Origin of the sequence: Mycobacterium paragordonae (assembly GCF_003614435.1) — a bacterium.
GTDB lineage: Bacteria > Actinomycetota > Actinomycetes > Mycobacteriales > Mycobacteriaceae > Mycobacterium > Mycobacterium paragordonae.
The window spans coordinates 2,801,314-2,858,984 of the sequence record NZ_CP025546.1 but is presented as its reverse complement, the minus strand read 5'-3'; the positions used below and the strand labels follow the sequence as shown (position 1 = coordinate 2,858,984).

Genomic DNA, 57,671 nt, shown 5'->3' with positions numbered 1-57,671 from the left:
CCCTTCACCATCACAAGGTGGGGAAAGGCCCGACGGACCGCGAAGCGCCCGATAAGCACCGAATGAGCGTTAATGTCGCTGTATCAGGGCTCTAAGCTGGTGTTTTGCCGCCGCGCGACGCCGAATTCGGCGTCGGCGAGCCGATGTGATTGATGTCACCTCGGCGAATTATTTTTGTACGTTCGCACGATTTTTCTACATGCGACGAATCAACCGGTTACGCTTCTGAACGCGCCTAACTATGACGTTGGCGCCGAAATTGTGGGGGTCGGTGTACGCGTCCGCTGTTGCGTGCTGGGGCAGCGCGGACCGAAGTTCGACGAGAACGTGCCGAAGAGGGTTCGCAGCGCGGGCTAAGGAGATGACGTACGACCGTGGATAAGACACGCGTGCCGGTTGCGGTCATTGGTCTGGCATGCCGGTTGCCGGGGGGCATCAACTCACCTGACCAGCTGTGGCAGGCGTTGCTAAGGGGCGAGGATTTCGTCACGGAGGTGCCGCTGGACCGCTGGGATGTCGAGGAGTATTACGACCCCGAGCCCGGGGTACCGGGTCGCTCCCACTGCAAGTGGGGCGCTTTCGTGGACAACATCGGCGATTTCGACCCCGAATTCTTCGCCATTGCGGAAAAAGAAGCCGTGGCCATGGACCCGCAGCATCGCATGCTGCTGGAAACGTCCTGGGAGGCCATGGAACACGCGGGCATGACCCCGGCTCAGCTGACCGACACGCCCACCGGCGTGTTCATCGGTCTCAACCACGGCGACTACCAGTTCGTGCAGGCCGAGACGGGCACCCTGGAAGGCCCGTACGGCAACACCGGCACCAACTCCTGCATGGCATCCGGCCGGGTCTCCTACGCGCTGGGACTGCGCGGCCCGTCGGTCACCGTCGACACCGCATGCTCCTCCGGCTTGTTCGCGGCGCACCTGGCTTTCCGCAGCATCAACGACGGCGAGAGCGACCTGGCCTTCACCGGCGGCGTGTACGCGATGCTCGAGCCCCGACGCTTCGCTTCCGGTTCGGCCAACGGCATGCTCTCGCGCAGCGGCCGTTGCCACGCCTTCGACGTGGAGGCTGACGGGTTCGTCTCCGGCGAGGGCGCGGTCGTGCTGTTACTCAAGCGCCTGGACCACGCGGAGCGCGACGGCGACCGGATCCTTGCCGTCATTCGCGGGACTTCAGCCAACCAGGACGGCCACACCGTCAACATCGTCACGCCATCGGTCGACGCCCAGGAGGCCGTTTACCGCACCGCGCTGGACGCCGCCGACATCGACCCCGACACCGTCGGCATGGTCGAAGCGCACGGCACCGGCACACCGGTAGGCGACCCGGTCGAGTTCGAGAGCCTGGCAGCCGTCTACGGCACTAACGGCCCCTGCGCCCTCGGCTCGGTGAAGACCAACTTCGGCCACACCCAGTCGACCGCCGGCGCCCTGGGATTGATGAAGGCGGTGCTGGCCGTACAGCACGGCGTGGTTCCGCAGAACCTGCACTTCAACGAGATGCCTGAGAAGATCGCCGCAATCAAGAGCAATCTCTTTGTGCCACAAGAGGTTACGCCGTGGCCGATCAGCGACCCGGGCCAGCCCCGGCGGGCGGCGGTCTCGTCCTACGGCATGTCGGGCACCAACGTGCACGCGGTGTTGGAACAGGCGCCGGCGCAGGCCCCCGTTGGCCTCACGGTGCTACCGGACGGCAGCACCGGCCTGGAGGGCACCCTGATCTTCCCGGTCTCGGCCAGCTCCGAGGAGGCCTTGCGCAAGACCGCCAGCCAACTCGCGGACTGGGTCGACGCACAGGGAGCAGACCTGCAGCTGTCCGACCTGGCCTACACACTTGCCCGGCGTCGCAGTCACCGGCCGGTGCGCACCGCCGTGCTGGCCGGCACCGCCGCCCAGCTGCGCGACGCGTTGCGCGAGGTGGCCGACGGTGAGACCCCGTACCCGCCGGCGGCCGGCCAGGACAAGCTGGGACCGGTCTGGGTGTTTTCCGGTCAGGGTTCGCAGTGGGCCGAGATGGGCAAGGACCTGCTGGGCAACGAACCGGTGTTCGCCGCCAAGATCGCCGAGATCGAGCCGCTGATCGCCGCGGAGTCCGGCTTCTCGGTCACCGAGGCGCTGACCGCCCCGGAAAAGGTCACCGGCATCGACCGCGTGCAGCCCACTATTTTCGCCATGCAGGTCGCCCTGGCCGCCACCATGCAGGACTACGGTGTCACCCCCGGCGCGGTGATCGGGCACTCCCTCGGTGAGTCCGCGGCCTCCGTCGTCGCCGGCGCCCTGTCGCTCGAAGACGGCGTCAAGGTCATCTGCCGTCGCTCCAAGCTGATGACCCGCATCGCCGGCGCCGGCGCCATGGCCTCGGTGGAACTGCCTGCCCAACAAGTTCTTTCGGAACTCATGGCCCGCGGTGTCAACGACGCAGTGGTCGCCGTCGTCGCCTCACCGCAGTCCACCGTGATCGGCGGGGCCACCCAGACGGTGCGCGAGCTGGTCGCCGCCTGGGAGGAGCGCGACGTGATGGCCCGCGAGGTGGCCGTCGACGTTGCCTCGCACTCCCCCCAGGTCGACCCGATCCTCGATGACCTCACCGAGGCTTTGGAAGACATCACCGCGCTGGAGCCGCAGGTCCCCTACTACTCCGCCACCTCGTTCGACCCGCGCGAGGAGCCGTACTGCGACGCCTACTACTGGGCCGACAACCTGCGCCACACCGTGCGCTTCGCCGCCGCGGTACAGGCCGCCCTCGAAGACGGCTTCCGGGTCTTCACCGAGCTCTCGCCGCACCCGCTGCTCACCCACGCCGTCGACCAGACCGCCCGCAGCCTGGACATGACGGCCGCCGCGCTGGCCGCCATGCGCCGCGAGCAACCGCTGCCGCACGGCCTGCGCGGCCTGGTGGGTGACCTGTACGCCGCGGGCGCCGCGGTGGACTTCGCCGTGCTCTACCCCGGTGGGCGTCTGCTGGATGCGACGCTGCCGGCGTGGACCCACCGCCGCCTCATGCTGCTGGAGAGCACCGACCGCCTCGCGCACACCCATGCGGTCGCCGTGCACCCGCTGCTGGGCGCGCACGTCCGACTGCCCGAGGAACCCGAGCGCCACGTCTGGCAGAGCGACATCGGCACCGAAGCCCTCCCCTGGCTCGCCGACCACCAGATTCACGGTGCCGCCGCGCTGCCCGGCGCCGCGTACTGCGAAATGGCACTGACCGCGGCCCGCACCGTGCTGGGTGATGCGGCCGAGGTCCGCGACGTCAAATTCGAGCAGCTGCTGTTGCTGGACGAGGAAACTTACGTCGGCGCCACCGCGACGGTTGAGGCGCCCGGAGTGGTCCCCTTCACGGTAGAGACCACCCAGGGCGGAGAACGTGCCCGGCGGGCTTCGGCCGTCCTGCACGCCCTCAACGATGAGGAAGCCGCCGACCTGCCGGCTCCGCGCGACATGGATGCCCTACTCGCCGCCCACCAGGACGCGATCGCGGGCGACGATCTTCGGCTGGAAGCCGACCTGCGCGGGATCCAGTTCGGACCCGCTTTCGGCGGCCTGGCCAGCGCCTACACCGCCGAGGCCGCGGACACGGTGCTCGCCGAGGTCGGATTGCCCGGCTCGATCCGGTCCCAACAGGGCGGCTACGGGATCCACCCCGCCCTGCTGGACGCGTGCTTTCAGTCTGTGGCGGCGCACCCCAGCGTCCGCAACGTCGGTAACGGCGGCCTGCTCCTCCCGTTGGGCGTCAACCGGATTCGTTCCTACGGTCCCGCCCGCAACGCCCACTACTGCCTGACGACGGTGACCCCGGACGGCACCGGCGTGACGGCCGACATCGACGTCCTCGACGAGCACGGCGCCCTGCTGCTGGCGGTGCGCGGCCTGCAGATGGGCACCGGCGTTTCCCAAACCAGCGAACGCGATCGCGTCCTGGGCGAGCGGCTGCTGGCGATCGAGTGGCAGCAGCACGAACTGCCTGAGAAGACGGTGACCGAGCCCGGCAACTGGCTGCTGATCAGCACCGCGGAAGCCACCGACATGGTGGCCACCCAGCTGACCGACGCCCTGAAGATGCACGACGCGCAGAGCACCACGATGTCCTGGCCGCTGCATGGTGACCACGACGCCGCGGCCGCGCGGCTGCGCGCTCAATTCGAATCCGGCAGCTTCTCTGGTTTAGTCGTGCTCACCGAACGGCAAAGCAGTACCGATGAGGATTCGATCGTCCGCGGTCAGGAGTACGTCAAGCTGGCGGTTCGCATCGCCCGCGAACTGCCCGAACTGGTAGGCCAATCGCCGCGGTTGTACGTGGTGACCCGCAACGCCCAGACGGTGCTGGCCGACGACTGCCCCAACCTCGAACAGGGCGGGCTGCGCGGCCTGCTGCGGGTGATCGGCGCCGAGCACCCCCACCTGAAGGTCAGCTACGTCGATGTCGACGACCAGTCGAGCACCGAGAATGTGGCGCGCCAGCTGTTGCTGGCCACCGACGAGGACGAAACCGCCTGGCGCGACGACCAGTGGTACACCGCGCGGTTGTACCCGACCCCGTTGCGGCCTGAAGAACGCCGTAACACCGTCGTCGACCACCAGGAAGGTGGCATGCGACTGCAGGTCCGGGTGCCCGGTGACCTGCAGACAATGGAGTTCACCGCCTTCGACCGGGTAGCCCCGGGCCCGAACGAGATCGAGGTTGCGGTCAGCGCAGCCAGCATCAACTTCGCTGACGTGCTGGCCGCCTACGGGCGTTGCCCGACGTTCGACGGCAAGCAGCCGCCGCTCGGCCTCGATTTCGCGGGCGTGGTGACCGCGGTCGGTTCCGGCGTCACCGACCACAAGGTGGGCGACCACGTGGGCGGTTTGTCCCCGGACGGCTGCTGGTCCACTTTCGTCACGTGTGACGCAGGTCTGGCCGCCACGCTGCCCGCCGGATTGACCGATGCCCAGGCCGCTGCCGTCACCACGGCCTCGGCCACCGCCTGGTACGGCCTGCAGGACCTGGCCCGGATCCGCTCCGGCGACAAGGTGCTCATCCACTCCGGCACGGGTGGGGTGGGCCAGGCGGCCATCGCGATCGCGCGCGCCGCCGGCGCCGAGATCTTCGCCACCGCCGGCAGCGAGAAGCGCCGGCAGATTCTGCGCGACATGGGCATCGAGCACGTCTACGACTCCCGCAGCACCGAGTTCGCCGAGCAGATCCGCAACGACACCGACGGCTACGGCGTCGACATCGTGCTGAACTCGGTGACCGGTGCCGCACAACTGGCCGGGATCAGGCTGCTGGCCATGGGTGGACGGTTCGTCGAGATCGGCAAGCTGGACATCTATCAGGACACCAAGGTCGGCCTGTTCCCGTTCCGGCAGAACCTCGCGTTCTTCGGCGTCGACCTGGCCTTGATGTCGCGGACGCATCCCGCCCAGGTTCGGGGGCTTTTGCAGAAGGTCTACGAGCAGACCGCCAACGGCGTACTGCCGATGCCCGAAGCCACCCACTACCCGTTGGCCGAGGCAGCGACCGCCGTCCGGATCATGGGTGCCGCCGAGCACACCGGCAAGCTGATCCTCGACGTCCCGCATGCGGGCCGCAGCAGCGTCGTGCTCCCGCCGGAACAGGCTCAGGTCTTCCGCGCCGACAGCTCCTACATCATCACCGGCGGTCTCGGCGGCCTGGGACTCTTCCTGGCCGAGAAGATCGCCGGCGCGGGAGCCGGCCGAATCGTGCTCAGCTCGCGCTCCCAGCCCAGCCAGAAGGCGCTGGAGACCATCGAAATGGTCCGCTCGATCGGCGCCGACGTCGTCGTGGAATGCGGCGACATCGCCGAACCCGGCACCGCGCAGCGGCTGGTGTCCGCCGCCACCGCCACCGGCCTGCCGCTGCGCGGCGTGCTGCACGGAGCCGCCGTGGTCGAGGACGCCACCTTGCCCAACATCACCGAGGAACTCATCGAGCGCGACTGGGCGCCGAAGGTCCGCGGCGCCTGGCAGCTGCACGAGGCCACCGAGGGACATGACCTCGACTGGTTCTGCTCGTTCTCCTCGGCGGCAGCACTGGCCGGTTCACCGGGCCAGGGCGCGTACGCCGCGGCCAACAGCTGGCTGGACGCCTTCACCCTGTGGCGCCGCGCCCAGGGACTGCCGGCCACCTCGATCGCCTGGGGCGCCTGGGCCGAGATCGGCCGCGGCACCGACTTCGCCGAAACCTCGGGCGATGCGATCGAGCCGGAGGAGGGCGCCTACGCCTTCGAGGCACTGTTGCGGCACAACCGGCCGTACACCGGCTACGCACCGGTCATCGGGTCAGCCTGGCTCACCGCCTTCGCTCAGCGCACTCCGTTTGCCGAGGCCTTCAAGTCCGCCGGCAAGGGCCGGTCGGGCGGCAGCAAGTTCTTGGCCGAACTCGCCGAACTGGACCGCGAGGAATGGCCGGCCCGGCTGCGCCGGATGATTTCGGAGCAGGTGGGCCTGATCCTGCGCCGGTCCGTCGACGTCGACCGGCCGATTTCCGAGTTCGGCATGGACTCGCTGGGCAACCTGGAACTGCGCACCCATATCGAGTCAGAGGTCAAGATCCGCGTCACGACAACCGACATCACGACCGTTCGGGGCTTGGCAGATCACCTTTACGAGCAATTGACATCAAAAGGCGACGCAGCAACACCTGTATGAGGTAGAAAAGACCAAGCGCCGCTGCTTGGCAGTCGGCAGAAATCGAGGAGGAAGCGTGATCATAGGCGGGGGATCAGCAGACGTCACTCTCGGCGTAGGAATCGTCTACGACTGGGAGCCCGGCCCGGGTTCGATCGTCACCTGGCAGCCAACACCGGCATCGCGCGCGAAAGCTGCAAAAGCACCCGTAGTCGACGTGCCGCCCAGTTCCATGCAGGCCGGCCATTTGCGCGGCTATGTGGAATTCGGTGAGCGTGGCCTCGATTATTCCCGGTTGGTAATGGGTTCCTGGGAGATTCCGGGCAAGTGCGATATCCGGACCATGACGCACGTGATCAATGCACACGTCCGGCGGCACGAAACATACCGCAGCTGGTTTGAATACAATGGCCCGAAGGACATTGTTCGGCACAAGATTCAAAACCCGCGCGACATTCAGCTCGCGCCGGTGCAGCACGGCGAAATGACCCAGCCGGAATGGCGGGAACTCGTCGTTTCCACGCCGCCTCCGCTGGAATGGGACTGCTTCCGCTTCGGTTTGATCCAGCACGAAAACCACTGCTCGCTCTTCGCGATCGTCGACCACCTGCATTGCGACCCGGCCGTGGTTTCGTCGCTGTACGTCGAAATCCTGACCAACTACCGCGCGCTGCTCGAGGGCAAACCGCCGCTGGTCATGCCGGAACCGGGCAGCCACGACAACTTCTGCATTCGGGAAGCGAAAATCTCGGCCGAGGCGACGCTGGACACCCCCGAGGTCCGCAAATGGATCGACTTCGCCGAGAACAACGGCGGCGGCCTGCCGGAGTTCCCGTTGCCGCTGGGTGAGCAGTCGCACGCGTGCGGTGGCGACATCATGATCGAGAAGCTGATGACCCCGCAGCAAACGGCGAAGTTCGAGGCCACCTGCATGGCGGCGAATGCCCGATTCAGCGGCGGTCTGTTCGGCTGTGTCGCCCTGGCCCACTACGAACTGACCGGCCAGGAAACGTACAACGGCATGACTCCGGTCGACAAGCGGAATTCGCCCGAGGAGTACCTGTCGATGGGCTGGTTCACCGGCGCGGTGCCTTTCACGGTCGCCATCGACCCGAATTCCTTCGAGGAAACCGCTCGCTCCACCCAGGCGTCATTCGATGACAACATGGACATGGCGAACGTGCCGTACGAGCGGGTTCTGGAATTGGCACCCTGGCTCAAGCGGAATTCGTCACAGTTCTTCATGACGAATTACATGGACGCCGGCCTGCCGCCGCTTTCCGCCGTGGTCGCCACCGCTCTGAAGGGTGCAAATGCCACGGCTTACAACGACGGCCGGAATCCGGCCTATCTGTACTTCTCGGTGATCCGGCTTTTCGACGAGGTTTCCATCATGGTGAACTTCCCGAACAACCCGGTCGCTCGCGAATCGGTGACTCGTTACCTTGAGGTTCTCAAGTCCGTGTTCGCCCGTGCCTGCGAAGGTCAGTACGCGAAGGCCGCGGTTCAGCTGGCGCAATAGCCCTTTGTTCTACGGCCCCGTCGTCCGGAGTGATCCGGATGGCGGGGCCGTAAAATTGAATGGGCGTGAAACAAGAACCGCATACAAGCGCCATAAAAAGCACAATTGAACGCACGGAAATAGAAATGCCGTGACCAATGTTGTGACGTTGACAAGAACCGTCAGCAACATCCTGCGGTAGCGCCGCGCTTGCTCCGAAGCAGCGGTACTGAGAATCGAAGTGTATGACGCCACGCCCCGGCGTGTGGGCGGTTTCGGAAAATCCGCTCAACTGCACCGGTGGCGGACGCCGCGCCCCCCGGTGCCGCCAGTGCCGCCGACAGGCGGAATGTCGCCCTCCGTACGGCCCGCACTACCAACCGGTAGCTACGATCTCCGGACCGGCCGTTTCGGCGGTTCCTCCTTACGAACAGAGGCACCGGACCCCCGTTTACTCTAGTGAAGTCCTGCTGCGGGGAGCCGATCCGACCGCCAACTCCGCTACCGGTCCGCGGAGCAGGAAGAGGCACTCCGGGGCGGAGCGCGCACCCACTACATGCCGAGCCGCACGCCTTTCACCAGCGGTTTTAAGCAACTGACCGGCACCCCGGCGCCATTTCAGTTCCTCCGCCACCTTGCCCACAGCCCGCTGATCCAGGCGCGTTCGCCGGCTTGGCCGGGCCCTGCGGGCCACCGCCGACGGCCGGGTGAGGGTACGCACAATTCTTGTACGTCTGCACGATTTTTCCACATCGACCGAGCAAACCGGATACGCTTCGAACACCTCATGAATGTGAGGTTGGCTTCGGCGCGGGGGCAGGGCTTGATCGACGGGTTCGCTCGCTCGCGCAGCGCAGCGGCAACCCGCAAGCGAATCAAGATTCGAGCTGATCGCTGGGCAAAGCTGAACCGAGGCCGGGCAGGCCGCGCGGGCATGGACGCGGGTATGGAGAGGTGAAGACGTGGACAGGACGGGTGTCACTCCGGTTGCCGTCATCGGTATGGCGTGCAGACTGCCGGGAGGCATCGACTCCCCGGAGCAGTTGTGGGAAGCATTGCTACGCGGCGACGACTTTGTCACCGAGGTTCCCTCTCACCGCTGGGACGTCGAGGAGTTCTACGACCCCGAGCCGGGCGTGCCGGGCCGGACGGTCTGCAAGTGGGGCGCCTTCCTGGACGACGTCGCCGACTTCGACCCCGAATTCTTCGGCATCACCGAGCGGGAAGCCACCGAGATGGACCCGCAGCACCGCTTGCTGTTGCAGACGTCCTGGGAGGCCATGGAGCACGCCGGTCTCACCCGCGACGCGCTGACCGCCGTCCAGACCGGCGTGTTCGTCGGTCTGATGCACGACGACTACCTGTTCATGCACGCGGATGCCGACACCCTGAGCGGCCCGTACGGCTACATGGGCAACAGCTTCGCAATGGGCTCCGGCCGGGTCTCCTACGCCATGGGCCTGAGCGGTCCGGCGATGACGGTCGATACCGCGTGTTCCTCCGGCCTGTCGGCCATCCACCTGGCGTGCCAGAGCCTGCACGACGGCGAGAGCGACATCGCGCTCGCCGGCGGCGCCTCGGTGACGCTGGAGCCGCGCAAGGCCGCGTCGGGTTCTGCCATCGGCATGTTGTCGGCCACCGGACACTGCCACGCGTTCGACGTGAACGCGGACGGGTTCGTGTCGGGTGAGGGCGCCGTCATGCTGCTGCTCAAGCGCCTCGCGGACGCCCAGCGCGACGGGGACCGGATCCTTGCGGTGATCCGCGGCACGGCGGCCAACCAGGACGGTCGCACCGTCAACATCGTCACGCCGTCGCTGCCCGCGCAGGTGTCGGCCTACCGGGCTGCACTGGCCGCCGGCGACGTCGACCCCACCACCATCGGGATGGTCGAGGCACACGGCACCGGCACGCCGATCGGCGACCCGATCGAATACGCCAGCCTCGCCGAGGTCTACGGCACCACCGGGCCGTGCGCCCTGGCGTCGGTGAAGACCAACTTCGGACACACCCAGTCGGCCGCTGGTGCGCTCGGCATGATGAAGGCCGTGCTGGCCGTGCAGCACGGGGTGATCCCGCAGAACCTGCATTTCACCCAGCTGCCGGACAAGTTCGCCGAGATTGAGACCAATCTCTTTGTGCCGCAAGAGAACACACCCTGGCCCCGGGACGACGAGTCGACGCCGCGGCGGGCCGCGGTGTCGTCGTACGGCTTCTCGGGCACCAACGTGCACGCCGTGATCGAGCAGGCACCGGAACCGCGGGCCCCCAAGACCGTCGAGCCGGAGGGCGCACCCGCGCTGCAGGGCGCCCGGATCTTCCCGATCTCAGCGAGCTCCGAAGATGGCCTGCACCAGACGGCCACACGGCTCGCCGATTGGGTGGACACCCAGGAGGACCTGGACATCAGGGACCTGGCGTACACCCTGGCCCGCCGGCGTACTCCGCGCGCGGTGCGCGCCACCGTCATCGCCGACAGCCGCGCTCAGCTGATCGAGGCGCTGCGCGAGGTCGCCAAAGGCGAGGTGCCCTACCCGCCCGCCACAGGACAGGATGACAAGGGGCCGGTCTGGGTGTTCTCCGGACAGGGATCCCAGTGGGCCGAGATGGGCAAGGACCTGCTCGCCACCGAGCCGGTGTTCGCGGCCAGGGTCGCCGAGATCGAGCCGCTGATCGCCGCCGAGTCCGGCTTCTCGGTCACCGAGGCCATGACCGCGCCCGAGAAGGTGACGGGCATCGACCGCGTGCAGCCCACCATTTTCGCCATGCAGGTGGCACTGGCCGCGGCGATGAAGTCCTACGGCGCCAACCCCGGCGCGGTCATCGGCCACTCGCTGGGTGAGTCCGCCGCCTCCGTCGTCGCCGGCGCATTGTCGCTGGAAGACGGCGTGAAGGTGATCTGCCGTCGCTCCAAGCTGATGACCCGCATCTCCGGCGCCGGCGCCATGGCGTCGGTCGAATTACCCGCCGAGGAAGTGATCACCCAACTGGTGGCCCGCGGCGTCAGCGACGTCGTGGTGGCCGTGGTCGCCTCGCCGCAGTCCACCGTGATCGGCGGCGACACCCAGTCCGTGCGCGACCTCGTCGCGGCCTGGGAGGAACGCGGCGTGATGGCCCGCGAAGTGGCCGTGGACGTGGCGTCGCACTCGCCGCAGGTCGACCCGATCCTGGACGAACTCTACGAGGTGCTGGCCGACATCGAGCCGCTCGAGCCGGAGGTGCCCTACTACTCGGCCACCTCGTTCGACCCGCGCGAGGAACCGTACTGCGACGCCGGCTACTGGGCGGACAACCTGCGCCACACGGTGCGCTTCGCCGCCGCGGTGCAGGCCGCGCTCGAGGACGACTTCCGGGTGTTCACCGAGCTGTCCCCGCACCCGCTGCTGACGAACGCGGTCGACCAGACCGCGCGCAGCCTGGACAAGGCGGCCGCCGCGCTGGCGAGCATGCGCCGCGAACAACCCCTGCCGCACGGCCTGCGTGGGCTGCTGGGCGACCTGTATGCCGCGGGCGCCGCGCTCGACTGGGCGGTGCTCTACCCCGACGGACGGCTGCTGGACGCGCCGCTGCCCACCTGGAGTCAGCGGTCGCTGTTCCTGGCGACCAGCGGCCTGGATTCGGTGGCGCGCCGCAGCGCGCTGGTGCCCGCGCATCCCCTGATGGGCGTGCACGTGCGGCTGCCCGAGGAGCCGGAGCGCCACGTCTGGCAGGGCGAGGTGGGTACCGACGCGCTGCCCTGGCTCGGCGATCACCAGATCCGTAATGCCGACGTGCTGCCCGGCGCGGCCTACTGCGAGATGGCGCTGGTCGCGGCCCGCACCGTCCTCGGCGACGCGGCGGAGGTGCGGGACCTGCGCTTCGAGCAGTCGCTGCCGCTGGACCAGCAGACTCCGGTCGGCATCACCGCGACATTCCAGGGCCCCGACGTCGTCGACTTCACGGTCGAGAGCAACCGCGAAGGGCGCTACGAGCGGCAGGCCACGGCGGTGCTGCATGCGGCCGACCCGGCGGACCACCCGCCCGCCCTCAACCTGAGCGAGCTGCTGGCAAACCACCCGCGCCCGGTGGACGGCGACGACATCCGCAAGTGGATGGACAAGCGCGGCCACCGGCTGGGACCGGCGTTCGCGGGCCTCGGCGGCGCACACATCGCCGAGAACGCCGGCAACACCGTACTGGCGGAGGTGGCCCTGCCGGGTCCGCTGCGCCCGCAGCAGGGTACCTACGGTGTGGTGCACCCGGCGTTGCTGGACGCCTGCTTCCAGGCGGTTGCCGCACATCCCAGTGTGGGCAGCGCCCTCAACGGTGGCCTACTGCTGCCGCTGAGTATCCGCAGTCTGCGCGGCTACGGCTCGGCGCGGCATGCACGCTACTGCTACGCGACGGTGACGGCGTGCGGTGCCGGCGGCGTGGAAGCCGACCTGGACATCGTCGACGAGCACGGCACCGTCCTGATGACGGTGCGCGGCCTGCAGATGGGCACCGGGGCTTCGCCGGACAGCGAGCGCGATCGTGTTCTGGGCGAGCGCCTGCTGACCATCGAATGGCAACCGCGCGAGCTGCCCGACACCACGGTGACCGAACCCGGCAACTGGCTGCTGGTCACCACCTCGGATGCCGCCGACCTGACGGCCACCGCACTGACGGACGCGCTGAAGGTGCACGACGCGCAGGCGACCACCCTGTTCTGGCCGTTTGCCGGCGACCACGCCGCGCACGCCGGGCAACTGCGCGCTCAACTGCAGGAAGGCGCATTCCACGGCGTGGTGCTGGTTACCGCGCCGCAGCAGAACGCCGTCAACGAGGCGGGAGACCGCGGTGGGCAGTACGTCGAGCACGTGGTGCGCATCGCCCGTGAGCTCCCGGAGTTGCTGGGCTCGCCGCCGCGGCTGTACGCGTTGACCCGCAACGCCCAGACGGTGCTGGCCGACGACCAGCCCAACCTCGAGCAGGGCGGTCTGCGTGGCCTGCTGCGGGTGATCAGTTCGGAGAACCCGCAGCTGAAGGTCAGCTACATCGACCTGCCGAACGACCTCGGCGATCACGGGGCCGAGCTGGTGGCGCGGCAGTTGCTGCAGAACACCGGCGAGGACGAGACCGCGTGGCGCAACGACGAGTGGTACACCGCACGGATGCTGCCCACTCCCCTGCAGCCCGAGGAACGTCGTTCGACCGTGGTCGATCACGCCGACGCCGGCATGCGCCTGCAGATCCGCACGCCGGGGGACCTGGAAACACTGGAATTCGCGGCATTCGACCGGGTGCCGCCGGGACCGGGCGAGATCGAGGTCGAGGTCAGCGCCTCCAGCGTCAACTTCGCCGATGTACTGGCCACGTTCGGCCGCTACCAGACCTTCGACGGGAAACTACCCGATCTGGGTCTTGATTTCGGCGGTGTGGTGACCGCGGTCGGCTCTGAGGTGACCGACCTCAAGGTGGGCGATCGCGTCGCCGGCCTGTCCACCAACGGATGCTGGGCCACCTTCGTCACCTGCGACGCACGCCTGGCCGCACCCGTGCCGGACGACATCACCGACGCCGAAGCGGCCGCCGCGACCACCGCGTACGCCACCGCCTGGTACGGGCTGACGGACCTGGCCCGGATCCGGTCCGGAGACAAGGTGTTGATCCACTCGGCCACCGGCGGCGTCGGGCAGGCGGCCATCGCCATCGCGCGCACGGCCGGAGCCCAGATCTTCGCCACGGCCGGTAGCCCGGAGCGCCGGGAGAAGTTGCGCGCCATGGGAATCGAGCACGTCTACGACTCCCGCAGCAACGAGTTCGCCGAACAGATCCGTTGCGACACCGACGGTTACGGTGTGGACATCGTGCTCAACTCGCTGACCGGCGCCGCTCAGCAGGCCGGGATCAAGCTGCTTGCCCTCGGCGGACGCTTCATCGAGATCGGCAAGCGCGACATCTACTCCAACACCCGGCTGGAGCTGTTCCCGTTCCGGCAGAACCTGGCCTTCTACGGTGTCGACCTGGCCCTGATGGCCGAGAGCCACCCGGCGCAGGTCCACGAGCTGCTGAGCACCGTCTATCAGCAGATCGCCGGCGGCGTGCTGCCGAAGCCCGAGGTCACCCACTACCCGATGGCCGACGCGGCCACCGCGATCCGGGTGATGGGTGCGGCCGAACACACCGGCAAGCTGGTGCTCGACGTCCCGCACGTCGGGCGCAGCAGCGTGGTGATGCCACCCGAGCAGGCGCCGGTCTTCCGGGGCGACGGTTCCTACATCATCACCGGTGGCCTCGGCGGCCTCGGCCTGTTCCTGGCCGAGAAGATGGCCAGCGCCGGCGCCGGCCGCATCGTCCTCACCTCACGTTCACAGCCCAACCAAAAGGCTTTGGAGACAATCGAGTTGGTCCGGTCCATCGGATCCGACGTGGTGGTGGAATGCGGCGACATCGCCGAAGCCGGTACCGCGGAGAAGCTGGTGGCCACCGCCACCGCGACGGGTCTGCCGCTGCGCGGGGTGCTGCACGCGGCAGCCGTGGTCGAGGACGCGACCTTGCCCAACATCACCGAGGAACTCATCCGCCGGGACTGGGCGCCCAAAGTGCACGGCGCATGGAATCTGCACGAAGCCGTGCAAGACATGGAAGCGGATCAGCCGCTGGACTGGTTCTGCTCGTTCTCCTCGGCAGCAGCCCTGGTGGGTTCACCCGGCCAGGGTGCCTACGCGGCGGCCAACAGCTGGCTGGATGCCTTCACCCACTGGCGGCGGGCCCAGGGTCTGCCGGCCACCTCGATCGCCTGGGGGCCGTGGGGTGAGATCGGCCGCGCCACCTCGTTCGCCGAGGCGGCGGGCGACGCCATCCAGCCGGAGGAGGGCGCCTATGCGTTCGAGGCGCTGCTGCGGCACAACCGCGCCTACACCGGCTACGCCCCCATCATCGGATCGCCGTGGCTGAACGCGTTCGCCCAACACAGTCCGTTCGCGGAGGCGTTCAAGGCGACCGTGAAGCACGGCGGGAACAGCAAATTCCTCAGCGAATTGGACAAGCTCCCGCAGGAGGAGTGGCCGGCCCGGTTGCGACGCATGGTCTCCGAGCAGATCGGGCTGATTCTGCGCCGGACCATCGATGTCGACAAGATGTTGACCGAGTACGGCCTGGATTCGCTGAGCAGCCAGGAACTGCGCACCCGCATCGAGTCCGAGACGGGTGTCCGGATCACCGCTACCAACATCAACACCACGGTGCGCAGCCTGGCCGACCTGCTGTACGAGGAGCTGGCGGGGGAAGCAGTCGCGTCGGCGTGAAGTTCGTACTGGCAGTCCACGGCACCCGGGGCGATGTCGAGCCTTGCGCCGCCGTCGGCATGGAGTTGCAACGGCGCGGCCACGACGTGCGAATGGCGGTGCCGCCCAACCTGATCGGGTTCGTCGAGGCGGCGGGTCTGAGCGGCGTGGCGTACGGGCCGGACTCCGGGATCCAGATCAACCAGGTCGCGGCGTTCGTCCGTAATCTCACCAAGGCGCAGAATCCGCTGAACCTGGCGCAGGCCGGTAAGGAACTGTTCGTCGAGGGCTGGGCCGAGATGGGCGCGACGCTGACCGACCTGGCCGAGGGCGCCGACCTGCTGATGACGGGTCAGACGTATCACGGCGTCGTCGCCAATGTCGCTGAACACCACGACATTCCGATAGCGGCGTTGCATCACTTCCCGATGCACGTCAACGGGCAGGTCGGCATCCCGTCGCTACCGCTGCCCGGCACCGCGGTGCGTACCGTCGCCAAAGCATCCTGGCGGCTGTATTCCTACACGACCGGCGACGCCGACCGCACCCAACGCCGCGAACTAGGGCTGCCGCCCACCTCGGTGCCCGCACTGCAGCGCATCGTGCGTCAGGGCGCACCCGAGATCCAGGCCTACGACCCGGCGCTGTTTCCCGGCATCGCGCAGGAGTGGAAAGTGCAGCGCCCCTTCGTCGGTGCGCTGTCGATGCAGTTGCACACCGAGCCCAACGCCGAACTGGACGAATGGATCGCGGCCGGCACCCCCCCGATCTACTTCGGTTTCGGCAGCACCCCGGTGCAATCGCCGGCCGAGACCGTCGAGATGATCGCCGACGTGTGCGCCGAGTTGGGCGAGCGCGCGCTGGTGTACTCCCCCGCCGGCGCGACGCTCGCCGGCCAGCCTGAGCACGTGAAACTCGTTGGGCTGATCGACTATTCGACGGTGCTGCCGCAATGCCGGGCGGTGGTCCACCACGGCGGGGCCGGCACCACCGCCGCGGGCCTGCGCGCGGGGATGCCCACGATGATCCTCTGGGACGTCGCCGATCAACCGATCTGGGCGGCCGCGGTGCAACGCGTGAAAGTCGGTACCGCAAAACGCTTCGCGCACGTCAAACGCAAGTCGCTGCTGCGCGGCGTGAAGACCATTCTGCAGCCGGAGTACGCCGCCCGCGCCCGCGACCTGTCGACTAAGATGACGAACCCCGCGGAGGCTGTTGCCGAGGCGGCGGACCTCCTCGAGGAGACGGCTGAGCAACGCACCGTCAGTGACCGCTTATGACAAAGTATCGCCGCGCCGACCGGCCGGTTGTGTAGTTTGAGCCGTCGGACGACATATCGAGAACGTCTCTCCCACCACCGGTAGATGTAGATCGCGAGAATCATGCCCACACGAGCCCCAGTCGTTGTCGCCATCCCGAACTACAACATGAGCGGGAACCTTCGCCGATTACTGCCTCAGGTTCTGGCGCAGTCCTATGACGACGTCTTCGTCCTCGACGATTGCTCAACGGATGACACGGTCGACGTCGTTAAAGACTTCAGCGGCGGTGTCAAGTTGATCCGCGGGCGAGAAAACGGCGGCCCTGCCGCCAACCGGAACCAAATCATCGAACACGTCCAAGACGACGTGATCATCCACTTCATCGACGCCGACATGGACCTTGCGACAAACGAGACTCCGACGGTCGCAAGAGACGTGATGGGCCGGTACGCCGACCGCGGAGTCGGGTTGGTCGGCGGGCTGGTGAGTCGCCTGGACGGCAGCCAGGAACTCGACAACTACGGGGCCGTATTCTCGCTCTGGGGCAATTCCACTGCGGTCGTCCAACTGCTGATCGACACCTTGCGGAAGAAGAATCCCGACATGGCACGGGCAGTGCGGCGACTGGCCGCGCCGATCGTCAAAGACTGGCCGAATATCCTCGAGCCGCCTGCTCCCACGCCGGTGTACTGGGTGCACGAGGGCAACATGCTCGTCAACTCCACGCTCTTCAAATCGATTGGCGGCTACGACCCCGTATTGCGCGCCCACGAGGCTCAGGATCTCGCGATCCGCCTGCAGAGACTCGGTGTAGGCCGTCAGTTCGACCCGAGCATCAAGGTCGTCCACCACGAGGTCGATGTGCGCGGCAAGAATCGACAGAAATGGGTCAACAAGGCGTCGATGTACCTGCTGCGCAAATACGGGCTGTTGCGGTTCCTTACCGATCACTAGGCACCGGCGCCCGCCGCCGCCCATGCGCCGCAATCCATCGCCCCCATTTAGCCGTTGACCGGCGTGTCGACTTGCCTACCTGCGCGAATGCGGGTCCTGGCGCAGCAGTGAGTCGGCATCACCCCGGCGCAGCCTGCGAAAATGGTACAGGCTTACAAAAAATCACCGAATATTTTCGTTTCGCAACGACATTCGCCTCCACACGGTAGCGTCCTAAGGCATGTGGGCAACGGTTCTGATGCTTGCACTGTGGATGGCAACGAACGACCCGGTGCGGATGATCATTGCCACCTTCCTGGTCACACGCGAGCGGCCCCTGCCGAATCTGGTCGCTTACTGGGTCGGTGGCGCCGGCGCAGGAATCGTCGTAAGCATCGCCGTCATCTTTTTCTTGCGCGACCTCGCGGCACCAATCATGTACTCGGTGACGTCGACGGTGCAGGATCTGACGGGCGGATATGTGCGGATTGCCCTCGGTGTCATCGCACTGATGTTCGCAGCAAAGATTGCAGCCCAGATGCTGCGACGTCAGCCCGTGGGCGTGCCGATGGACGCCGTCAGCCCGTCAGCCGTAGCGCTGCAATCGCGCCCAGCGGTACTGGAACAGGTGCGCATCGCCCTGCAGCGGCTGACACCGCCGGCTGTTACACGGCTTTCGGCGCGAATCTGGCAGGCGTTGGGATCTGGATCTCCGCGGGTGTCGTTCGTAGCAGGAATCATGACGGCCTTACCGCCGATCGAGCATCAAGCCGCTCTCACGACCATCTTGGCTTCTCACGAGGGCCTCGGCGCACAGCTCGGTGCGGCCATCATGTTTGTACTGGTGGTTATGGCCACGCTCGAGGTCGTCCTCGTAAGCTACGTATTGTCGCCGGTAAGAACCAAGAATGGGATCGCGCGGCTTCAGAACTTCACGCGAACCTTTGGCCGGAAGCTTTTTCCCCTCATGGCCGGGTCGACAGGCGTCATCCTGATCTTCAGCGGCATGGGCGGAATTTGATCGCTCACCTGCGACCAGCATATCTATGCAGTCCGCCGTGAGCATTTCGAGGCACAAGTCATATCTACTTGCGGGTTTCGAGCACCGCTTTCTCCAACAGGTCCGCAGTCGCGGCAATGCTGTCGGCGGGACTGGTCATCCGGGATCCCATTTCGCGCGCACGCATGATGCAGTCCGGCGACAGAATCACCCGCAGGTCACTGACCAGTGATTCTGTGGTGGCGCCGGAGAACCGGCGGCCACGACCGACGTCCAGTAGTTTGACCTGGGCAGCCCAGAAAGGCTGGTCGGACGTGATCCACAGGATCAGCGTGGGAACACCGGCCCGAAGCCCGGCGGCCGTGGTCCCGGCGCCGCCGTGGTGGACCACCGCGCGGCACGCCGGAAAGATGGCCGCGTGGCTCACCGCGCGCACTACCTTGACGTGGTCGTGGTGCGGTAGATCAGTCCGATCGCTGGGACCCGAGCAGATCAGTGCGCGTTCACCCAGCCGCGCGCAGGCCGCGGCGATCTTTTCCACCAGACTGCGCAGCGATCCGATGGGCATGCTGCCGAAGCCGAAGTAGATCGGCGGGGTGCCGCTGGCAATCCACGACATGACCTCGTCGTCAGCGTCGGTAGGCTGGCCCATTGTCAGTGCGCCGACGAAGGGCCGGCGTCCGCCCCATTCTGCGGACAGCCCGGGAAAACACAACTCGTCATAGGCCTGAATTTCTAGCGCTCCACGGTCAGCCATACGCTTTGGAGCGGGGCTCGCCGCGTTTGGCAGGCCGAGTTCACGGCGCTGCGCGTCTTCCACACCCTTGGTCATGCGCCAGTACAGCCAATCGGTGGTGGCGAACGCCGTCCGGGCAATCGGTCCCGGCAGCCGGACGCCGGAGAAGCCGATCTGTCCATTCGCGCGCATCGGGTAGAAGTGCAGTGCGGCCAGGGGAATGTCGTGGTGCTCTGCGACGTTGGCGACCACTTCTTGGTAAATCTGGCCCGTCAGGAGCAGGTCGGCGCCCGCTGCGACCGGAGTCAGCATCGCACTGAGTTCCAACCAACCCTCGGTGACGGGTGCCATAGCCTCCCGCGCCAGCTTCACCGGATTCTGCAATTTCCAGGCGCTGTGCAGGAACTGCTCGTCGAGTTGCTGCTGGGAGTCACGGGTTCCATAGGCGACGGCAGTCAGACCGGCTGACTCGACGAACCCAATCAGGTTGGGCGGCACTGCAAGACACACATCGTGTCCCCTGCGACTTAACTCAACCCCGACCGCGGCACAGGGTTCGATATCGCCACGCGTTCCATAGCTGGCAACGACAAATTTCATCGGTTATGCGGCGCTGCGTCAGTCCTTGGCGAATAGGTAGATCCGGTAGGTGAATCCGCCGCCGCGCTTGAGGTCACGATCCAGCACGTTGACGGCGTAACGGGTGAGACCGGTAAGAAATGCCGGAGCCTTGCGACCGATGATCTCTTGAGTCCGACGGGTATTGGCGTCCAGCCCCCTCTTGGCCTCGTCTTGGATGTCCCTTTGGGCAACCTTGCGCAAGGGAATGTCGGCCAGCGCCGTTTCCCAACCGGCGACGACCGGGTTGCGACGCGAGTCGGTATAGAGGAAGTGTCCGCCCGGACGAAGCACGCGCGTCACTTCGGCGAGAAATCCGGGGAAGTCCGGGTACTGGTGCGAAGCCTCGACATTGACCACTGCGTCGAAAGATTCGTCTGGAAACGGCAGGTTCTGCGCGTCGCCTTGGACGAAGTCCAGGCCCGGCAACCGGTGCTTCTTCCGGCATAGGTCGATGCTCGCGGGGTTCAGATCGAGGCCGGTGTAGGACGCGGGGCCGAGAGCCCGCGTGATGTATGACGCTCCTCCGCCCGCGCCGCAGCTGACCTCCAGCACTTTCTTACCGGTGAGATCTACCTGGCTCGCCGTCTGGTGGTAGAGCTGGATGCAGTACCGATTGGGCTCGTCAGAGGGATCCAGCGGCAAGTCCATCGGCGGATCTTCTTCGTAACCGAAGTTGAAGAACACCACTTCGTCGCCGACTTGGCGGGTGCCGAGTGGCAGCAGGTACTTGGTCGTGATCTTCCCGACGAGCGGGTTGGATTGCAGGCGGTATTTCAAAGCCACGCGGAGAAGTGTCGCATGAGTCCACGGCCCGGCGGGCCAAAAGGACGAACATCGGGACGCCCTAGACCAGCACGCACGTGCAACTTTATTCAAGAATTTGCAGCCCCGCCCTCCCACCCGAAGGAATCCGGATCACCGCAACTCGACGACGGAAAGTAGCTCTGAGCTGCTTCTTTTAGGCGGAACGCTGGCATGCGATGTTCGAGTTGGGCCAATGCCAGCGAGGCGAAGGGATTTGCCATTCCCCCACCTGAGCAGCCTTCCCCCCTGTACGGTTGTTACGTGGCGAGGCAGGTCAAATCACACGACGAGGCCAAGGTCGGGGGGATCTTCGACCGCGTAGGCGACTTCGTCGTCAAGCAACCCTGGCTCGTCCTGGGATCGTGGATCGCGGTGGTGGTCGTTCTAGTCCTGAGCTTTCCTCCCCTGCAGGTTCAGGCCTCGAAGCATGAACCAAAACAGGTTCCCGACGATGCGCCGACGATGATTGCCCAGCAAGATATGGCCCGAGCTTTCGCGGCCGCCCCGGCTCCTGCGGCCGACAATGGCGGGAGCGGTGGCGGCAGCGGCGGCAGCGACGCCGGACCGAGCGCTGCGGGCGGCAAAGGTGGAGCCCTGCTCCTGGTCATCCTGACCGACGAGAAGGGGCTGAGCGCTGCCGATGAGGACACCTACCACAAACTGATCGACAACCTGCACGCAGATACGCAAGACAAGATGTCGGTGCAGGATTTCATGGGCACACCACAGGCGCGAGAGGTCTTCGAAAGCAAAGACAAGAAGGCCTGGAACCTACCTATTCAATTCCCGGGTGAAGCAGCCTCTCCGGAGAGCCAACAAGCACTCAGGAACGTGACGGCAATCGTCAAGAAAACGGTCGCGGGTACGTCGCTGAACGCGTACATGAGCGGACCGGTTGCCACCGTCGCCGACGTGCAGAAAATCGGCGAAGAAGACGTTCAGATAATCGAGATGGGCACCATCATCAGCGTGCTGGTCATCTTGATCATCGTCTATCGCAACATCGTCACGATGATGATGCCGTTGGCCACCATTGGTGTGTCGATCGTCGGTGCGCAGGGTCTGCTGTCCGCGTTGGCCGAAATGGGCTTCGTGGTCAACATGCAAAGCATCGTGTTCATGAGCGCCGTCATGATCGGCGCCGGCACAGACTACGCCGTCTTCCTGATCAGTCGATACCACGACTTCGTGCGACATGGTGAAACCTCGGACGTCGCGGTCAAGAAGGCGCTGATGTCCATCGGCAAAGTCATCGCCGCGTCAGCGGCTACCGTAGCCGTCACCTTCCTCGCGATGATCTTCACCAAGTTGGAGGTATTCTCGGCCGTCGGCCCGGCGATATCCATTTCCATCGTCGTGACCTTGTTGGCCGCGTGCACATTCTTGCCGGCGATCCTGGTCCTTGTCGGACGAAGAGGCTGGATCAAGCCCCGTCGCGATCTAACCACCCGTTTCTGGCGAATTTCGGGGTCGCGAATCGTCCGGCGACCGGTGATCCACCTGGTGGGCAGCTTGGTCATTCTGCTGGCACTAGCGGGCAGTACGAGTCTGATCCGGTTCAACTACGACGACCTCAAGACCGTCCCGCAAGACATGGACAGCGTCCGAGGCTTCAACGCCTTGAACCGCCATTTTCCGATGAACTCGATGAGTCCCCTGGTCCTATTCGTCCACTCCTCCCACGACCTGCGCACACCCGCCGCCTTGGCAGACCTGGAAATGCTGTCGCGCCGGATCGCCGACCTTCCGGACATCGTCATGGTTCGAGGCTTGACCAGGCCCAACGGGGAGCCGTTGAAAGAGACCAAAGTGTCCTTCCAGGCGGGTGAGGTCGGCAGCAAGCTCAACGAGGCGTCCTCCGCGATCTCCGAACACGGTGGCGAACTGGACCATCTGGTCGGTGGTTCAAGGCAATTGGCCGACGCCTTGGCGCAGATCCGCGGGCAGGTCAATGACGCGGTAGCCAGTTCGGCCGACCTCGTCAGCATGTTGGAGAACATGCTGCAGTTGATGGGTGGAGACAAGACCATCCAGCAACTCGACCAGGCTTCGGGTGCCGTCTCGCGCATGCGGGCTCTGGGAAACAATTTGAGCGGGACCGTCAGCGATGCCCAGACCACTGCGGTGTGGGCCGCCCCCATGGTGACGGCCCTCAATGAAAGCCCGTCGTGCAACGCCGACCCCGCTTGTGTGCGATCGCGCGGACAGCTGGCGGCCATCGTCGAGTCCGGCAACAACGGGCTGCTCCGCTCGATCCAAGCGTTCGCGGTCACCTTGCAGCAGACCGATCAATATCAGACATTGGCGCAGACAGTCGGCAAGCTCGACGACCAGCTGAAGCAGATCGTCAAGACCCTGAAGATGATAAAGGGCCTGCCCAATACGCTCTCGCAATTGCAACAAGGGGCCGGCGCGCTGGCCGACGGGAGTGGCGCGGTCGCCGACGGCGTCCAGGCGCTGGTTGACCAGGTGAAGAAGATGGGCGGCGGTCTCAACGAGGCGTCTGACTTCCTACTCGGAATGCGGCGTGACGCGGAACGCCCCAATATGGCCGGCTTCAACATCCCACCGCAGATCTTGACGCGAGATGACTTCAAGAAGGGAGCCCAGGTCTTCCTATCGCCGGACGGGCATGCGGCGCAGTACCTGGTGCAGAGTGGTCTTAACGGGTTCACCGTCGAAGGCATGAATCAGATCCACAAGATCGAGGAAACGGCGAGGTCTGCGCTCCCGAACACGGAAATCTCGGATGCTAAAGTCGCCCTAATCGGCATGCCGACGGTGATGGCCGATACCCGTGACTATTACAACCGAGACATCCGGTTCATCGTCATCGCAACCATCCTCATCGTGTTCCTCATTTTGGTGGCGTTGCTGCGAGCCGTGGTGGCACCCCTGTATCTCATTGCCTCCGTGTTGGTTTCGTACCTGTCGGCCCTGGGCCTCGGCGTCATCGTCTTCCAACTGATCCTGGGCAAGGATCTGCACTGGAGCCTGCCAGGCTTGTCGTTCATCTTGTTGGTCGCGGTCGGCGCCGACTACAACATGTTGCTCATCTCCCGAATCCGAGATGAGTCGCCGCACGGGGTACGGGTCGGGGTCATCCGAACCGTAGGCTCGACGGGTGGCGTGATCACCTCTGCGGGCTTGATCTTCGCCGCATCCATGTTCGGGCTCCTGGCAGCCAGCATCACCACCATGGCTCAAGCCGGCTTCACCATCGGCATCGGGATCGTGATCGACACCTTCCTGGTGCGCACCATCACCGTCCCCGCGCTGGCCGCGATGATTGGCCAGAAGAACTGGTGGCCGTCAAAGATGGGTCAGAGCAACAAGTATCGCAAGAAGAGCAAGTGGGAGCAGAAGGCCGCGGTGTGGATGGACCGCAGCAAGCGGTTTGTCACAGGCAAAGCCCCCGCCCCACCGCCGCCCAAACCCCGAGTGGTCCGTCCACCGAAACCGAAGCCTGTGGGCAGCACCATCGACCTGTTGCCAGCGCATTCGCTACCACTGTTCGGTCTCAGCACGGTCCCCGACTACGACCTGTCGAAGTGCGCGTCGCAGACCAAGCGCAAGCGCAAGGCGAAGGAAATGCGCCCCAAGGACATGCGCCTGAGCAAGCAGCGGGCCGACCAGCTGCTCACCCACTCGCTACCGCTGTTCGGCCTCGCCGACATGCCGGGATATCAAGAGCTGCAACGAGAGTTCGACGGCGACAGCCGGTCCAACAAGGGCCGCGAGGGCCGGAGCGACGTGGTGAAGCCGAAGCCGGACACCCCGGTCATCACCTGACGGTTATCACCCGAGGGTTATCGCCTGAGGGTTATTGTCTGAGGTCAGGCCAGCTGAATTACGCGTCCAACCGGACGAACTCGCCGCGGCGGTACAGTTCGCCGCACTGCGCGCGGCGGGGCTTGCCGCTGGTGGTGATCGGGATCGAACCCTGGGCAACCAGCACGATATCGGACGCGCTCAAGCCGTGCGCCTTCGAAATCGCCGATGTCACTTCACGTTTGATGAAGCCGAAACGCTCGGCCGCTTCTTCGGGCGATTCGTCCTTCTGCTTGAGTTCGAGAATGGTGACAAGTTTCTCGACGCCATCCTGCGGAACCGCGATCGCCACGCACCGGCCCGGACTGACCGTCTGGATGGTCGCCTCGATGTCGTCAGGCGAGTGATTGCGCCCATAGACGATCAACAGGTCCTTGATGCGACCCAAAATGAACAGCTCGCCCTCGGAATAGAACCCGGAATCCCCCGTCCGCAGCCACGGACCCTCCGGCGTGCCGGGGGTGGGGTTGACGATCGATGCGCCGAAAGTGGCCGCGGTGGTCTCGGGGTTCTGCCAATAGCCGGAAGCGACATTGCCGCCATGTACCCAGAGTTCGCCGACGGTCCCTTCCGGGCACTCGATGGAGGTTTCGGGATCGACGATGCGCACTTCCTGGGTGTCCACCACGCCGTAGCTGACAAGCGGTGTGCTGCTTTCGCTTTCGCCCTCGGTGCGTTCGGCGTGGCCGTCCGGCAATTTGGTGGCGTCGAAATGGACGATCTTCGGCGGCTGCCCCGCCTGGCGGGTAGCGACGTACACGGTTGTTTCGGCCATGCCGTAGGACGGACGGATGACTTGCGGGTCGAGTCCGAACGGAGCGAACCGGTCCACGAAACGCTTCAGGGTGACAGGCTGCACCCGCTCACTGCCGTTGAGGATCGCGTGGATGCCGCTCAGGTCGAGCCCTTCGAGGTCCTCGTCCTTGGTCTTGCGCGACGCCAGATCGAACGCGAAGTTCGGCGCCGCGGTGAACCCGAGAGTGTTGTTGCCGAGCATCTGCATCCACCGGGCGGGCCGCTGCAGGAATCCGATGGGGCTGGTCAGCTTTGCCGGCATGCCGGTGAGGATGGGCATGATGAGGCCCAGGATGAAGCCCATATCGTGGTAGAACGGCAGCCACGACACCACGGTCGACCCCGGCGGAGCGAGTTTGCCGTAGACGCCGTAGTAGGCGGTCATGATCTGCTCGAAATTGGCCATCAGGTTCTTGTTGGACACCATGACCCCGGCCGGGGTGCGGGTGGAACCGGACGTGTACTGCAGATAGATCGTCTCCGGCTGCTCATACTTGGCGCGGCCAGCCGCGCCGGGGCGCCCGTCGAGCTGCAGCTTGTCGAGCTCGATGATCTCGGTCTTGACGTCACCGGGCTGCTCCCGAACGTACTCGGCCACGTTGTCGACGATCGACGACGCCGTGAACACCACGGCCGGCGCCGTGTCGGCCAGCACCGACGCCGTGCGTTCATCGTGGGCACCGCCCATCGGAACCGACAGCGGCACCGCGATGACGCCGGCGTGCAGCGACGCCAGGAAACTCACGATGTAATCCAGGCTTTGCGGCGCCAGGATCAACGCCCGGTCCCCGGTCGTCGCGTGCTCCCTGATCAGCGCGGCGAGGTTGAGCATGCGCACATACAGCTGTGACCAGGTCAGGGTCAGCTCAACGCCGTCCCAGGAATGGTCGTAGTCGATATAGGTCAGCGCAATGTCGTTGGGCTGCAGACTCGCACGCTCGCGCACGACATTGGGAAGTGAGGATTCAACCACGGACATCAGACTACCTTTGCCAGGCACCCAGCTTCGGAAAACGGGATCCCAAAGGTGGTGGATAATCGCCCTATCGTGGACAACAGACTCGCGCACATGGATCAAGTGTCTTTTCTCGGTGTGCGGGCGCTAGGTTACGGGACGTTGGCGCAGGTCGTCTGGTTGTACAACCGACAGGTGGATGTCGACGGGCTGCGCCGTTTCCACCGAAACCTCGGCCACAGTCTGCTGGGCCGTCGAATTGAACGTTCTCCGTTGGCTTTCGCGCGCGACCGGTGGGTGGTATCGCGCGGGCCCGCCGACCTCGACATAGCCCACGCGCCGCGCCCGCGAGCCGAGGTGAACGCCTGGACCTACGAGCGGGCGTGCTTGCCGATCGATCCGGAGTTGGGACCCGGCTGGCATCTGGGTGTGCTGCCGTTGACGGATCAAGGAACGGCGGTGACGCTGGTGGCATCGCACACGTTAGTGGACGGCCTAGCGTTATGCCAGGTCGTCGCCGATGCCGCCGAAGGCAGGACTTGTGACCTCGGCTATCCCCCACCCGGATCCCGCCCGCGCGGCCGAGCCGTCCTCGAGGACGCCCGCCAAACGATCGCGTCGACACCGGAACTTGCCAGGGCGGTAGCGACCATGGTGCGACTCGCCCGACGAGGCCGTGAGGAACTCGCCTCGTCTGTCGCGGCCGCGCCACCGGCCCCCCGCTCCCGCCGCGACGAGCCGGTGGCGGTGCCCACCGTGGCCGCGTTTGTCGACGTGACGCAATGGGATGCATGCGCCAATAAGCTCGGTGGTACCAGCAATTCGTTGTTCGCGGGATTCGCTGCCCGGCTCGGCGTTCGGCTGGGACGTCGGCTGGACGACGGATTGGTCACGTTGGCGTTTCCAGTGGGCGAACGCACGGACGGCGACACCCGGGGCAACGCACTGACGTTCGCCTCGATCACCGTCGACCCCGCGCACGCAGCGTCGGATCTCGGGGAGATACGAGCCAAGCTGAAGTCGGCGCTGACCGAGCTCACGACCAGCACCAACGAAATGCTGGGAACCATCCCGTTGGCCGCGCTTACTCCCAAATGGCTGGCCCGGCGACTCGTCGGCGCGGGCTTGGGATCCGCCGGCCTACCGATCGGATGCTCCAACCTCGGCCAGCTGGACCCCGCTGCCGCCCGCCCAGACGGAACCGACGCCGACTACGCCTACGGACGGCTGATCGAACCGGGCATCCCCAAGGATACGCTGGAAAATATTGGCGGACAGCTGTTCATGGCGTCCGGTCGAGTGCTGGGCAAGGTGTTCGTCACGGTTATCGCCTACCGTCCTGGTCAAGCAAATACCACGCCTGAGCTGCGTCGGTTGGTCTCCGAAACCTTCGCCGAATTCGAGCTGACGGCCGAGATCATGTAGTCGAGGCGAGCGATGCCCGAAAACGGCGCGCCCGAGCGTATTCACGAAACGGCGCCTGGCTGAAGGTCTTCAGAGACGTCCAGCGCTGCGGTCCCCAGACCACGGCCTGCAGCAGAGACAGCCAGGCCGGTAGCCACCACAGACGCGCGAGGGTGCGGACACCCGCCGACGCGGCTGGGTCCATCGTCAACCAGGTGAGAATGCGGAGTTGATCGAGCCAGTACCGCCGCAGGGACAGGTTACGAGCCGACTCGGTCGTCGCAGTGTGCGTCCGCACGGACAGTTCCTGCGGCACGAACCCGACCGAGGAGCGCAACATCAATCGGTACCAGATATCGAGATCGACGAGTTGATACACGTCGTCGCGGAAGCCGCCCGCCTCCAAAGCCAGCCGACGCCGAAACATCACACACGTCGGCTCGCCTATCCAGTTGTGGAGTCCACCGCGCGCCGCCATCTGCTTGACGAGCGCCGGTCCACGATTGTGGGCTTCCAGGTGTTTGAAGTGTGTGTGCAGGACTCCGTATTGCCGCTGGAAGTCCTGATCGTCGGTCTCCACTTTGCGTGGAGCGAAAGCCATTCCGACGTCGACGTCGTCGAAGCAAGAGGTCAGTGCCCGCAGTGCGCCGGGTAGCAGCCAGTCGTCGCCGTGCACGAATTGGACGAGTTCGCCGCGCGCCACCTCCAGGCACCTGTTGTGGTTCCCGTTGAGGCCGAGCCGAGGTGCGTTGCGCACCAATCGATCCTGCGGTCTGAGCATTGCCGCGACAGTGGCGGCACAGTCGTCGGTGGAATCGTCGTCGACCACCAAGATTTCGAAGTCGACGCCGTCTTGGTCCAAGATGCTGGTCAGGCAACGCGCGATGGTGGCACCGTTGTTGTACATCGGCACACAAACCGAGATCTTCGGCGCACGTGCAATATCGTTGTCGTTCAATGTTTTTACGACTCCAAGGGGAAGCTCTGGTACGCGATGCCGGTTTTTCTCCACCCCGGCTTCGGCAAGGTTCCAGGCGGAAATCGCTTCTGCCAGCCCCGCCCGTGCGTCTTGCGCATCCCATGATTCATCACCTGCTCGGCAAGAAATTCGTAGCGCTTGCGCCCGAAGGCGTCCTTCGCGGTGACCCGGCCGAAGTGGTTGATGTAGGCCATTTCCGTGGTGTAGCAACCAAAATTGGCGTCGCGGGCGCGTAGCACCAGGTCGAGGTCAATACCCCACCCGTAGCGCCCAAAAGTGCGCAGGTCCATCCCGCCGATCTGCAACCAGCAGTCGCGAGAGAGCATCAACGCGACACCCTCCACCGCGGGCACCGACCGGTAGAACGGGCGCGGCGTATATTCGGCGGCATCGACCGGCTGTTCCACTTCCGCGCACAGGAACCCGTGGTCGATCATCGGGCCGACAATGCCCGCGTCCTCCGGTAGTCGCGGATCGAGCAATCCGGCGACGAACCCCTTGGAGATCCGCGTGTCGTTGTTCAGCGTCATCGCGTGCGCGTAACCCTCGGAAAAAGCCACCCGGAAACCGAGTTCACTCCCCCCGCCCCAGCCCAGGTTTTGTCCCGGCGTCATGACGCGTTCATTGCCGATCTTGGGATAGTCGCCGCGATTGTCGATGATGACGTAGTCGGCGCCCTCACGCTCCAGATCCCCCACCAGAGCGTGCGTGTATTCATGTTGTCCGAATACCGGAACCGCGATCAGGACACCCACGCGGCGACCTTACCCCAGCGGTTGGCGGCGGCGAGGCCGCTTGGATGGCAAATTACATCCATTGCTTATCGCGTCGTCGAAGACGGTCTGACCCACGCCGGCGCGCCGCAGCCGAGCCGCTCGACGTTTGCCCGGATCAGTTCGTACGGGTAGTCCGTATGCCGCTCGAGGAACTCCTGCAGCTGGGTCATCGAGTCGTGCCACGGCGAATTGTGACGCGGCAGGATGGTTTTGAGGAATGGGAACCTCAGGTGTTCGATCAGCCCGTCCCAGAAGTACAGGGTGTTGTTAAACGGCTCCCCCTGAAACTTCGCGGCCCACTGGTGACCGGATGACCGTTCGTACGCTGCGTTGATGGTCGCCGCCGACAAGAACGGCTTGACCGCGAGCCCGGCCTTGCGGGCACCTTTGGACAGGCCCAGCTCGTAGCGCCTGATCAGTTTTTGCTTGTCGACGACGTACTGGAAGCGATTCCAGAAGTTGGTGAGGAAGCTCCGGGTGCGGGGGTTCAGATCCCACGCCAGGAAGAACGACTGCAGGTGCCGCCCCAGCTCCTCGCTCTCGATGGCGCCGTACATGTCGGCGTCGCGGAACGTGGACCACATCTCTTCCAGCGGAAACAGCGGACCGTAAACGCTGTCGTTGGCGAGCACGAAGCGATCGAACTGGTCGAGGGACCAACCCTGACGCCGAACGATGCACCAGGCCAGATGCCAGGAACCGAAATCGAGGGACAGGGTGCGTCTGGTGTAGATGCCGGCACACACCGATCGCAGCGGCGCGACGGAGTCGGGTGACAGCGTCGGCGAACCGGATACAAACACGATGGTGGCACCAAGTCCCTGCAACTGCTTCAGGTAGTAGACGACATAGGGATCGACGACGCCCTGCGGGTCGAAGTGCGCGAAGAAGACGAGCGTCCGTCGATCAGGCGGAGGCTGCGCTGGAAGTTCCTGGTGCGTTTCACAAACGAAGCCGGACGCGTCGCGGCCAAAGCGGTAGCGTGCCGCAGCGATACGCGCGGCGCGCTGCTGCTCTTCGCGGAAGGCGCGGAGGTTCAAGCTAACCTCACGATGAGCCTTTGACGGCGAGTGCGAAAAAGTCGGTTCGGGTGGTGGTCACGTCCCGTACGTCAAAACCTAGGTGAGTCAACAACTTTTCGATCAGATCGGCGTCGAAGATGTGGTGGTGAAGAGTTCGATTGCGCAGGTTTTGAAGGCTGCGCCGCCGAAACTGCTCGAGGTCTCCCGCGGGCGGGTCCATCTTCAGGTCGTGCAGCGCCAGGATTTCTTCCAGGTGGGTGAGGTCGTCCTCACCCACATCGCGGGTGTAATCCTCGAGTAGATGGTCGAACTTGGTGACCGGACGACGGTGATCGAAGTTGCTGACCTGGTTCGGCAGTACGAGGACGAACCCTCCGCCCGGTTTGATAACCCGTTTCCATTCCGTCAGTGCCTTGATGGGATTCGCGACGTGCTCCAAGCAGTTCGAGGAGAGCAGGAAGTCGTAGCGTGCCGAAGTGATCTGACCAAGGTCTGTCGCATCGGAAATGTACTGGTGCCCGGTGCGTTTCCCCCAGAAGTTATAGGTTTCGCCCTCCTGGATCTGCCCTTCCCAGACGGTGTCGGTGGCGAAGTTGACTCCATCGAGGCCAGCCACGAACTCGTAGAGGGGCAGCACGGTGCTGAAGACCCCGCTCGGCCCGCCGATCTCTATTCCGTATTTGCAGTCGACGAACGACTGATACGTTTGCCGAAACGGCAACCGCCAGCGCTGGTACTTCAGTATTTGCAGCAGGTCACTCGCCGATTTCGGGGCGAATTCCTTGATTACAGTGCGCATTTGCTTCTTTCACTCCACCGACAGGGTAATAGTGGGGCGCAGTGCTCACCCGTACTTTGACTGAATCGGGCGGCCATCCCGCCAGTCCTCATCACGCGTCCTGGTCCGCAACGGATACGTGATCTGCCCCCGTGGCGGGAGATTCTTCAGCAGCGCGCGAAGCTACCGGCTGACTCCGCTCCGCCACGCTGCCGGCCGTGACCGGACGCCTGACGTAGGACACGAAAATGGAAACAAGCGCGATGAGCCAAAGGCTTGGCGCCAGCGACATCGTGCTATCGACCAAGATCAGAACGACATCCGTGCCTGATTGGACAACCCGCCGCGTCGCGGTGGGCAACGGGATTTGAGCGATAGACAGCGCCGTCGCGATGCTTACGCACACCCCGACCACTCGACGGCCAATACCCACGGTTTCCGCCCGGTCGAAGATGCCTCGGCCGGGTGCCCCGTCGGGGTCTCTGACCACGACTGCCGCGACCGGCAAAACGAACACTAGATAATAGGGGTTGCTGAGAGCCGGGAAGAGCGAAGCCGTGGCCAGCAGAACTATCCCGGCCATCACTGGCGGCACACGCTTGCCCAAGGCGGCAACGAGGACGACTACTACCAGTAAAAGTACGTAACCGATGAGGGATCGCGTCTCGGCAAGGAATCCATCTGGGATCTTCCCACCCGATAGTTGCGCTTTGATGCCGTCCGGGATTGCCAAGAGGGCCTTGCCGAACGACGCGTTCGAACCCTCAACAGTCGCTACCTGCGATCCTCCGCTGTAGCCGACGGTATTGCCGATCGACTGCATGATGGTGTGGGGGAAATCCCGGGGCCACAGCAGATAAGCAGCGAGGTTGGAGATTGCGACGCCCAACACAGCAATACCGCCGAGCCGCCACTGCCGAGCAGCAAACAAAACAACTACCAGGACAGCGAACTGGGGTTTCACCAAAGCCGCCAAAACCACCGTGACCGTAACCAATCCCCACCGCTGCCGACACAAGGTCACTAAAAAGATGAGCGCCACTGGCACGACGAAGCCGACCGAATTACCCCGATCGAGAACTACCCAGGCCGGGACGGCCGCCGCCCCGCAAACCAGGAATACGACAATTCGCTCCACACCGCGGGCACCGCGGGCGGCCCATACGGCAGGGCTGAAGACAGCAGCCGCAAGAAATAGCAGGTAAGCAAATAATCCAAATCGCGGCATCCCCAGCCACTTACCAACAAGGGCGAACGCTACATGCGGCACCATCCCTGCCGCGGTGTAATTGAAATGGGTCGGTTTGAAGTCCGGCGGAAGGTACAGCGGGTATGGATCCCAAGGGTTGGGAACCGTCCCGATATTCGCGGTGATGGAATAGTCGCTGAAGCAATGCCGACCGACCCGGGTAGGCCAGTCCTGGTAGCAGTCATCAGGGAGAAATACTATGAGGGAGGAAAAAACGTCGATTGAGTAATACTCCGCAAGCACAAAGCCCGTCGCGAGGGAAATCATCGACGCGACAAGGACGGTTCCAATTAACACAGCGCGCTCAGACTGGCCGTTGACCGTAGCTTTCCGTCGCCAGCTTGCGCTTACCGTTCCCCGCAGAAGTTCGAGGGTTCGGCTCACTTATGTCTCCTCGTGGTGATTCGATTTTGCGATCCAGTTATTGTTTTGCCTGGCGGACATCGCTTTTCGCGGCTTCGCTGCGCATCCGTCGGCCTAGCCAGCTGTAGACCACGCGCCGTGCGATGGCGATAGCCCGGGCTCGCATACGACCCGTCAATAGATCACGCGAGTTGAGTATTCCGGGATGAGCCGCCGCGAAGTAGCGACTGAAGGCGATCGCCTGTTCGGCCTGGGCGTGGGCCAACTGCACACTCCACTGCAACTCACTGACCCGGAAGGAAGCTAATGATTGCGGCAAGGCTACAAGATTTCCACGAAGCAATACCGCACAGTATGTCGCAACGTCGATCATATACGGGAAGCAACCGTCCCAACCGCCTGCCTCCAGCAAGGCCGAGCGCCGTAATAGCACAGACGCCGGCTCGCCGTAGATGTTGGTGCCCGCCAAGACAGTCCTCCGGATAGCATCGGTCCCGGGGACTTCGCCACTCAGGCCTGCCAGGCCGCGCTTTCTTATGACCCGGTTTCCCGCTGCGTCGATGACGTCTCTGGGACTGGCAACCATCACCGCTGATGGGTGGGCATCCAAAGCAGAAACCTGCTCCCCCAAACATCGTGGCGCAAGCAGATCGTCGCCGCAGACCAGTTTAATCAACTCCCCCCTGGCCAGGCCGGTCACAGCGTTCCAGTTCGCCGGCGCGCCGCCACCAGATGGCAAGCGATTCAAGCGAACCCGGGGATCAGCCGCGAATTCGTGCAACGCTTCCCATGTCCCGTCGGTAGAGCTGTGATCCGAAACCAGCAACTCAAAATCTGAAAAGGTCTGGGCCAGTATAGATTCCATCGTAGCCCGGATGAAGTCGACGCTGTTGTATGACGGAACAACAACCGATACGCGTGGTGTCACAGTGCGGCGTTATGGCGTTCATCAAGTTCGGCTGGACTGCGACGAAATGAGAAGCCTCGGTGCGCGAACCAGCTGTAAACAACCGTTGTGACAGTCACCGCAAGTTGAGATGGGAGCGGCGGCCAGCCGAAAGCCTCGACGAGAACCGGCAAGGTAGCGAAATTGAAGGCCAGAGTTGAAAGGTTTACCAACTCAAACCGGGCCAGGTCTCGCCACACATGGCCGCTTACCCGAAAAACGAACCTGCGGTAGAGGACGAAGGCACACAGGACGGCGAGTACATGTGCGCATGCCAGGGCTCCGAGGTAACTAAAGGGCCCACGGGGCAGAAGCCAGAGGAACAGGACGAACCACGCGGTCCCAATCGCAGTGTTGAGTCCCCCCACGATGAGGAACGCGACACGCTGGTCACGGACCAGCCGAAACAACGGCCCGGGAACCCCGAGCATCCCTGCGGGCGGGCGAAGCTGCTCGTTATGCGCCCCGAAAGCATCCAGACTCACAGGCGGCCCGGCTAGCCCTGCGACTGTGGCGCAGACGTGCCATACATCGCGCTGGCTTGGTCCGCGGCCTCGACCGACCCATCGACGCCTCCGACCATGTCGCGGATGAGGAACAATGGCCGGCCCTTGCTTTGGTCGTACATTCGCCCAAGGTAGGCACCGATGATCCCAAGCATCAGAAATTGCATACCGGTGAGCAAGCCAATCGTCGCCATCAGCGAGCTCCAGCCTGGAACCGTCTGTCCAAGCATCGCTCCGCGGATGGAGTTGATGGCAGCGGCGAAACCCAGAAACGCCATGACCCAACCGAGCATCACCGAAAACTTCAGAGGCACCATCGAAAATGACGTTATGGCGTCCGCGGCGAAACGCAGCATCTTTGCAAATGGGTACTTGCTCTCACCTGCCGCGCGCGGGTCGCGGTCGTAAACCAGCGGCACCTGCTTCCCACCGATCCACGCCACCATGCCGCGCACGAACCGATGACGCTCGGGCATGGCGATTAGCAGATCAAGCACCCGTCGGGTGATCAAACGGAAGTCACCTGTGTCGGAGGGGATGTCGACCTCGGTCATGCGGCCAATGCCTCGGTAAAACAGGGCGGCCGTAACCCGCTTGAAAACGCCTTCGCCTTCGCGCCGGCGACGCTGGCCGTATACGACGTCGGCGCCCTCGTCCATCAGGGCCATCATGTCGGGCAAAAGCTCGGGCGGGTCCTGTAGGTCGGCATCGATGATAAGCACCCGTTCACCCCGCGACACGCTAAGTCCTGCCGTTAACGCGAGTTGGTGTCCGTGATTGCGCATCAGACGGACGCCAACGACACGCGAGTCCTCGACCGCCGCCTTCTCGATGATCTCCCAGGTGCGGTCCCTCGAGCCGTCATCAACTAGGACAACCTCGCTCGTGCCACCCAGCGCATTCAGCACTCCCCCAACCCGGCTCAAGAACAGCGGTAGCACCTCTTCTTCGTCGAAGCAGGGTGCAACCACCGAGACTGCCGGGCGACTCAAAACAGTCACCAGGTAAATGTAATTCTCAGCGTCGCTCGGCGTGGCTCTTTCGCCGACATCGCCATTTTGATCAACCGTAGGCAACGCCAAAGTCACCCCGTTCACTCGTTCTGCCAGGCGCCTGAGCAGGCGAAATAGCGATACAACGGGGCCTGGGCCAGAAGCCGGGCCTGGGAGCCGGATTAAGCCAGGATCAGCACACGAGTACCACTCGCCTCGCACGACGAACGGTATTCGTCTGCCCCGCGCGGAGCCGGGGGCCGGCGATGGTGCGATGTGGTGCCATCGAGCCGCCACCCGCATTCCGCGCCACAGGCAGTCCGACCTACTGTCCCGTTTCGCGGATGGGGAGGCGATCGTCGTCTGCTGCTGGTCGGGGCGCCTGCGGGTCGGTGGTCGTTGCGGCTCGGCGACCTGCAGCAGTGAAAAGCCAAGGGCCGTCGAGCACGCGTTCTTCACTCGCGCCCAGGACCAGCTTGAGGCGCTCACGACGTTGCAGGCCTGGGAAGTGGTGCCGACATGCACGCGGCGAGCGGGTCCGGGGGTCGTCAGCGACTTGCCAGGGGCGGTGAACGTCGCGTCGCCAATGACAGCATTGGGCTATCCTGCCGGGTAACCGAGCCTGGCGTCCGCAGGTATAGCCGTGCGCCGAGTCCGATGGATGGGGAACCGATGGATCAAGGGTCGATGGGCGAGGCGCGCCAGCTCGACACCGACTTCGAGGCTTCTGCTCCGTCCGGGCCACACTTGTCCCAGGACGGCGCGCGCGACCTCGAGCTGTCGCCGTCGGGTGAGCGGTTCTGCCTCACGGCCAATCTCCGGCAAGCCGTGGTTCGGTTCTTATTCGCCATCGGTGTCTCGGCAGCGTTGTGTTTCTTGGTATACCGATTCGCTGCGACCGGCCTCATTGGCCCGACCGACATCGTCAGCTACTCGACGTTCGCGAACTTCAACCCAAAGCCTCAGTTCTGGATCTACCGGCTGATTGTGTACGCCTTTCCGTTCTTCGTGATCGTCGGGTATGTGCTACTCGCGCGCTTCGGGCCGCTGCGGTCGCGCAGCCCGGGACCCGAAAAACGCACCATCGAGCTGGTCGAGCCGGCACCGTCATGCCCGGCGGACGGGCCGTCGTGGGGTACCCCGGCACGGATCTTGCTGCCGGCGGTACTAGTGGTCATCGCGTGTGGTGCCCGTACTGGACACGCGGATCTGCTCGCCATCGCTGCGGGTGTGGCCTACGTGGTCCTAGTTACCGTCGTTGCTGAGGTGTGGGCGCGCCGCAATGATGAGCAACGCTGGCGAGCCATATCGACGGTCAACGGCGTCGGAGGCGCCGCCGCCGCGGTACTGAGTCTGTGGTTCGTTTCGGCCCATACAGTTGTGCAGACCCCCGCCGGTACGCGGTCGTGGCCGTGGCTGGCCTGGTGGCTGCCCATCACCGGCATTGCGGCGATCGGGTGGTGGTCGGCGCGCCAGCTCCGCGGTGGGCGGGCGGCGCGTGACGTCGAGCTGACACTGCTGACGGTCGTCGTGGGTGCGATCGCCGTGTTTCTGGCACTGTCGGTTCTCCCCGGACAGATCACACACTTCCAAGGCTTCGATGACGCACAGGAGATGGTCGGCGCGAGCCTGTTTGCCCGAGGCTACATTCCCTGGCGGAACATGCAATTCGTCCACGGCCTGTTCCCGGACGTGCTTACTGGAATCCTCGGCCGGGTCATCTTTGGCGACAGCATTTGGGGTATCCGCGCCATCCACAGCGTGATCCTCATCCCGGTGTTCTGGGTTAGCGTCTACCTCTTCGCCGTCTGGGTCAGTCGACGCAACCCCTGGTTCCTTGCCCCGACCTTTCTGGTCGGGGCAAGCGTCCTGCGGCCGCTGCTGCAGTGGACGTCTCATGTGAGCCAGCCCCCTGGGGTGCTGCTGCAGTGGTCGGAGCGTTTCATTGGCCTGCCTTTGGCTCTGATCGTGCTCGGCGAGACACTGCGTCGGCGCAGCGCCGCTTGGGCGGTGGGGTTGACGCTACTGCTCTTCGCAGAGACGCTCCTCGTCCCGGAGACCATCGTCCTCACCGCGCCGACGCTGGCTTGTGTGATCGCGGCAGAGCTCGTCCACCGCCGACCTGAGCGCAGCCTCTGGACCAACTTGCGGCTGACCCGCTGGTGCGTCGGCACCGGGCTCGCCGCGTCTGCAGTGTGTGCCGCATTCTTGGCCGCCCACGGCGCGCTCGGTGGGCTCGTAGGGTTATTTCGCTACTACGTCAACTTTGGTCCAGCGCACTACATGGGGGCTGCTATCCCGCTGTCGGGGGTCTCCTTGGACGAGTGGACAAAGCTAGCGGTCAGCGTCGGCTGCGTGCTGCTCACGGTCTGGGTGGTCGCGGTGAAGGTCGCGAGGCGAGCCGATTGGGAGGCGCGCGACTGGGTGGCCGTGGCGGCGGCCGCTTTCATGGCGCTTTATGTGGAGAAAGCGCTCGGCCGTTTCGACATCATCCACATCTGGCAGGTGTATGCAGCCGGCCTGCCGCTTGTCCTGTTGTGGTGCTCGCGTCTTTTCGACCGGGTGGGCCGGCTGCTAATCGCCTGGTGGCGCGGGCGGGACGCCAGACTAATCCGGTTCGCCGCTCCGGTCACCGCAGTTCTGGTGCTGGTGCTTGCGGTCGGCCTCGTCTGTTACGGACCGCTCCGCAAGGTGGACGGGCAACATCACCTCGCCGGCGCCACCGAGGCAAGCTTTCCGCGTCTGGGCTACGTGACCCCGGGTGCAATCGACACGGACCTGCTCCGGGATCTCGACACCTCAATCCGGACCTATGCCGGTGACGACGGACCGGTGTACGACATGACCAACAGCCCCGGCTACCTCTATTTCCTACTCGGCCGCGTGCCAAACACCCGGCAACAGCGGCCCATGGAGCTCACGGCTGCGCCTCCACCTGTGGTGATCTACGATGCCACCTCGATCGGCATGCCAATCTGGGACGGCATCACAAACAACGTGCGCGCCTACGGGCCAAGCGAGTACATCCTTCGCGGTTGGACTCCGGTGCTGCGTACCCACGGGGTTCTGGTTATGGCCCGCAACGACCTAGTCTCGAGGCGCGTGCCCGTCCTGACCACGCCACCGCAAACATCCGGCCTCTACTTCAGCGGCCCATCCTGTCGTTGGGGGGCGAGCCCAAACTACTTGCCGGTACCTGACAGCAGTCGGGCCACCACGTTGCCGGTACACCCGGTCACCCCGCGAACGGTTGTGAACTATTCCGGCTGGGCGGTCGATCCGGTCACCCACAATCCGGCCGCCAAGGTGTTGATTGCCGACGGCCAGCGGGTCTTAGGGATGGTGACGCCCTCCATCAACCGCCCAGATGTGGCCTACGATCTGCACCAGCCCAACTCGGCGAGTGGCTTTCAGTTCAACGCCGTTGTCGATGCCGCGGTCCACCCGTCGGCATATCTCGTCGGCACGGACGGGCTGGCCCACCCGTTCCCCGGATCGCCACCCGGGTTGGTTGCCGAACTGCGACTGCCGGACGGGAGCCAGGCCAGGGTCGTGCCAACCATCGCCGGCTACCTCGAGGTCCACGACGTCAACACCTTGGTAGGGGAACTCAAGCTGCCCAGCGGTATGACTCTGCGTGATTACGATCTCGCGATGCTGTCGTCAACCCACGGGCCCGGCGGGGCCACCGTGGCACTGACCGATCAGCCGGATCGTCCCGACCACGAGATCTCGGCGACCTGGCTTGACCAGTCCGGATCCCACCTGACGGTGCGAGTCGGGAGCTGCCCGCAATGGTATGGCTACGACCCGTCCAAACCGCTCTACGTAATGCAAAGCGGCGGCCCGCCGGTGACCTCAATAACCCTGTCCGCCGCCCGGGCTAGCGCGTGACGCGGGCGGCCGGCTAAAGTCGCCGCGCCCAACGAAGGATTCGAACCTCAGGTCCGGGACGCCACGGGCACGTCCTTGACGAGCAGTCGCAGGGCCCGGTGGCGCTCGGCGACGGCCGCAGTGGCGGCCTTGCTGCGCAGCCCGGTAAGGAATTTTTTGAGGTCGTCGGCGAGTTAAGGTAGGCCTCCTGGTCGACGGCTGCCTGGCGAGCGGGTGGATCAGGTGCTCACCTTCTACGACCTCAAGCACAACGCCGCCAGCGAGTTCTCGGAGGCTGTCTTTTCTGTTTGCGAAGTGTTCGTTGTCGGATGCTTTCCGATTTGCTGATTCGGCCCCCGAACGGCCCACTGCCGAGTACCGTCGCTAACCATGACACGCTCGTTATCAGGCCTCATCGCGTATGCCGGTAGGCTGGCGACGCGCGAGAAGCTGCGCTACGCCGGCGTGCCGGTGGTCGTCGTCGCACTGGGCCAGGGCCTCATTCAGGTCTCAGGCCCGTGGCTAAGCTACACTGCCGCGTTGCTGTTGGCTGCCAGCGTCGTCGTAGTTCCCAGCTTCTTCCTCAATAAGCGCTTCGTCTGGCGGTCGATGTCGCGCGTTCATCGGCGCAACCAGGTCATCCTGTTCTGGCTGGCCGTGATACTCAGCGTTTCACTGGCCACGTTGTTCACCTGGCTCGTCGAGAACGCACTAGCCGACCGGGCAATACTTATTCGTGGCTCGGCAGTGCTCGTAGCCCAGCTGATAGGCCATGGGATCGTCTGGGTCGGCGGGCGCTTCATCGTGGAGCACTTATTCCTCGAGCGGGCCGGCGATAGGCCGGGCTTCACACGTAGGGCGCAACCCGACATCGCAGAGCCGGGATCTATTTGGGCCGGAATTCCCCACGACGAGCCGCGACCTCGTGTATCGGTCATAGTCCCGGCACTCAATGAAGAACGCAACCTGCCGCATGTGGCGGCGCGCATGCCTAGTGATATTGACGAAATTGTCGTGGTGAATGGAGCTTCGATCGATTACACGGCCGAGGTGGCGCGTCGGCTTTGGCCAGACGCCGTGCACATTGAGCAAACACGCAAAGGTAAGGGCAACGCACTCGCATGCGGGTTTGCCGCTGCATCGGGCGACATCATCGTCACGATCGACGCCGACGGCAGCACCGATCCAGCTGAAATACCGCGATTCGTCGCTGCCCTGATGTCGGGAGCCGACTACGCCAAAGGGTCGCGTTTTGTTCACAGGGGTGGGAGCGATGACATCACTCGTTTCCGGCAATTCGGCAACAAGTGCCTCAACGGCACAGTTAACATTCTGTTCGCGACGAGCTTCACCGACCTGTGCTACGGCTACAACGCATTTTGGCGGCGATGCCTCGATGCAATGCGACTGCCCGACATCCACGCGCCGCTGCAGCAATGGGGGGATGGATTCGAGATCGAGGCCTTGCTCAACGTGAGCGTGGCGGCAGCTGAATTGAAGATCGCCGAGGTCTGCAGTTACGAGAGGCTACGGAGGTACGGCACAAGCAACCTGCACGCTGTTAAAGATGGGACGCGGGTCCTGCGAACAATCTGCAAGGAATTCATGCGGCCGTTCGCCGAGACAGAAGTAGCGAAAGCAGCTAAAGTTCCCATCCCCTTGACTGTCGCTGAAGCCGTTGCATGAGAGTGCCGCCCATGCGGAGCCTGGACAGGAGCATTCGTTCCGCGGGCTGTAGTCCCGACTCGTCGAAACGAGGATCGTAGGTGGCTGTGAGCGCGGCCGCGTTGCACGCGGATGTTGTCATCTGCACCTACACCCTAGCAAGGTGGGACCTGCTCGCACGGTCGGTCGAGTCCGTTCTCGCCCAGCACGTCCTCCCACGGCAGCTCATAATCGTCGTGGACCATAACGATGAATTGCTCGCCCGGTGCCGACAGGAATGGGGCGCTGGTCGTGCCGACTCACCCGTCGAAATCGTCATCGCTCCGAGCCAGTTCGCGGGCAGGCAGGGTTCGTCACGCAACACCGCGCTGCTGCTCGCGCGTGCTGACATTGTCTCCTTCCTCGACGACGATGCCCAGGCGGCACCGGACTGGCTTGAGCGACTCCTTGCCGTGTACGCCTCCCACCCGGAAGCCGTCGCGGTTGGGGGTGCGCCCTGGCCGGACTACAGCGCGCCCCGGCCATCCTGGTTCCCACCCGATTTCGACTGGGTATTCGGCTGCCGCTACGACGCCCTCCCTGACCGGCTCGCACCGGCGCGCCATCTGATCGGAACGAGCATGAGTGCGCGTCGCGAAGAAATGCTCGCGGTCGGGGGGTTCCACGCCGACGACTACGACGACATGGACCTCTCGCACCGTATCGCGCATCAGTACGGGCCACTCGCCGTCCTCTACGAGCCGCGCGCGAAGGTCAGCCATCGCGTGCCTTCCGAGAGAATGACATGGTCGTACTTTTGGCGGCGCTGCTACTTCGTGAACCGCAATAAGATTGGCGCCTTGGCCGATATGGGTGAGGGGGGAAACATCGGCGCTGAACTCCGCTTCGGCGCACGAGTCCTGCTCGCGCTAATTCCGGCGCTGCTCGCCACAGTGACCGGCCGGCCTGAGCGATTGCTACAGGCTCTCGCCGCATTGACAGGCCTCGCGTTGGCCGGGAGCGGATTCATCGTTGGCACGCTGCAGCTTGCGCGTGGTCGTCGACCGGAGGTTCTGACAACCGGCCTCAGCGCGGCTCAGGTGTGCCAAGCCCGCGCCGCCGTCCCGGTGGTCGACGAAGCATAATCGTCGTCGATGGCCAATCCGGATTTCAAGCGATTACCTCGCGGTAAAGTCGTAGTAGCTGGTCGGCGCAGTCGTCCCAGCTGCGAATAGCCGGCGGCGAAGTCCGAGGTGCAGCTGCGATTGCGAGCGCAGTGGCCGCGATTTGCTGCGGCGAAGCCTCAAGAGGAATCGTGGTGGCTAGTCCTTGACGGCCAAGGTCAGAAAGCGCTGAGGTGTCTGCTACTAAGGCCTTGGTGCCCGCCCCGAGGGCTTCCATCACGGCGATCCCTTGGGATTCATACTCGCTGAGCAGGCAAAAGACATCCGCATCCGCGACGAGTTTGCCTAGCGCGGCTCGGCGTTCCGGACCAAAAGTGCAGAACGAGACTCGATCGCTGATTGCGAGTCGACGGGCCATCGCGCGGAGCGACTGCTCATAAGGGCCACTACCCGCGACAACGAGCCGCGCATCGGGCGCCTCGGCAAGTATGGCTGGGAAGGCCTGCAGGATGCGATGGTGGCCCTTGTAACGCTCAAGTCGGCCCGCAGATACCAGCAGGGGGCTGCCTTCTGGGTTCTCAGCCGAAGGATCAACGGGTAGCGGCTCGCATCCGTTTGGAATAACCCGGATGTCCCCGTCGGCCGAGCCGAGAACCGCAGCAAACGTGCGGCGTTCGTACTCGCTCACGGCTACAAGGGCCGCAGCAGATCGGAGCAGTGGTCTGAGCAGCCGCCACTGCAACGGACGCAGTGGCCCTCTCACAGGTGAAGAGTGACCGCCGGTGTGAAACGTCAGCACGCTTGGGGTGCGGGTTCGCCTTGCTGCCGCGAGTGCAGTCGGCGCGATCAAGTTGTGCACGCCTTGTACGTGGATGATGTCGTAGTCCTCAGCGCGCAGCAAGTGCCGCGCCAATCCCGGGGCGAGGTAATAGTCACGCGACCGTGGATAGGCCGGCCAGCGTTGCATGCGGTAGCCAGGAAAATTCTCCTCGAGAGGCAGGTCCCCCGATCGGTCCGTTGCTACTACCGTGACGTCGACACCCTCCGCGCCAAGTCTGGTCGATACCTCATGGATGTGAGTTTCAATGCCGCCGATCACCGGCAAGGCGTTCGCAGAGACCATGGCGACCCGGAGAGGGCCTCGGTGGTTGGGAATCATCGGAACCTTTCAACGGGTGACCCAGACACATCATCCTCCAGGGTCCGCCGTGCAGTGGCTCGTCGTCGAGCGGCGCCAGTCCTCCCCCTACTGGAGGAGCCTAAGAGCCCATGGCCATCCCTCTCACGTTAATGAATGCTAGCGTTATGCAATGGATTTGTTGCACCGCGCCCGTCTCATTGCGCGTCACGCGGGACTGGATGTGACTCGATATCATCTTGAGGCGGACTGGAATCGCAATTTAGTGAATCAACTCGAATCGCATCAAGTAGATGTCGTCCTCGACGTTGGCGCTAACTCAGGCCAGTATGCCAGTAGCCTCCGTGAGGCGAAGTTTGAGCGCCGAATCATATCTTTTGAACCCCTATCGACGCCCTTTTCAGTCTTGAAAAAACGGGCTACGAAGGATCCATTTTGGGAATGCCGAAAATGTGCACTGGGTGATATGGACGGGACAATTCGCGTTAACGTTGCAGGCAACGCCGGCCACGCCAGCAGCTCCGTCCTGCCAATGCTGGCGGGCCATCAAGAGGCCTGCCCCGAGGCCAATTATATCGGAGCTGAAGAAGTGCCGATTCATCGACTCGACTCTGTGGCACCCGATATTCTTCAGCCGAAAGATGTGACTTTTCTCAAAATCGATGTTCAAGGTTTTGAAAGACAGGTTCTTGCGGGAGGCAGATCAACGGTGCACCACCATTGTGTCGGCATGCAACTCGAACTATCCTTTCTGCCATTGTACGAGGGCGGGATGCTGATTCGTGAGGCATTTGATGTCGCGTACTCCCTTGGCTTCACGCTGACAGGGTTGTTGCCCGGCTTCACGGATGTGCGTAATGGTCGAATGTTGCAGGCCGACGGCATCTTCTTCCGTAACGACAATTAAAGTAACTGCTCCATATGTGAGATCGCACGTCGGCGGCATATTTGAACTCCGAAATTGGGCACGAGTTGAAAACAGCGAGCCCAAAGCAGGGAAAGGGGTGCGCCCGTGGTATCGGCTCCGACTGTCTCAGTGATAACAATCTCATTCCATGATCTCGATGGGCTGAAGCGCACGGTGGGAAGCGTGCGTGCCCAGCGTTACGGTGGACGGATTGAGCACATCGTGATCGACGGTGGTTCGGGCGACGACGTCGTGGAATATCTCTCGGCGCTTGAGCCGGCCTTGAGTTATTGGCAATCAGAGCCCGATGGCGGAAGATACGACGCGATGAACCAAGGAATTCGGCACGCGTCGGGAGACCTGTTGTGCTTCATGAACTCAGCGGATTGTTTTTCCGACGCCGACGCGGTGGCCCATTTTGTGGATGCAATCACCCGCTACGGGTCGGCGCGCGATGCGTGGGGCTACGGTCTACAACGACTCATCGGACCAGACGGTCGCAGCTTTGGCAACCTACGGTCCCCTATGCCCTTTAGCTACCACAAATTTCTCGCCCTAGGCATGCCGACTCCACACCAGGCAGCGTGGTGGCGTCCGTAATCCGGTGTAAATGGTCCTTCGGAGCTTCTGGCTTCGGTGGGTGATGTTACGCCGTTGCGCTGATGGCTTCGGTGGTGCTGCTCGCGGAGTCTGGGGCGTGCTGGGGCCGTAGTTGTCGGGGTGGGTGCAGCAGGCTGCGGCGTAGGTCTTGGAGCTGGCGTACCCCGGCCGGGGTCATGGCGAGTCCGCGCCAGCCGCGAGATGCGCGGTCCAGTACGGCCCAGGCGATGCTGACACAGCTGGTTTCGCCGGGGAAGCGACCGATAACCTTTGTGCGGCGGCGGGTTTCACCGAAGGTGCGTTCGATGAAGTTCGAATGCCGAATACGGTGCTGATGTTCGGGCGGGAACCGCAGGTAAGCGGTCAGGCCCGCGCGGTCGGTGAGCAGGATCTTCATCGCCGCGGGGTAGGTGGGTGCGTAGCGGGCCGCGAACACGTCCAGTCGGGCGTCGATGAGTTCGACGAGGTTGGGGCCGGCCTCGGTGGTGGCCTCGGCGGTGTCGAAGCAGGCCCAGTAGCCGTCGCGGATCTCGGCCTGCATCCCGGCGGGAATCTTGGCCAGCACGTTGCGGACTCGGTGAATCAGGCAGCGTTGACGCAGCGCGGTCGGGAAGATCTGCTCGATCGCCGCGATCAGGCCGGCCGCGCCGTCGGAGACGACCAGCAGCGGACACCCCAGCCCCCGCTCGGTGAGATCGGTCAGGAAACCCGCCCAGGCGTCGGTGGACTCCACCACTCCGGGGGCCAGGCCCACGAAGATGGGCTTGCCGGCGGTGGTGATGCCCCACGCGGCCAGGATCGGCTCGGCTGGTGAGCCGGGATGCATCCGGAAGAAGGAGGCATCCAGGAACAGGTAATCGAGCACCACATCGCCGAGCGGGCGCCGCGCCCAGGTGTCGTACTCGGTCTTGATGGCTTGACATATCTGGGAGACAGTCGATTTCGAGATCGCGGCCTGATCACCCAGCGCATCGGCGAGGGTGGCTTCGACATCGCGCACCGACAGCCCGCGCACGAACGAAGCGATCACCAGCGATTCCAGCGCGTTGGTCTTGGTGACGTGCTTGCCGAACAGCCGTGAGGCGAACGCGGCGGTCGTGCCGCGCAGCTTGGGCCGCTCCAGGGTGATCGGACCGGCAGTGGTCTTGACCGTCGCAGCCCGATAACCGTTACGCGCACCGGGCTGCGCGTCTGCTGCGGTGGCGCTGCGTTGGTAGCGCTCACGGCCCAAGAACTCGGTAATCTCGGCCTCCAACGCGGCCTGCATCAGCAACTGCGCACCCAGCCGTGCCACCTCCTCCAGGATCTCGGGCAACTCACGATCCGAGGCGAACAACTCGTCGATCTTGGCGCGAACACGATCGGTCGGCGATACTCGTGCAGGCACGGGCGTAGGTCCTTTCCTTCGATGACTTGGCGGTCTCGAAGCAGAACCTACGCCCGGCCCCTTTTACACCGGCTTTAGGACGCGACCGGCAGCGTTCTTCGGGTCATCACTGGTAAATAAGCTAGGAGGTTACGACACAGATTTCGGGCTGGGGGCGGACCAGCTATTCATGTTCCGGGCCGCGTTGCTGCGTGAACCAATCACGATCCAGCGCGTTATCAGCGACTGCGACGTCACCGGAGCCAGCGCCGTCGTTCCTCTTAGTCAGCACTTTCGCGACCGACGAAAAATGTCTGAATTCCATGACTATTATCTGCTGGGGGGGCGGCGCACGTCGCTAGCTTATATGCGCATGTGGGAATACACACTTAGGTTTGCGGCCAGCACTTTGCGCTTCCTGCGGAGGCGAGTAGGGCGCGAAGGAGTAGTCGACGTCGCACATCGTTCGCAACAGGCTGGCCGCGTTTCGGACGCCGGCGGATAGCTGACCGGATACAGCATTCGGCCATCCGGATTCGCGCGCAATGTGCAGATACAGCGAATTCAGATTCGCATTTTCCAGCAGCAATGGACTGCTGCTCACTTTCTCGCCACGTCCGCGTTTGCGCGATACCATGAGACCGTAGCTTCGATGCCTTCACGCAGCGAGATGCGAGATTGCCATCCGGCTTTACGCAAGACGGAGATATCGAGTAGTTTGCGTGGTGTACCGTCGGGTTTGCTTGAATCCCAGCAAGTTTCGCCCGCATAGCCCACCGCCGCGGCGACCAGTCGGGCGATCTCGCTGACGGTGTGGTCTATGCCCGTCCCCACGTTAATATGAGTTGGGCCGTCGAGATGCTCCAGCAGAAATAAACATGCATTCGCGAGGTCGTCAACGTGCAGAAGTTCACGCCGCGGCGTTCCGCTGCCCCAGTTGATCACCTCTGGTGCGCCACTTATTTTGGCCTCCTCATATCTGCGAATGAGCGCCGGTAGAAGATGGGAACCTTCAGGGGAAAAATTGTCGCCGGGTCCGTACAAGTTGGTGGGCATCGCCGAGATCCACGCCAGACCGTATTGACGCCTGACAGCCTGGACCTGAAGGATGCCGGCGATCTTGGCGATCGCGTAGGCGTCGTTAGTCGGCTCCAAGGGGCCGGTGAGCAATGCATTTTCGGCGATGGGTTGCGGCGCGTATTTCGGGTAGATGCACGACGAACCAAGGAACAGCAGTCGCGGTACCCGCGCAGCCACAGCGGCATCCAGCAGATTCGTTTGAATCCGAAGGTTCTCCGATAGGAAATCGACAGGGTAGGAGTTATTCGCCATGATGCCACCGACTCGGGCCGCAGCGTCGATGACAACCTGAGGTCGCAACTCCAGAAGCATGTCGAACGTCGCGTCACGATCCGTCAGATCGAGTTCAGAGTGCGAACGGACAACAAGATTGGTAAATCCGTCGGCCCGGAACCGGCGCAACAGAGCCGATCCGACAAGTCCTCTGTGCCCGGCAATATACACAGAAGATCCTCGGTCGAGGGCCCCGACAGTCGCGTTCATTCGTGCTCAACTCCAACTGGGCAGCATTGGCTTGTCAACCCATGGCGTGCCATCGCATTCCAACGCGGCAATGTCTGCGTCCACCATGATTCGCGCCAGCTCGTCGGTATGCACAGCAGCTTTCCACCCTAGTAAGCGCGCGGCCTTAGCGGAGTCGCCAATTAGCGAATCCACTTCCGTCGGACGCAAATAACGCTCATCAAATTTCACATGTTGTTGCCAATCGAGTCCTGCGTGCTCGAAAGCGGTTTGGGCGAAATCACGCACGGTGTAACCATGCCCCGTCGCCAGCACGAAGTCCTCCGGCGCTGGGGCCTGCAGCATCCGCCACATACCCTCGACATATTCGGGCGCATACCCCCAGTCGCGGACAGCATCAAGATTGCCGAGGTAGACCTCGGACTCAATACCCGCCTTAATCCGCGCGACAGCTCGGGTGATCTTACGGGTCACGAAAGTCTCGCCGCGGCGCGGTGATTCGTGATTGAACAAGATGCCGTTGACGGCGAACAATCCGTAAGCTTCTCGATAATTGCGGGTTGCCCAGTAGGAGTACACCTTTGCCGCACCATACGGCGAGCGCGGATAGAAGGGTGTCTGCTCATCCTGCGGCGGCGGCGACGCGCCGAACATTTCCGACGAAGACGCCTGATAGAAGCGGCAGCCCACCTGAGACAGACGAACGGCCTCTAACAGCCGTATTGAACCCATCCCCGTAGTGTCGCCAGTATGCACAGGTTCGTCGAAGCTAACACGCACATGCGACTGCGCCGCAAGGTTATAGACCTCGTCGGGGTCGATCGTACTTAGCAACGTCACCAGGCGAGTGCCGTCGGTGAGGTCGCCATAATGAAGAAACAGGCGTGCCTTCGGCTGGTGCGGATCCACGTAGAGGTGATCGATCCGCGCCGTGTTGAACGTCGAGGCTCGGCGGATCAGCCCATGGACTTCATAACCTTTCTGCAGCAGCAGCTCGGCCAGATATGAGCCGTCCTGCCCGGTGATCCCTGTTATCAGCGCTCGCTTCAATGACTTCCTACTTCTGTCGGTGCGGCCCTACACAGCGCGTCCGGATAGTGCCATGAGATCGCTGCGATTCTGTCCGGACCACCAGGCGGGCGTCATCTTCCGATGGTGAGGTGGCTTAGGTTATGCGTCGCCCATGCTAGCCTCTGATTTGCAGATGCCATCGCGAACCGCGACGCATAGTTCACCAATCCGATATTAGCCGCGGGTCTTCCACGCCGGGTCTCTTTCAACCTTCAGCTAGACCCATCAAGTCCAGGCAATCGGCGCCGACCGAGAGGGCTTGCCGTATGGTCAGCCCACTTTGCGAATAGGACTTTGATCTAGGCGCCGTCCACCGTCAGGGCCGGAATTTATGGCAACAACTTTTCAGCAATCACCATCCTGTCCGGAAAGCCGGGTTGCGACTTAATGAAACAAAGAGTCTAGCCACTCGCCAGTCCTATTACTACACCGGATGCGGCAGGGTCCTTTTGAACCGGAAAGCCGGCCGGCGATATTAGACGCACGATGCCAGGAGGCAATGCACCGTTGAGGCAAGAATCAGCGAACCTGCAGTTCACCGGGCCACAGCGAATAACCCGTCCAACACTCTCCTACCAGCCATGTCTTGGGCATGCACGACGGCGACATCCCAGTAATGGTATCCACGGTCAGTCACCGGCGTGTCCAATACGGCAGCCCAGTCTTGCACCGCTTCGATTGGCAACAGGTCAATCGGCTCACCAAAGTTGTTCCAGATACCGACGTGCGAGTATCCGAAATCCCGCAACTCCGACCACACGGCAGCGGGGTTCGTCTTGCCCGCCTTGCGGGTCAGGTCATGGTCGTATTCGAAAAACAGCACAGGGCGGGACTTTGCGTAAGCCCGCGCGAGCGGCGGAATAAGAGTCGTGTCATAACCGTCTGTGTCTGATTTGACGAGCCGGATCGGCGGCATTTCGGGGTGACGGAGAGGCAGGTCGGCCACTGGTAGCGCCGCAGGCACTCCGCCGGCACCGCCTCGGACGAAGCGCGTGGTACCGCGCTCCCTAATCGCCCCTAAGCTGGCTGCCTCAGTTGTGTCGGCAAGTAGCAAACCGAACTCGATGACGCACCGGTTGTCGGATCCGACGTTCCTCTCAATATACGGAAGGTACTCATGGTCCGCTTCGACACAGAGCACTCGCGCGTCTGCTTGTGCGAGGATTTGCGCAGCGGAGTCCCCGATATTGGCCCCGACATCGATGATGCCTAATGGCTTGTCGACTTCGCCGAGACCCACCGCAAGTTGCACCAGGTTCTGTCCGTAGGCGGGAAAGGCGCGAGCGTAGTCCGGAAGCCGGTGCGACCACGGCATCGCCAGCAAAACGCCCTGAACATTGCGCATTACTGTTCGGTTGCCCAAGGCCTTGCGAATCGTCCGATACGAAACTTCCCGCGCCAGGGCCTGTACCCGCGCAAGAGACGTCATGGCTGTCCCTCCGCATCCATGCGCATACCTTACAGCGCCCCACCTCCATACGGACCATCTGACGCCCTGATCGTCTAACGCCCTCGTTGCGCTCTACCAGCCATTGGCAGGTCCAGTTAGCATCGTTTTAGGCGTCGAATGACTGTGATCAATGCCGATCTCACGTGACATCGACCTGTCGACCTCGCTGAAAGTGCCGTAAGTTCTAGTTATTCTCATTGCGTGCGTCCAAGAATCATTCTTGCTATGCGAAAATAAGCTAACTACGCTAAGCTCCAGTCAAATTTGAGAAGCAACTCGGCACGACACTCAGAGGTGCGACGCAAACTTTGGACGTAATCCACTTTGCGGCTAATGCTTCGATCTGCAGGCGGAGCAAACCGCCGGCTAGACGAAGCGCGCGTCAACCGTATGGCGCCAGTGTCTCACGGCGTCGTCTAATCAAAGGCTTTCTCGCACCGGCGATATGGCGTAACTTCATTTACCCAGTTATAGCGCAGTTCCCTATATTTAATACCGAGTCCGTGTATGCATTCAATCGGCTAAATCTGATGGGGTTCCACTTGGTCAATCAAACGAATTACTGCGAAGCCGCGATGGGCCTGCCTCGTCTTCGGGACGAACTTGATTTTCTGCCCAAGCCGCGCGAAGCGCCCGAGCAGACGTTCGGTTTTCATGTGTAAGATATCGCCATGACGGCAGCCGAAGTCGACCGATTGTGAAAGTCGCTCTCGATCATCAGGTCTTCTCCTTTCAGAGATACGGTGGCGTTTCGCGCTACTTCTGCGAATTGGCTGGCCGCCTGCACAGCCACGGTGCGTCGGAAGTATCCGTCGTGGCTCCGTTGTACGTTAACGATTATTTAGCCCACGGCTGTGCCCACCAGTTTGCCCACGGTAGATTCGTGCCGCACACATTCGGGGGCATTCCGGTCGTCCCTGTTGTGAACCGAATCGCCGCACCGCTGGCGTGGCGGCAGATCAGACCCGATATCATTCATGAAACCTACTTCGCCCTCAGTCCTGTCGGTAACGCTCGACGCCGTGTAGTAACGATCCACGACATGATCAATGAACTGTTTGCGGAACAGTTTTCATTCGCTAAGCGCGTAACCGCAGCCAAACGCGCAGCTGTTAATCGCGCCGATCACGTCATCTGCGTTTCTGAGAACACCAGACGCGACCTCGTGCGTCTCTTCGGCGTAGATCCGGCACGAACGAGCGTTATTCACCTCGGGTATTCAATAACAGCGGAAGCGGACATTAACATTTCCGATTTTGGGAGACGTAGGCCCATCCTCCTCTATGTCGGCGATCGCAGCGTGAAGTACAAGAACTTCGCTGCCCTACTGCAGGCCTATTCCAGATCGCATATATTGAGAGGATTTGACTTGGTAGCATTCGGCGGAGGCCCATTTCGCCCCAACGAACTAAAACAAATTATGCAACTGGGCATCAACGACCGCGTACGCGTCGAGTGCGGATCAGACCAGGAGCTTGCGGAACACTACAGGACAGCTACCGCCTTCGTCTATCCGTCGATGTATGAGGGTTTCGGACTGCCTCCGCTCGAAGCTATGAGCCATGGCTGCCCTGTTGTATGTAGTAATGGTGGCTCCATTCCGGAAATAGTTGGAGAAGCGGCCGTCTATTTCGATCCCAATAATCTTGAGGAACTAAGGGTGACAATGGAACGCGTCGCCACAACTGAGGCACTGCAGGCAGATCTCCGATCGCGCGGATACGATCGGATCGCCGCGTTCTCATGGGACAAGTGCGCAGCGGCGACTGCGCAGGTCTATCGCGAATTGATGTGATCGCACTAACTTTCGCCAATCTCGTGTGCAGGGCTAAAACTCCCTTGATCAGCGTCTGAAGGCATGAACGAGTGGAGGTAGACGAACGCGTCAAGCCTGTCGGTAGGTCGCGCTAGATACCCGTGTAAACCGTTGAGCAGGAAGAGTTAGTATGGCACGTAATAGCCGCGCCTACCATCAAAGCCTTGCTTTGTTCGGAACACTGAAGACTCACAGGTCCTCATAACTACCTGTGCTCAGGACAACCTTATTATATTGGGCGACCTCTGGTTAAGCCAGTGGAGGGCGACGTAGATGCAGGCGCAGAGTTGCACAGCCATCAACGCCCAACCCACCGCTTCAATTCCCAGTAGCGGAAGCAGAAGCCAACACATTATCAAGGTACCGCAACCGATGCCGACGTACAGGAAGGCGACAGTCGCAAGCTTCCCCTGTGCCCGAAGCATGCTTGCGTAGACACAGGTCACTGCGTCAGGGATCGACGCCAACGCAATTATGCGCAGTAGATCGGTCGCGTGATCCGCATAGGCCTGCCCCAAGGTGGACAGCAAAATACCTCCCACGGCAAGAATGGCGACCAATATGGGCGCAAGCAGCACTCCGATGATCTTGGCCGCCGACCGAGCCATCGCACCGACCTCATTTGGCCTGTGCACCCCCTCGGCGAACAGCGACATGGAGACGGCAGGTGCGATGCTGCGAAGGAGACCCGCCAACATCCATGCCGTATAGAAGTATGCATTGTCGCTTGTCGACAGACGCACGGTTACGAGTAACGGGAGCAAGTATGGCAAAACCCCGGTTGCAATGCCGATTACTTGGTTGCCGGTCACCCGAGCGCGAAGACGACTGGCAGTGCGGCGAAGGACCGAGAATGCTGGGAGCCGCACTACCCTTCTGTAGCGGACGAGCAGTATCGCACCGAGGCCCAAACCAAACACAGACGCAAAACACCACGCCCCAAGAAGCCGCAGGGCGCCCGGCCCAACGGTCAATGCCAGTACTCCAAGCATCACCACTTTGACCGCGGATGCGATCGCGTTGCGGCTGAACATGTCTTTGGCTCTGCGTTCTGCGATGTAGACCCAGTCAAGGGTGGCGCCTGCTGCTAAGGCGACTGTGCCAACGACGAACACAGCCGCGTATCCAATGCTGCGCAAAAGGGTCAACTTAGGAGAAAACAGGGGCAGCACCCCCAGGGCAATCCCGCTCCCCACCACAGCGAATATCACCGCCGTCGCCATTCCAGTCCAGAACGTTGCAGACCAGCCCGTCTCGTCGGATTCTCCCGGAAGCGACTGAATGAGAGCGCCGCCCACGCCTATCCAAGAAACCAGCATCACAACTGTGCTAGCCGAGATGACCGCGACAGCTAACCCAATCTCCGTCGGGTTGTACAGATGCGCTGCCACTAGCCAGAAGAGGTAACCAACTGCCGAGGTCATCGCTGTATCGGCCATTATGAATAAGCCGTTGCGAAGAAGTGAGTCACAACGGACCCGATCGATGTATGGTCCCAGCCGCCACCACTTCCGATGATGGCGGTCTTCCCTGACGTGAGAAGCGAGCGGCCCAGGCTGCCCTGCGACGAATGGCGCTTCCGAAGGGGCCGCGATGGGGACATCGTCGCCAGCCGAACCCCCCAACGGGTCAGCTCGTTGGGGAAGCAAACTCATGAACGACCATCCCCATCCCGGCCAAGATCTCCTGATTCACTACATGCGGCGCACCGCGAACGAGCCCAAGAAGTGAATCCGCACGAAACGGCAGGTGTAGGCCGACAGCCTCTGCCGCCCGCAGGAAGCCGTAGACAGGCTTCCACGGAACCTTGACGAACCGACAATTGGCTCCCCCTCGTGCGGCAAACGCTATCATCAAGTCGCGCATCGGCACTGGGACCGGATGCGCCACTGAGATTGTCCCAGCCGGCAGGGTGTCGGCGCTGGCAAACGCCGCGATTGCCGTCATTAGATCGTTCTCGCTTACGGTGAAGAGTCGTGCATCCCCGGCGATCAAAGGTACGACTGGGAGACCCGCGAACTTACGGAGGGCACCAGCCATCCCGCCGGAGTCCTCTCCGTAAACCAGACCTGGCCGCACGCTGCAGCCCCCACCCTCTTCGGTCATAGCTTCGATATCCAGCTTCGCCCGGCCGTACAGCTGTTTGGTGCCCTCGAATGCCGACATGCTCGACAGGACCAGGATCCGTCGCACTCGGGCGTCACTTGCAGCCTGCAGAAGGCGGCGGGTGCCCTCCACGTTTACTCGCCAAATATCGGCCTGGCGAGTCAGTGTCAAGTCGTAGGCGGCGTGCACAAGCAAGTCGGTCGAACCCAGGATTTCGACGACCTCCGGGCTGACGGGGGCGTCGAGACTAAAAAAACATTCCCGCGCCCCGCCCTGAATGGGTGAGCGGACAAGCCTGACGACCTGCCAACCGTGGGATTCCAAGGTCGCAGAAATTCGTGACCCGAGATAGCCGGAAGCGCCCGTGACAGCGGCGATCGGCCGCGCGCTCACGCTGCTAGCTCCATCGTTTCGCAGGCGATGCGGTGAGCGTTCGCCATGATCGTCAGGGTGAATGTCATCGCCGGGACGGTAGGAAACACAGATGCATCGATCAAATGCACGCGTTGCCACGGCGCCACCCGTCCCAGTCGGTCGCTGGTCATCGTTCCTGAGCTAGGAGCTGAGTGGGGAAAACTCCCCCCGATGTGGTAGCTCTTGCCGCCGGCGGCAAGCCGCATCATTGGAAGGACCGGATACAGGTCGAGGCGTGGCGCCGAGCCCGACAGTCGGGCCGCTACTGAGCGCAGCATCTGACCGTGTCCGTCGGGAGCCGAGTCTCGCGAGATGTGCATATCCGGTAGACCCCGATGTCCCCCACCTCTCCGAACCCGAACCTGCAAACGAGGTGACCGCCACGAAGGCAGGTATCCCAGCGCCACACTCAGCCGACGAAGGAGTTGCGCTTGTGCCTTGGCCATTCGATCACCACGGAGGAATGCCGGCAGATTATCAACGAACGCTGGGTTAAAAGTGTAGAAATGAAGCTGGGCAATGTCGGCGGCATCTCCATCTGAGGATATCAGCATGTTGAACTGGTTCAACGTGAAATGAGATTCGTGTCGAGGATCGATGGAGGCCTTTCGCGAAAGCATTGGCAAGATGAATTGCTGCGATTCGAGCATAGGCAGGTTGACGTCGAATAGATTGAGCGAATTGGCCACAAGTCGTGTCGTACCCAACGCTCCGCACGCTATGTAAACTCGGTCCGCCTTCAGGTGGTGGGTTTGCCCTGTGGTCAGTTCTCGCGCGACGACGGAGACCCCCTCGGCCTGCTCGGAGATCGCTAGCGCCATAAGACCGTGATGCAGGGCGACTCTTCCCGAGCGCTGTAATGCGTCGAACGTGTGAGATGCTGAATAAATCAACCCGTACGGGCATCCTGTCATGCAGAGACCACACCGGACGCAGTCGCGAGCGCGGAATGCCAGGCGTGCTTTGCCCATCGTGACACCCTTGGCATTCATCGCGGATCGGTGTTTCTCGTAACCATCGAGCACCCGCCGACTCCTGTCGGAGAGCGGTGGAAGCGGATTGGCGCGGTGCATGAGCGGGAAGCTCTCTGCCAGGTCATCGACCTCTGCAGCGAAAGGGATCTGGTTCAGAATCGCGCGGTAGTGACCAGCCATCTCATCAGAGTTGATGGGCCAGCTTTCGAAGGCTGACGACGTGAAGGGCATCAACTGGGATCCCCACACGTTGCTGAAACCTCCGTATGCGGCCGAAATGAGCGATGTCGTGGCATCGCGCTCTGCAGTGAGGCCATCAAGCTGACCGATGTTTCGGAAGGGGTAATCTGAACCGTAGCTTCGTTTTTCGGGCAGTCCTTTAAGGCCGGAGCTGACAGGTTGAGCGGATACGCGCTGCACCAGTGAACGCTCCCAGTCAGCTGGCTGCAAAGAGGCAAGCCGCTTGACTGCTTGTTCATTCTCCGCATCGAGACGCAGCCCGATATCCATGACCGTGACGGCGATGTCGTCGCGCGCGCTGAGCGCCAGGGCGGCGCCCGCAGCCGCGGGTCCACTGCCAATGATCAGCACGTCAGTCATCGGCGCACCATCCCGTTCGTCACCACACGCACATTAGACAGCAAATAGGCCTCGCCGAGCGGCGACGCCTCGTCTCCCCTCTTACTGCCGGTGCTGCGGAAGCCGAAATCTACTGTAAGCATGGGGAATTGGAACTCGCTGTCTCGGCGAGAGGCCGAGGCGATCAACGACCATTCCCCTTCCCTCACTGATCGGATCATCCGGGCGCTAAGAGCAGCCGCTCCAGATACCACTTCGGCCCGAGGTAGGCGCCAGATGCGTTCCCCCGAACCAGTCTCTCGACCCAGGCCTACTGAGCCGGATCCTGCATTTCACCGTAAAGCATCTGTGTACCTAAATGAGCGGTTTTGTGGATTTTCAATGTGCGACTGCCTCCCACGTCGAGGCAGCAATCCGCCCGCAGCCACGTGTCACCTCATGCAGCGGCACGCGGCCATGGACTAACTGATCACATTCGCAGGCAGGTGGACGGCGCCGCTCAGGTGCCACAGCTGAGAAGTTCCAATCGCTCTCTCCCGGCGGGTTGATCGAAGGTCATGCATAAGATGTCAAATCACCGACAAGCGCCCGAGGAGATCTCGTGCACTACCTGATCACCGGGCATACCGGCTTCAAAGGGCCATGGTTGACATTGCTCCTGCTCAGCCGCGGACACAAAGTATCCGGGCTTGCCCTCGACCCGCCCGACGGCAGCCTCTTCGGTCGTATCGGGCTCAACGAGCTGCTAATTGATGACCACCGGGTAGACGTGCGTGACCCCAAAGCCACCACAGTGGCAATACAGGCGACGGCCCCTGACGTGGTGGTGCACATGGCTGCCCAATCGTTAGTCCGTGAGTCATACCGAGCGCCACGGTTCACCTTTGAGACCAACGCGATGGGCACCCTTAACGTGTTGGAGGCAGTCGCGGCCACCCCAGAGGTGCGCGCGCACCTTGTTGTCACCACCGATAAGGTCTACCGCAACGTCAATCAGGAAGCCGGTTACATCGAAACCGACCCGCTCGGCGGCGACGACCCCTACAGCGCATCCAAGGCGATGGCAGATCTGCTGACCCAATCTTGGATCCGTAGTTTCCCTGGCCGCCCCACGGCCATCGCCCGAGGGGGCAACGTGATCGGCGGTGGAGACGTCAGTCGTGAACGGCTGATGCCCGACTTGATACGCGCATACTCAAGCGGCCACCCACCGTTATTGCGGTTCCCCCGTGCTGTGCGCCCGTGGCAGCATGTGTTGGATTGCCTTAACGGCTACCTCACCATCACTGATGCCCTGCTGGCCGGCTCCGGCATGGGGCAGTGGAACATCGGGCCGGGCCGTGACAGCTTCGTCGAAGTCGGCCAGGTTGCGACATTGGCGGCCGACCTGTGGGGTGAAGGCGCCCAGTGGGACAAATCGCCCGGCGACCACCCCCACGAAGCAAACCTGTTGGCGCTCGATGCCACGAAGGCGCAGAGCGAGCTGGGCTGGCGCAACCGACTCGATTTCCGCGAATCCGTGAAGTGGACGATCGATTGGGCGCGGCGAGTCTACGAAGGCGCCGATCCGCTCACACTGACGCAAGATCAGATCGCTGCATTCGAAGTTCTGGGATAAAGGCGCCCGCAACGCTTAGGTATCGACCCGGCCGGTGGTGATTCGGCCAATGAGGGTCACGAATTGGCAAATCAGGTTTGTGGGAGAAATCCGAACAAAAGAGATTAA

Annotated in this window: 32 protein-coding genes and 3 pseudogenes; 16 read left to right on the top strand and 19 right to left on the bottom strand. The window is 63.2% G+C overall.

Annotation, left to right across the window (positions count from 1 at the left end; translation table 11 throughout):
* The first annotated feature begins 374 nt into the window (after positions 1-374).
* From pks2 (C0J29_RS13275) to C0J29_RS13250, 6 genes are all read left to right on the top strand, one after another.
* Complete coding sequence (gene pks2, locus C0J29_RS13275; RefSeq protein WP_120792601.1) at positions 375-6,662, top strand: sulfolipid-1 biosynthesis phthioceranic/hydroxyphthioceranic acid synthase; 6,288 nt, start codon at positions 375-377, stop codon at positions 6,660-6,662.
* A gap of 55 nt (positions 6,663-6,717) precedes the next feature.
* The gene (locus C0J29_RS13270) at positions 6,718-8,163 is read left to right on the top strand and encodes a condensation domain-containing protein (RefSeq protein WP_065046618.1); all 1,446 of its coding nucleotides are present in this window, start codon (positions 6,718-6,720) and stop codon (positions 8,161-8,163) included.
* A 941-nt stretch (positions 8,164-9,104) separates the two neighbouring features.
* Positions 9,105-15,410 carry a sulfolipid-1 biosynthesis phthioceranic/hydroxyphthioceranic acid synthase gene (gene pks2 / locus C0J29_RS13265; RefSeq protein ID WP_120792600.1) on the top strand — a complete coding sequence of 2,102 codons (6,306 nt, stop codon included), beginning with the start codon at positions 9,105-9,107 and terminating at the stop codon, positions 15,408-15,410.
* Positions 15,407-16,669, top strand: a complete 1,263-nt coding sequence (locus C0J29_RS13260) for a glycosyltransferase (RefSeq protein WP_120792599.1) — start codon at positions 15,407-15,409, stop codon at positions 16,667-16,669. Before pks2 (C0J29_RS13265) ends, C0J29_RS13260 begins: the two co-directional genes overlap by 4 nt.
* A 102-nt stretch (positions 16,670-16,771) precedes the next feature.
* Entirely contained in the window at positions 16,772-17,605 is an 834-nt protein-coding gene (locus tag C0J29_RS13255) for a glycosyltransferase family 2 protein (protein WP_120792598.1), read from the top strand.
* A 220-nt stretch (positions 17,606-17,825) separates the two neighbouring features.
* Entirely contained in the window at positions 17,826-18,605 is a 780-nt protein-coding gene (locus C0J29_RS13250; RefSeq protein ID WP_120792597.1) for a GAP family protein, read from the top strand.
* A gap of 64 nt (positions 18,606-18,669) precedes the next feature.
* Here C0J29_RS13250 and C0J29_RS13245 read toward each other — a convergent pair whose 3' ends face one another.
* Complete coding sequence (locus C0J29_RS13245) at positions 18,670-19,920, bottom strand: glycosyltransferase (protein ID WP_120792596.1); 1,251 nt, start codon at positions 19,918-19,920, stop codon at positions 18,670-18,672.
* Positions 19,921-19,938: 18 nt separating this feature from the next.
* Positions 19,939-20,776, bottom strand: a pseudogene (locus C0J29_RS13240) (phthiotriol/phenolphthiotriol dimycocerosates methyltransferase).
* A gap of 215 nt (positions 20,777-20,991) precedes the next feature.
* Between C0J29_RS13240 and C0J29_RS13235 the strand changes: the two are divergent.
* On the top strand, positions 20,992-24,537 hold the full coding sequence (locus C0J29_RS13235) for an MMPL/RND family transporter (protein WP_242460636.1): 3,546 nt from the start codon (positions 20,992-20,994) through the stop codon (positions 24,535-24,537).
* Positions 24,538-24,595: 58 nt separating this feature from the next.
* Here the strand turns inward: C0J29_RS13235 and C0J29_RS13230 are convergent, their stop codons facing one another.
* The gene (locus C0J29_RS13230; protein WP_120792593.1) at positions 24,596-26,350 is read right to left on the bottom strand and encodes an AMP-binding protein; all 1,755 of its coding nucleotides are present in this window, start codon (positions 26,348-26,350) and stop codon (positions 24,596-24,598) included.
* Between the two features lie 90 nt (positions 26,351-26,440).
* On the opposite strand from C0J29_RS13230, the gene C0J29_RS13225 reads away from it, so the two are divergent.
* Positions 26,441-27,751, top strand: a complete 1,311-nt coding sequence (locus tag C0J29_RS13225) for a hypothetical protein (RefSeq protein WP_242460425.1) — start codon at positions 26,441-26,443, stop codon at positions 27,749-27,751.
* Here the strand turns inward: C0J29_RS13225 and C0J29_RS13220 are convergent.
* The 8 genes from C0J29_RS13220 to C0J29_RS13185 all read right to left on the bottom strand — a co-directional run bounded on the left by C0J29_RS13220 (position 27,744) and on the right by C0J29_RS13185 (position 35,437).
* The gene (locus C0J29_RS13220) at positions 27,744-28,688 is read right to left on the bottom strand and encodes a glycosyltransferase family 2 protein (protein ID WP_277950716.1); all 945 of its coding nucleotides are present in this window, start codon (positions 28,686-28,688) and stop codon (positions 27,744-27,746) included. The genes C0J29_RS13225 and C0J29_RS13220 overlap by 8 nt on opposite strands.
* A gap of 5 nt (positions 28,689-28,693) precedes the next feature.
* Entirely contained in the window at positions 28,694-29,464 is a 771-nt protein-coding gene (locus C0J29_RS13215) for a glycosyltransferase family protein (protein ID WP_120792591.1), read from the bottom strand.
* A 65-nt stretch (positions 29,465-29,529) separates the two neighbouring features.
* Positions 29,530-30,525, bottom strand: coding sequence for a rhamnan synthesis F family protein (locus C0J29_RS13210; protein WP_120792590.1), 996 nt, complete (start codon positions 30,523-30,525; stop codon positions 29,530-29,532).
* A gap of 7 nt (positions 30,526-30,532) precedes the next feature.
* Positions 30,533-31,306, bottom strand: coding sequence for a methyltransferase domain-containing protein (locus C0J29_RS13205; RefSeq protein ID WP_120792589.1), 774 nt, complete (start codon positions 31,304-31,306; stop codon positions 30,533-30,535).
* A 91-nt stretch (positions 31,307-31,397) separates the two neighbouring features.
* Positions 31,398-32,918: a DUF2029 domain-containing protein gene (locus tag C0J29_RS13200; protein ID WP_162951452.1), complete on the bottom strand. Its 1,521-nt coding sequence runs from the start codon at positions 32,916-32,918 to the stop codon at positions 31,398-31,400.
* 37 nt (positions 32,919-32,955) lie between these two features.
* Positions 32,956-33,825, bottom strand: coding sequence for a glycosyltransferase family 2 protein (locus C0J29_RS13195; RefSeq protein ID WP_120792587.1), 870 nt, complete (start codon positions 33,823-33,825; stop codon positions 32,956-32,958).
* The gene (locus C0J29_RS13190; protein ID WP_120792586.1) at positions 33,822-34,274 is read right to left on the bottom strand and encodes a GtrA family protein; all 453 of its coding nucleotides are present in this window, start codon (positions 34,272-34,274) and stop codon (positions 33,822-33,824) included. The genes C0J29_RS13195 and C0J29_RS13190 overlap by 4 nt, the downstream gene beginning before the upstream one ends.
* 65 nt (positions 34,275-34,339) lie before the next feature.
* A complete protein-coding gene (locus tag C0J29_RS13185) occupies positions 34,340-35,437 on the bottom strand; it encodes a glycosyltransferase family 2 protein (RefSeq protein ID WP_197748200.1) in 1,098 nt (365 codons plus the stop codon).
* Between the two features lie 591 nt (positions 35,438-36,028).
* Between C0J29_RS13185 and C0J29_RS13180 the strand changes: the two genes are divergently transcribed.
* The 4 genes and pseudogenes from C0J29_RS13180 to C0J29_RS13170 all read left to right on the top strand — a co-directional run bounded on the left by C0J29_RS13180 (position 36,029) and on the right by C0J29_RS13170 (position 42,003).
* The gene (locus C0J29_RS13180) at positions 36,029-39,235 is read left to right on the top strand and encodes a hypothetical protein (RefSeq protein ID WP_120792584.1); all 3,207 of its coding nucleotides are present in this window, start codon (positions 36,029-36,031) and stop codon (positions 39,233-39,235) included.
* Between the two features lie 369 nt (positions 39,236-39,604).
* A pseudogene (locus C0J29_RS33690) lies at positions 39,605-40,009 on the top strand (GtrA family protein); the annotation flags it as partial.
* 75 nt (positions 40,010-40,084) lie between these two features.
* Complete coding sequence (locus C0J29_RS33685; RefSeq protein ID WP_242460635.1) at positions 40,085-40,900, top strand: glycosyltransferase family 2 protein; 816 nt, start codon at positions 40,085-40,087, stop codon at positions 40,898-40,900.
* A gap of 80 nt (positions 40,901-40,980) precedes the next feature.
* On the top strand, positions 40,981-42,003 hold the full coding sequence (locus tag C0J29_RS13170; RefSeq protein WP_120792582.1) for a glycosyltransferase family 2 protein: 1,023 nt from the start codon (positions 40,981-40,983) through the stop codon (positions 42,001-42,003).
* Positions 42,004-42,028: 25 nt separating this feature from the next.
* Here the strand turns inward: C0J29_RS13170 and C0J29_RS13165 are convergent, their stop codons facing one another.
* Complete coding sequence (locus C0J29_RS13165; protein ID WP_120792581.1) at positions 42,029-43,105, bottom strand: glycosyltransferase family 4 protein; 1,077 nt, start codon at positions 43,103-43,105, stop codon at positions 42,029-42,031.
* 187 nt (positions 43,106-43,292) lie between these two features.
* Between C0J29_RS13165 and C0J29_RS13160 the strand changes: the two genes are divergently transcribed.
* Entirely contained in the window at positions 43,293-44,027 is a 735-nt protein-coding gene (locus tag C0J29_RS13160) for an FkbM family methyltransferase (protein ID WP_120792580.1), read from the top strand.
* 105 nt (positions 44,028-44,132) lie between these two features.
* Positions 44,133-44,618 (top strand): annotated as a pseudogene (locus tag C0J29_RS13155) (glycosyltransferase); the annotation flags it as partial.
* Between the two features lie 55 nt (positions 44,619-44,673).
* Here the strand turns inward: C0J29_RS13155 and C0J29_RS13150 are convergent.
* The 4 genes from C0J29_RS13150 to C0J29_RS13135 all read right to left on the bottom strand — a co-directional run bounded on the left by C0J29_RS13150 (position 44,674) and on the right by C0J29_RS13135 (position 50,035).
* A complete protein-coding gene (locus C0J29_RS13150; protein WP_055578468.1) occupies positions 44,674-46,014 on the bottom strand; it encodes an IS256 family transposase in 1,341 nt (446 codons plus the stop codon).
* Between the two features lie 579 nt (positions 46,015-46,593).
* Positions 46,594-47,556, bottom strand: a complete 963-nt coding sequence (locus C0J29_RS13145) for a GDP-L-fucose synthase family protein (RefSeq protein WP_120792578.1) — start codon at positions 47,554-47,556, stop codon at positions 46,594-46,596.
* A 6-nt stretch (positions 47,557-47,562) separates the two neighbouring features.
* Positions 47,563-48,585, bottom strand: a complete 1,023-nt coding sequence (gene gmd, locus C0J29_RS13140; RefSeq protein WP_120792577.1) for a GDP-mannose 4,6-dehydratase — start codon at positions 48,583-48,585, stop codon at positions 47,563-47,565.
* A 556-nt stretch (positions 48,586-49,141) separates the two neighbouring features.
* Positions 49,142-50,035 (bottom strand): class I SAM-dependent methyltransferase, encoded by an 894-nt coding sequence (locus C0J29_RS13135; protein WP_162951450.1) that lies wholly within the window; start codon positions 50,033-50,035, stop codon positions 49,142-49,144.
* Positions 50,036-50,753: 718 nt separating this feature from the next.
* Between C0J29_RS13135 and C0J29_RS13130 the strand changes: the two genes are divergently transcribed.
* A complete protein-coding gene (locus C0J29_RS13130) occupies positions 50,754-51,851 on the top strand; it encodes a glycosyltransferase family 4 protein (RefSeq protein ID WP_120792575.1) in 1,098 nt (365 codons plus the stop codon).
* Between the two features lie 236 nt (positions 51,852-52,087).
* On the opposite strand, the gene C0J29_RS13125 is transcribed toward C0J29_RS13130, so the two are convergent.
* The 3 genes from C0J29_RS13125 to C0J29_RS13115 form a co-directional block, all read right to left on the bottom strand.
* Positions 52,088-53,311, bottom strand: a complete 1,224-nt coding sequence (locus tag C0J29_RS13125; protein ID WP_120792574.1) for a lipopolysaccharide biosynthesis protein — start codon at positions 53,309-53,311, stop codon at positions 52,088-52,090.
* Between the two features lie 190 nt (positions 53,312-53,501).
* The gene (locus tag C0J29_RS13120; protein ID WP_162951449.1) at positions 53,502-54,371 is read right to left on the bottom strand and encodes an NAD-dependent epimerase/dehydratase family protein; all 870 of its coding nucleotides are present in this window, start codon (positions 54,369-54,371) and stop codon (positions 53,502-53,504) included.
* A complete protein-coding gene (locus C0J29_RS13115; protein WP_120792572.1) occupies positions 54,368-55,966 on the bottom strand; it encodes a GMC oxidoreductase in 1,599 nt (532 codons plus the stop codon). The genes C0J29_RS13120 and C0J29_RS13115 overlap by 4 nt, the downstream gene beginning before the upstream one ends.
* Positions 55,967-56,546: 580 nt before the next feature.
* Between C0J29_RS13115 and rfbG the strand changes: the two genes are divergently transcribed.
* Positions 56,547-57,563, top strand: a complete 1,017-nt coding sequence (rfbG, locus tag C0J29_RS13110; RefSeq protein ID WP_120792571.1) for a CDP-glucose 4,6-dehydratase — start codon at positions 56,547-56,549, stop codon at positions 57,561-57,563.
* Positions 57,564-57,671: the final 108 nt, after the last annotated feature.

What these genes read in the sequence shown, in the direction of transcription:
- C0J29_RS13115 (WP_120792572.1), bottom strand. Translation starts at nt 55,966, where the DNA reads ATGACTGACGTGCTGATCATTGGCAGTGGACCCGCGGCTGCGGGCGCC.
- C0J29_RS13190 (WP_120792586.1), bottom strand. Translation starts at nt 34,274, where the DNA reads ATGCTCGGGGTTCCCGGGCCGTTGTTTCGGCTGGTCCGTGACCAGCGT.
- C0J29_RS13125 (WP_120792574.1), bottom strand. Translation starts at nt 53,311, where the DNA reads ATGGCCGATACAGCGATGACCTCGGCAGTTGGTTACCTCTTCTGGCTA.
- C0J29_RS13135 (WP_162951450.1), bottom strand. Translation starts at nt 50,035, where the DNA reads ATGACGTCTCTTGCGCGGGTACAGGCCCTGGCGCGGGAAGTTTCGTAT.
- C0J29_RS13205 (WP_120792589.1), bottom strand. Translation starts at nt 31,306, where the DNA reads ATGCGCACTGTAATCAAGGAATTCGCCCCGAAATCGGCGAGTGACCTG.
- C0J29_RS13255 (WP_120792598.1), top strand. Translation starts at nt 16,772, where the DNA reads ATGCCCACACGAGCCCCAGTCGTTGTCGCCATCCCGAACTACAACATG.
- C0J29_RS13165 (WP_120792581.1), bottom strand. Translation starts at nt 43,105, where the DNA reads ATGGTCTCTGCGAACGCCTTGCCGGTGATCGGCGGCATTGAAACTCAC.
- C0J29_RS13245 (WP_120792596.1), bottom strand. Translation starts at nt 19,920, where the DNA reads ATGAAATTTGTCGTTGCCAGCTATGGAACGCGTGGCGATATCGAACCC.
- C0J29_RS13250 (WP_120792597.1), top strand. Translation starts at nt 17,826, where the DNA reads ATGTGGGCAACGGTTCTGATGCTTGCACTGTGGATGGCAACGAACGAC.
- C0J29_RS13180 (WP_120792584.1), top strand. Translation starts at nt 36,029, where the DNA reads ATGGGCGAGGCGCGCCAGCTCGACACCGACTTCGAGGCTTCTGCTCCG.
- C0J29_RS13160 (WP_120792580.1), top strand. Translation starts at nt 43,293, where the DNA reads ATGGATTTGTTGCACCGCGCCCGTCTCATTGCGCGTCACGCGGGACTG.
- C0J29_RS13225 (WP_242460425.1), top strand. Translation starts at nt 26,441, where the DNA reads ATGGATCAAGTGTCTTTTCTCGGTGTGCGGGCGCTAGGTTACGGGACG.
- C0J29_RS13145 (WP_120792578.1), bottom strand. Translation starts at nt 47,556, where the DNA reads ATGAACGCGACTGTCGGGGCCCTCGACCGAGGATCTTCTGTGTATATT.
- C0J29_RS13230 (WP_120792593.1), bottom strand. Translation starts at nt 26,350, where the DNA reads ATGTCCGTGGTTGAATCCTCACTTCCCAATGTCGTGCGCGAGCGTGCG.